At 62.6% G+C, this 57671-nt stretch carries 44 protein-coding genes and 1 tRNA gene (2 of these 45 cut by a window edge); 21 read left to right on the top strand and 24 right to left on the bottom strand.

The features are described 5' to 3' along the window. The 5 genes from QMO82_RS19775 to QMO82_RS19755 form a co-directional block, all read left to right on the top strand. Window positions 1-63, top strand: the 3' end of a protein-coding gene (locus QMO82_RS19775; RefSeq protein ID WP_183609485.1) for a sarcosine oxidase subunit beta family protein. The gene continues 1191 nt to the left of window position 1, outside the view; the window shows 63 of its 1254 coding nt (coding positions 1192-1254); its start codon lies beyond the left edge, outside the window; its stop codon occupies window positions 61-63. Between the two features lie 79 nt (window positions 64-142). Then, window positions 143-484 (top strand): sarcosine oxidase subunit delta, encoded by a 342-nt coding sequence (locus tag QMO82_RS19770; RefSeq protein WP_183609486.1) that lies wholly within the window; start codon window positions 143-145, stop codon window positions 482-484. After that, window positions 481-3474 (top strand): sarcosine oxidase subunit alpha, encoded by a 2994-nt coding sequence (locus QMO82_RS19765; protein WP_183609487.1) that lies wholly within the window; start codon window positions 481-483, stop codon window positions 3472-3474. The genes QMO82_RS19770 and QMO82_RS19765 overlap by 4 nt, the downstream gene beginning before the upstream one ends. After that, complete coding sequence (locus tag QMO82_RS19760; RefSeq protein WP_183609488.1) at window positions 3467-4015, top strand: sarcosine oxidase subunit gamma; 549 nt, start codon at window positions 3467-3469, stop codon at window positions 4013-4015. The genes QMO82_RS19765 and QMO82_RS19760 overlap by 8 nt, the downstream gene beginning before the upstream one ends. A gap of 45 nt (window positions 4016-4060) precedes the next feature. Further along, entirely contained in the window at window positions 4061-4462 is a 402-nt protein-coding gene (locus tag QMO82_RS19755; protein ID WP_183609489.1) for a VOC family protein, read from the top strand. Between the two features lie 14 nt (window positions 4463-4476). On the opposite strand, the gene QMO82_RS19750 is transcribed toward QMO82_RS19755, so the two are convergent. From QMO82_RS19750 to QMO82_RS19685, 14 genes are all read right to left on the bottom strand, one after another. Next, window positions 4477-4965 (bottom strand): MaoC family dehydratase, encoded by a 489-nt coding sequence (locus QMO82_RS19750; protein WP_183609490.1) that lies wholly within the window; start codon window positions 4963-4965, stop codon window positions 4477-4479. Between the two features lie 90 nt (window positions 4966-5055). Then, window positions 5056-7035, bottom strand: a complete 1980-nt coding sequence (gene glgX / locus QMO82_RS19745; RefSeq protein WP_183609491.1) for a glycogen debranching protein GlgX — start codon at window positions 7033-7035, stop codon at window positions 5056-5058. A gap of 12 nt (window positions 7036-7047) precedes the next feature. Continuing rightward, window positions 7048-8679: an alpha-D-glucose phosphate-specific phosphoglucomutase gene (locus QMO82_RS19740; protein ID WP_183609492.1), complete on the bottom strand. Its 1632-nt coding sequence runs from the start codon at window positions 8677-8679 to the stop codon at window positions 7048-7050. A 6-nt stretch (window positions 8680-8685) separates the two neighbouring features. Then, the gene (gene glgA / locus QMO82_RS19735) at window positions 8686-10128 is read right to left on the bottom strand and encodes a glycogen synthase GlgA (RefSeq protein WP_183609493.1); all 1443 of its coding nucleotides are present in this window, start codon (window positions 10126-10128) and stop codon (window positions 8686-8688) included. A gap of 3 nt (window positions 10129-10131) precedes the next feature. Continuing rightward, window positions 10132-11394 (bottom strand): glucose-1-phosphate adenylyltransferase, encoded by a 1263-nt coding sequence (gene glgC / locus QMO82_RS19730; RefSeq protein WP_183609494.1) that lies wholly within the window; start codon window positions 11392-11394, stop codon window positions 10132-10134. Window positions 11395-11413: 19 nt separating this feature from the next. Then, on the bottom strand, window positions 11414-13621 hold the full coding sequence (gene glgB, locus QMO82_RS19725) for a 1,4-alpha-glucan branching protein GlgB (RefSeq protein ID WP_183609495.1): 2208 nt from the start codon (window positions 13619-13621) through the stop codon (window positions 11414-11416). Next, entirely contained in the window at window positions 13618-16080 is a 2463-nt protein-coding gene (locus QMO82_RS19720; protein ID WP_183609496.1) for a glycogen/starch/alpha-glucan phosphorylase, read from the bottom strand. Before QMO82_RS19720 ends, glgB begins: the two co-directional genes overlap by 4 nt. 276 nt (window positions 16081-16356) lie before the next feature. Continuing rightward, window positions 16357-17580, bottom strand: a complete 1224-nt coding sequence (locus QMO82_RS19715) for a TadE/TadG family type IV pilus assembly protein (protein ID WP_183609497.1) — start codon at window positions 17578-17580, stop codon at window positions 16357-16359. 114 nt (window positions 17581-17694) lie between these two features. Next, window positions 17695-18573: a transglutaminase family protein gene (locus QMO82_RS19710; RefSeq protein WP_183609498.1), complete on the bottom strand. Its 879-nt coding sequence runs from the start codon at window positions 18571-18573 to the stop codon at window positions 17695-17697. Between the two features lie 5 nt (window positions 18574-18578). Beyond that, on the bottom strand, window positions 18579-20996 hold the full coding sequence (locus tag QMO82_RS19705) for a circularly permuted type 2 ATP-grasp protein (RefSeq protein WP_183609499.1): 2418 nt from the start codon (window positions 20994-20996) through the stop codon (window positions 18579-18581). A gap of 51 nt (window positions 20997-21047) precedes the next feature. Beyond that, window positions 21048-24374 (bottom strand): DUF2126 domain-containing protein, encoded by a 3327-nt coding sequence (locus tag QMO82_RS19700; protein ID WP_183609500.1) that lies wholly within the window; start codon window positions 24372-24374, stop codon window positions 21048-21050. Window positions 24375-24471: 97 nt separating this feature from the next. Then, window positions 24472-25854 carry a sensor histidine kinase gene (locus QMO82_RS19695; RefSeq protein ID WP_183609501.1) on the bottom strand — a complete coding sequence of 461 codons (1383 nt, stop codon included), beginning with the start codon at window positions 25852-25854 and terminating at the stop codon, window positions 24472-24474. Next, window positions 25851-26528, bottom strand: coding sequence for a response regulator transcription factor (locus QMO82_RS19690; protein ID WP_003542898.1), 678 nt, complete (start codon window positions 26526-26528; stop codon window positions 25851-25853). The genes QMO82_RS19695 and QMO82_RS19690 overlap by 4 nt, the downstream gene beginning before the upstream one ends. Window positions 26529-26624: 96 nt before the next feature. Beyond that, complete coding sequence (locus tag QMO82_RS19685; protein WP_183609502.1) at window positions 26625-28493, bottom strand: adenylate/guanylate cyclase domain-containing protein; 1869 nt, start codon at window positions 28491-28493, stop codon at window positions 26625-26627. A gap of 416 nt (window positions 28494-28909) precedes the next feature. Here QMO82_RS19685 and QMO82_RS19680 point away from each other — a divergent pair, with 416 nt between their 5' ends. The 6 genes from QMO82_RS19680 (at window position 28910) to QMO82_RS19655 (ending at window position 34799) form a co-directional block, all read left to right on the top strand. Next, on the top strand, window positions 28910-29779 hold the full coding sequence (locus tag QMO82_RS19680) for an ornithine carbamoyltransferase (RefSeq protein ID WP_183609503.1): 870 nt from the start codon (window positions 28910-28912) through the stop codon (window positions 29777-29779). A gap of 330 nt (window positions 29780-30109) precedes the next feature. Beyond that, window positions 30110-31156 carry an ABC transporter substrate-binding protein gene (locus QMO82_RS19675; protein WP_183609504.1) on the top strand — a complete coding sequence of 349 codons (1047 nt, stop codon included), beginning with the start codon at window positions 30110-30112 and terminating at the stop codon, window positions 31154-31156. Between the two features lie 282 nt (window positions 31157-31438). Beyond that, entirely contained in the window at window positions 31439-32383 is a 945-nt protein-coding gene (locus QMO82_RS19670; RefSeq protein ID WP_183609505.1) for a tripartite tricarboxylate transporter substrate binding protein, read from the top strand. Further along, window positions 32380-32871, top strand: coding sequence for a tripartite tricarboxylate transporter TctB family protein (locus tag QMO82_RS19665; RefSeq protein WP_183609506.1), 492 nt, complete (start codon window positions 32380-32382; stop codon window positions 32869-32871). Before QMO82_RS19670 ends, QMO82_RS19665 begins: the two co-directional genes overlap by 4 nt. 88 nt (window positions 32872-32959) lie before the next feature. Then, on the top strand, window positions 32960-34477 hold the full coding sequence (locus tag QMO82_RS19660) for a tripartite tricarboxylate transporter permease (protein ID WP_183609507.1): 1518 nt from the start codon (window positions 32960-32962) through the stop codon (window positions 34475-34477). A gap of 151 nt (window positions 34478-34628) precedes the next feature. Further along, window positions 34629-34799, top strand: coding sequence for a hypothetical protein (locus QMO82_RS19655; RefSeq protein WP_183609508.1), 171 nt, complete (start codon window positions 34629-34631; stop codon window positions 34797-34799). 101 nt (window positions 34800-34900) lie between these two features. On the opposite strand, the gene QMO82_RS19650 is transcribed toward QMO82_RS19655, so the two are convergent. Then, window positions 34901-35989 carry a DUF475 domain-containing protein gene (locus QMO82_RS19650; protein WP_183609509.1) on the bottom strand — a complete coding sequence of 363 codons (1089 nt, stop codon included), beginning with the start codon at window positions 35987-35989 and terminating at the stop codon, window positions 34901-34903. Between the two features lie 354 nt (window positions 35990-36343). On the opposite strand from QMO82_RS19650, the gene QMO82_RS19645 reads away from it, so the two are divergent. Together QMO82_RS19645 and QMO82_RS19640 are read left to right on the top strand one after the other, a co-directional pair. Further along, on the top strand, window positions 36344-36574 hold the full coding sequence (locus QMO82_RS19645) for a hypothetical protein (RefSeq protein ID WP_097618241.1): 231 nt from the start codon (window positions 36344-36346) through the stop codon (window positions 36572-36574). 58 nt (window positions 36575-36632) lie between these two features. Beyond that, window positions 36633-36812, top strand: a complete 180-nt coding sequence (locus QMO82_RS19640; protein WP_183609510.1) for a hypothetical protein — start codon at window positions 36633-36635, stop codon at window positions 36810-36812. A 52-nt stretch (window positions 36813-36864) separates the two neighbouring features. Here QMO82_RS19640 and QMO82_RS19635 read toward each other — a convergent pair whose 3' ends face one another. Then, window positions 36865-37377 (bottom strand): MgtC/SapB family protein, encoded by a 513-nt coding sequence (locus tag QMO82_RS19635; RefSeq protein WP_183609511.1) that lies wholly within the window; start codon window positions 37375-37377, stop codon window positions 36865-36867. A 244-nt stretch (window positions 37378-37621) separates the two neighbouring features. Between QMO82_RS19635 and QMO82_RS19630 the strand changes: the two genes are divergently transcribed. Beyond that, window positions 37622-38344, top strand: coding sequence for a hypothetical protein (locus QMO82_RS19630; RefSeq protein WP_183609512.1), 723 nt, complete (start codon window positions 37622-37624; stop codon window positions 38342-38344). A gap of 10 nt (window positions 38345-38354) precedes the next feature. On the opposite strand, the gene QMO82_RS19625 is transcribed toward QMO82_RS19630, so the two are convergent. From QMO82_RS19625 to cpdR1, 4 genes are all read right to left on the bottom strand, one after another. Continuing rightward, window positions 38355-38849 (bottom strand): hypothetical protein, encoded by a 495-nt coding sequence (locus tag QMO82_RS19625; RefSeq protein WP_246718383.1) that lies wholly within the window; start codon window positions 38847-38849, stop codon window positions 38355-38357. 475 nt (window positions 38850-39324) lie between these two features. Beyond that, window positions 39325-40368, bottom strand: a complete 1044-nt coding sequence (locus QMO82_RS19620; protein ID WP_183609514.1) for a porin — start codon at window positions 40366-40368, stop codon at window positions 39325-39327. Window positions 40369-40966: 598 nt separating this feature from the next. Further along, a tRNA-Val gene (locus QMO82_RS19615) sits at window positions 40967-41041 on the bottom strand. Between the two features lie 84 nt (window positions 41042-41125). Continuing rightward, the gene (cpdR1, locus tag QMO82_RS19610) at window positions 41126-41488 is read right to left on the bottom strand and encodes a response regulator CpdR1 (RefSeq protein ID WP_003542883.1); all 363 of its coding nucleotides are present in this window, start codon (window positions 41486-41488) and stop codon (window positions 41126-41128) included. A 188-nt stretch (window positions 41489-41676) separates the two neighbouring features. On the opposite strand from cpdR1, the gene QMO82_RS19605 reads away from it, so the two are divergent. Continuing rightward, entirely contained in the window at window positions 41677-42558 is an 882-nt protein-coding gene (locus QMO82_RS19605) for an N-formylglutamate amidohydrolase (protein WP_183609515.1), read from the top strand. Between the two features lie 275 nt (window positions 42559-42833). After that, window positions 42834-43607, top strand: coding sequence for a histidinol-phosphatase (hisN, locus tag QMO82_RS19600; RefSeq protein WP_183609516.1), 774 nt, complete (start codon window positions 42834-42836; stop codon window positions 43605-43607). Between the two features lie 45 nt (window positions 43608-43652). Here the strand turns inward: hisN and QMO82_RS19595 are convergent, their stop codons facing one another. After that, window positions 43653-44627: an alpha/beta fold hydrolase gene (locus tag QMO82_RS19595; protein WP_183609517.1), complete on the bottom strand. Its 975-nt coding sequence runs from the start codon at window positions 44625-44627 to the stop codon at window positions 43653-43655. Between the two features lie 404 nt (window positions 44628-45031). Here QMO82_RS19595 and QMO82_RS19590 point away from each other — a divergent pair, with 404 nt between their 5' ends. Further along, the gene (locus QMO82_RS19590) at window positions 45032-45502 is read left to right on the top strand and encodes an Hsp20 family protein (protein ID WP_183609518.1); all 471 of its coding nucleotides are present in this window, start codon (window positions 45032-45034) and stop codon (window positions 45500-45502) included. Window positions 45503-45559: 57 nt separating this feature from the next. Here the strand turns inward: QMO82_RS19590 and QMO82_RS19585 are convergent, their stop codons facing one another. Further along, entirely contained in the window at window positions 45560-46609 is a 1050-nt protein-coding gene (locus QMO82_RS19585) for a bile acid:sodium symporter family protein (RefSeq protein WP_183609519.1), read from the bottom strand. A 48-nt stretch (window positions 46610-46657) separates the two neighbouring features. Between QMO82_RS19585 and QMO82_RS19580 the strand changes: the two genes are divergently transcribed. After that, window positions 46658-47512: a LysR family transcriptional regulator gene (locus QMO82_RS19580; protein WP_183609520.1), complete on the top strand. Its 855-nt coding sequence runs from the start codon at window positions 46658-46660 to the stop codon at window positions 47510-47512. A 47-nt stretch (window positions 47513-47559) separates the two neighbouring features. On the opposite strand, the gene QMO82_RS19575 is transcribed toward QMO82_RS19580, so the two are convergent. Continuing rightward, window positions 47560-48612 carry a low specificity L-threonine aldolase gene (locus tag QMO82_RS19575; protein WP_183609521.1) on the bottom strand — a complete coding sequence of 351 codons (1053 nt, stop codon included), beginning with the start codon at window positions 48610-48612 and terminating at the stop codon, window positions 47560-47562. 538 nt (window positions 48613-49150) lie between these two features. On the opposite strand from QMO82_RS19575, the gene gltB reads away from it, so the two are divergent. The 3 genes from gltB (at window position 49151) to QMO82_RS19560 (ending at window position 56455) form a co-directional block, all read left to right on the top strand. Continuing rightward, window positions 49151-53875 (top strand): glutamate synthase large subunit, encoded by a 4725-nt coding sequence (gltB, locus tag QMO82_RS19570; protein ID WP_183609522.1) that lies wholly within the window; start codon window positions 49151-49153, stop codon window positions 53873-53875. 227 nt (window positions 53876-54102) lie between these two features. Beyond that, window positions 54103-55557, top strand: a complete 1455-nt coding sequence (locus QMO82_RS19565) for a glutamate synthase subunit beta (protein ID WP_183609659.1) — start codon at window positions 54103-54105, stop codon at window positions 55555-55557. Window positions 55558-55822: 265 nt separating this feature from the next. Continuing rightward, window positions 55823-56455, top strand: coding sequence for a hypothetical protein (locus QMO82_RS19560; protein ID WP_183609523.1), 633 nt, complete (start codon window positions 55823-55825; stop codon window positions 56453-56455). Window positions 56456-56474: 19 nt separating this feature from the next. On the opposite strand, the gene QMO82_RS19555 is transcribed toward QMO82_RS19560, so the two are convergent. Further along, on the bottom strand, window positions 56475-57671 hold the 3' portion of the coding sequence (locus QMO82_RS19555; RefSeq protein ID WP_183609524.1) for an SGNH family hydrolase. Its footprint extends 39 nt past the window's final position; 1197 of the gene's 1236 nt are visible here — the last part of the coding sequence; its start codon lies beyond the right edge, outside the window; the stop codon is at window positions 56475-56477.

Raw genomic sequence — 57671 nt, 5'->3', positions numbered from 1 at the left:
CTGGAGCGTTTCCGCACCGGCCGGCTGATCGACGAAGCGGCGGCGGCGGCGGTGGCGCACTGATGACGTTCATTATGGCCGAGATTTTGTGGGGGAGCGTTACGTTCCCCGTTGCACCGACCCTATGCGCCGGGAGACTTACATGCTGCTGATCCATTGCCCATACTGTCAGGAAGAGCGCTCCGAGCTCGAATTCCGTGGCGCGGGTGACGCGCATATCGCGCGGCCCACCGATATCGCCTCGATCTCGGACGAGGAATTCGAAGCCTATTTCTTTTTGCGCGACAATCCGAAGGGGCTGATCTTCGAACGGTGGCGTCATATTCACGGCTGCGGACGCTTCTTCAATGCGGCGCGCGATACCGTGACCGACAAGTTCATCATGACCTACAAGGCGGGTGAGCCGAAGCCGGAGATCGGGGCTGCAGCCCAGCAGCATGGGCCTGTCGAGACATATGAAGCCGTGGAAGGAGAGGCGCAATGAGCGGCGCAAATCGTATCGTCGGCAAGGGGCGCCTGACCCCGGCCAGGACCGCGCGCTTCAGCTTCGACGGCCAGACCTATACGGCGCTCGAAGGCGACACCGTCGCTTCGGCGCTGATCGCCAATGGCGTGCACCTTGTGGGGCGTTCGTTCAAATATCACCGGGCCCGCGGCATCCTGTCGGCGGGGGCCGAGGAGCCGAACGCGCTGATCGACGTCGCCCGCGATACGGCGCGCAAGCAGCCGAACGTGCGCGCCACGGTGCAGGAAGTCTTCGACGGCATGATCGTCAGCTCGCAGAATCGCTGGCCGTCGCTGGCCTTCGATATCGGCGCGGTCAACAATCTGATGTCGCCGTTCTTCGCCGCCGGCTTCTATTACAAGACCTTCATGTGGCCGCGTGCCGCCTGGAAACACGTCTACGAACCGATCATCCGTCGCGCCGCCGGCCTCGGCGTTGCGCCGACGGAGGAGGATCCCGACCATTATGCCAGCCGCTACGCCCATTGCGACGTGCTGGTGGTCGGCGCCGGTATTGCCGGGCTTTCGGCAGCGCTGGCCGCGGCCGGGACCGGCGCCAAGGTGATCCTCTGCGACGAGCAGGCGGAAGCGGGCGGCGCATTGCGCTACGATGCCGGCGTGACGATCGACGGACAGGACGGCTATACCTGGGCACAGAAGGCCGTGGCGCAGTTGAAGGCGATGGACAATGTCGACGTGCTCACCCGCACGACCGCCTTCGGCTACTACAACCACAATTTCGTCGGTCTTGCCGAGCGCGTCACCGATCATATCGCCAAGCCTTCCCACGATCTGCCGCGCGAGCGCTTGTGGCAGGTCCGGGCCAAGCGGGTGATCCTCGCCACCGGCGCGATCGAGCGGCACATGGTATTTCCGAACAACGACCGGCCCGGCATCATGCTCGCCTCGGCAGGACGGATGTACCTCAATCATTACGGCGTCGCGGTCGGGACCAAGGTCGGCATCTACACGGCGCATGACTCGGCCTATGAAGCGGCTTTCGATCTGAAACGAGCCGGTGTTTCGATCGCCGCCATCGTCGATAGCCGGCAGGCGCCGGGAGCGGCGGTGCTGGAAGAGGCGCGTGCGCTTGGCATTGATGTTCTCACAGGCCAGTCGGTCGTCAACACGGCGGGGCGGCTGCGCATCTCATCGATGACGGTGGCGCGCAACGGCGGCGGCTCGCCGCGCAAGATTGCGGTCGATGCGCTGCTGGTTTCGGCCGGCTGGACGCCGTCCGTGCATCTGTTCTCGCAGTCGCGCGGCAAAGTGGCCTTCGATGCCGAAAGCCAGCGCTTCCTGCCCGGCTCCTATGCGCAGGACTGCCTCTCGGTCGGCGCCTGCAACGGCACCGACGACCTCCAGCGGACGATCGAGGAATCGCTTGCTGCCGGCGAGCTGATGGCGCAGGCCACCGGCAAAAGCGGCGGCGAGAAGATCGCAATTTCGGCCGAGCAAGCCTATGACTGGACGGGCGGCATGATCGGTGCCGCCGAGGGCGCCGGCCCGAAGACCAACGCCAAGGCCTTCATCGATTTCCAGCACGACGTCTGTGCCAAGGATATCCGCCTTGCCGTGCGCGAGGGCATGCATTCGATCGAGCATATCAAGCGCTTCACGACCAACGGCATGGCCTCGGACCAGGGCAAGCTGTCCAATATGCACGGCCTGGCGATTGCCGCCGAGATGCTCGGCAAGGAAATCCCGCAGGTCGGGCTCACCACTTTCCGTGCGCCCTATACGCCGGTCACCTACGGCACGCTGATCGGCCACTCGCGCGGAGAGCTGTTCGATCCGACACGCAAGACGCCGCTGCATGATTGGGAAGAAGCCCATGGCGCTGTTTTCGAGGATGTCGGCAACTGGAAGCGCGCCTGGTTCTATCCGCGGGCCGGCGAGACCATGCATCAGGCGGTTGCCCGCGAATGCCGGACGGCACGCGAGTCGGCCGGCATCTTCGACGCCTCGACGCTCGGCAAGATCGAGGTGGTGGGTCCGGATGCGGCGAAGTTCCTCAACCTCATCTACACCAATGCCTGGGACACGTTGAAGCCCGGCAAGGCCCGCTACGGCATCATGACCCGCGAGGACGGCTTCGTTTATGACGACGGCGTCGTCGGACGCCTGGCGGACGACCGTTTCCATGTGACGACGACGACCGGCGGCGCGCCGCGCGTTCTGCATCACATGGAAGATTACCTGCAGACGGAATTCCCGGATCTGAAGGTCTGGCTGACCTCGGTGACCGAACAATGGGCCGTCATCGCCGTGCAGGGACCGAAGGCGCGCGAGATCGTTGCGCCGCTTGTCGAAGGGCTCGATCTTTCGAACGAGGCCTTCCCGCATATGAGCGTTGCCGAGTGCACGGTCTGTGGCGTGCCGGCGCGGCTCTTCCGCGTCTCCTTCACCGGCGAAACCGGCTTCGAAATCAACGTGCCGGCCGATTACGGTCCGTCGGTGCTCGAAGCGGTCTGGGCCAATGCCGAACCGCTCGGCGCCTGCGTCTACGGTACGGAGACGATGCACGTGCTTCGCGCCGAGAAGGGTTACATCATCGTCGGGCAGGATACCGATGGAACCGTAACCCCCGATGACGCCGGACTTTCCTGGGCGGTTTCGAAGAAAAAGACCGATTTCGTCGGCATTCGCGGGCTGAAGCGGCCGGATCTCGTCAAGGACGGGCGCAAGCAGCTGGTCGGCCTCGTCACCAAGGATCCAAAGCTGGTGCTCGAAGAAGGCGCGCAGATTGTCGCGAACCCGAACGAGCCGAAGCCGATGACCATGCTCGGCCACGTCACGTCAGCCTATTGGTCGGACAATTGCGACAGGTCGATCGCCTTTGCGCTGGTCGCCGGCGGCCGGGCGCGGATGGGCGAGACGCTGTATGTACCGATGCCGGATCGGACGATCGCCGTCGAAGTGACGGATCTGGTATTCTTTGACAAGGAAGGGGGCCGCATCCATGGCTGATGTCGCAATTCGCAAACCGGCGCTTGCCGGCCGTCTCGGCGGCTCCGCAACGGTGCGGCTGACGACCGCACCCGCTGCCAGCCGGGTGGCGCTGCGCGCGCCGGCGGAATCGCTTGCAGCACTTTCCTCCGCTCTCGGCTTGTCCGTGCCGACCGCCCCGAAGACATCGGGCCGGGCCGGTGCCCGATCGGCGCTCTGGATCGGGCCGGATGAGTGGCTGGTGATCGATGAGGCCGGCGCCGACCTGATGGCAGTATTTGCCGGCGCCGGAGCGCTGCATTCGGCGACCGACGTTTCCCACCGCAATGTCGCGATCATCGTCTCGGGACCGGGCGCCGAAACCACACTTGCGGCCGGCTGCCCGCAGGATCTGTCGCTTTCTTCCTTTCCGGTCGGCGCCGCGTCGCGCACCATTCTCGGCAAGGCGGAGATCGTCCTTCTCCGCACGGAGGAGGATACGTTCCGGGTGGAATGCTGGCGGTCGTTTTCCGACTATGTCTTCGGGCTGCTGGCCGAAGCGGCCGGTGATGCGGGACATTGAGGCCGGGGCAATTCCTGCATAGTCGTCTGTTCAAGGGATAAGTGGATGCTGCATCATGCTTCCCTCGGCGTTTCCGATATCGAGCGATCGGCGGCATTTTACGATGCTGCCTTCGCCGCGCTCGGTTATGTCAGGGTCTGGGACGATATCCGGCCGGGGCAAACAGGGCAGGCGGTCGGCTACGGGCCTCCCGGCGGCGGAGACAAGCTGGCGATCAAGCATCGGCCGGAGGGCCAATGTCCGCCCGGTCCGGGCTTTCATCTGGCCATTGCCGCGCCAAGCCGAGCGGCGGTCGATCGATTTCATGCGGCGGCCATCGCGCATGGCGGCCGTGACAACGGCGGTCCCGGTCTGCGGCCCCATTACGGCGAGCATTATTATGCCGCCTTCGTCATCGATCCGGACGGACACGCTCTTGAAGCGGTCTTCAATTCGCCGGAGCAATAAGAGCAGCGTTGTGCTTACACGTCCTCCGGGCGGTCCTTCGGGTCGAATTGGATGATGGTGATCCATTTTGCCGTCAGCGCCGGCTTCTTCTCGTTTTCGATTTCGATGGTCACGTCATAGGTGGTCATCAACATGCCGGCGCCGCGGAATCGGGCGTCGGAGAGCAGGAAGCGGCCGCGGACGCGGGCGCCGCTTTTCACCGGCGTCATGAAGCGGACTCGGTCGAAACCGTAGTTGATGCCCATGGTCTGCTCGCGCACTTTCGGCAGGCAGTTGTAGTTCATCGTCGACAGCAGAGACAATGTCAGGAAGCCGTGGGCGATGGTGCCGCCGAACGGACTCTCGGCCGCCGCGCGTGCGGGATCAACGTGAATGAATTGATGGTCGTCGGTCGCCGCCGCGAAGGCGTCGATCATTGTCTGGTCGACGGTGACCCAATCCGAAAGGCCCGTTTCCATGCCGATCAATCCCCGCACGTCGGAGAGTGAAATTTCCGTGCCCATGCATTCCTCGTGAAACAAGCCGCCGCGGCCAAGCCTTATCGTGCATTTGTGACGATTGCGACAAGGATTTGCGCCAGCGAGGGGAGGCAGTCAATTTTCTACAAAAAATGCGACGGAACGTGGCTCGACGGTCGCGCGGTCGCCGATTTCCTTCGCTCCATCCGGTGTCAGCTGGCGCCAGCCGGTCTCAGCCCCGGATGGGAGGGTGAAAAATTGGCGGTCGCCCGAACGGTTGACGAGCACGCCGAGCCGGGTCTGCCTGCCACGCGAGGCACGGTCGCCGGTCGACAGCAGCATGCCGAGGGTGGAAAGCGACGGCGTCTCCCATTCGGCAACGGTCATCGGCTCGCCGGAGAGCGAAATCCATTCGACATCGCCATTTCCTGACAGGAAGCCCGTTTCGGAGAAGACCGTGAAGCGGCGGCGCAGTCCTGCGACGAAGGCGGTATGGGCAACGAGATCCTCGTCCAATGCCTTCCACTCCAGCCAGGTGATCTCGTTGTCCTGGCAATAAGCATTGTTGTTGCCGTGCTGGCTGCGGCCGCCCTCGTCGCCCGCCGTCAGCATGATGCTGCCGCGGGTGGCAAAGAGCGTCGATATCAGCGCCATCACGTCGTCTTTGCGACGCTTGCGGATCGAGGGATAGACGGTTTCCCCTTCGACACCGTTGTTCCAGGAATGGTTCTCGTTGTGGCCGTCACGATTGTACTCCCCATTGGCGTCATTGTGCTTTCCGGCGTAGGAGACGAGATCGGTCAGCGTGAAGCCGTCATGGGCGGCGAGGAAATTGACGCTGCGCGTCTCTCGGCCGTCGTTGCGGGAGAAGATGTCGGAGGAGCCGGCAAGGGCGGTGGCCAGCGCGCCGGTCTTCCAGTCGTCGCCGCGCCAGTAGCAGCGCAGATCGTCGCGAACCCGGTCGTTCCATTCGAGGAAGGCACTGGGGAAATTGCCGAGCTGGTAGCCGCCCGGGCCGATATCCCAGGGCTCGGCGATCATGATCCGGTCGGCAAGCACGTCGTCGGCCAGGATCGCGGCAAGCGTTCCGCCGTCGCGTTCGAAGCCAGTCGCGGTGCGGCCGAGCACCGGGGCGAGATCGAAGCGAAAGCCGTCGACGCCGGCGTTCAGCACGAAATGGCGCAGGCTGTCGATGATCAGACGTCGGACCTGAGGATGATCGCAGGCGAGCGTGTTGCCGGTGCCGGTGTCGTTGACGAGTTCACCCGGCCCATTCTGGGCGTGGCGGTAATAATGCAGGTTGTCGAGACCGCGCAGCGACAGCGTCGTTCCGTAACGGTCGCTCTCGCCGGTATGGTTGAAGACGAGATCGAGGATGACGGCGATGCCTTCGGCGTGGAGAGCGGCGACCGTTTTTCGCAGTTCCTCCATGCCGCCCGGCGCCAGCCGCGGATCGAGCGCCATGAAGGCGACCGGATTGTAGCCCCAGCCGTTGGTGAGGCCGAGCGGCGGCAAGTGGCGCTCGTCGATCCAGGCGGTGATCGGCATCAGTTCGACGGCGTCGACACCGATCCGCTTCAGGTGAGCGACGACGGAGGGATGGGCAAGGGCTGCGACCGTGCCGCGCTCTGCCTCCGGCACATCGGAATGGAGAATGGTGAAGGGCCGTACCGCCACCTCATAAATAAAGCCGCCCGGTTTGAAGAGCGGCTTGCCGATTGCGGCTGGGGTATCGGTGGTGACGATCGCCTTCGGCATCAGATCCTTGCTGTCCTCGCCATAGATGCCGAGACGGGGATCGTAGCGGAACGGCCGGTCGATCTCTTTGGCGTAGGGGTCGATCAGCAGTTTGGAGGGGTCAAACCAGAGGCCGTTGTCCGGCGCGTAGATACCGTCGGCGCGATAGCCGTAGCGCGCGCCCTGCTTCAGCCCGTCGACGAAGAGACGATGGGTGTGGTTGCTGTCGCGCGCCATCGGCAGGCGCGCGAATTCCCTGTTGCCGTCATCGTCGAAGAGGCAGAGTTCGATCTGTGCGGCATCATGCGACCACACGGCAAATTCGACGCCGGTCTCGAAGACGATCGCGCCGCTTTGCGCCGAACTGGACCCCCGCATGTTCCCCCCGGATCAGGTGATCACGGTTGGCGCGTTGCGTCCCGTGCGTTCCCGAATGCTGGCAATGCTTTCGGCGGCCGCGATCAGATCGGCGAGCGCTTCCTGCGTTTCGATGTTGTGGCGAGTCGAATCCGGCTCGTAACGCTCGATATAGACGCGCAAGGTTGCGCCAGACGTGCCGGTGCCGGACAGGCGGAAGACAACGCGGGAACCGCCTTCGAACAGGATGCGGATGCCTTGATGCTCGCTCACCGATTTGTCGATCGGATCGTGATAGGCGAAGTCGTCGGCCTTCTCGACCTTCAGGCTGCCGAAGCTCTTGCCGGGCAGGGTGGAAAGCTGGCTGCGGAGATTGTCCACAAGACCGTTCGCCGCATCGGTGTCGAGGCCTTCGTAATCGTGGCGCGAATAATAGTTGCGGCCATAGGTCTGCCAGTGCTGGGTGACGATATCGACGACGCTCTCGCCGCGCACGGCAAGAATGTTCAGCCACAGCAGCACCGCCCAGAGGCCGTCCTTTTCGCGGACGTGACTGGAGCCGGTGCCGGAGCTTTCTTCGCCGCAGATCGTCGCCATGCCGGCGTCGAGCAGATTGCCGAAGAACTTCCAGCCGGTCGGCGTCTCGTACATGCCGATGCCGCGTTTTTCGGCGACGCGGTCGGCCGCACCCGATGTCGGCATCGAACGGGCTATGCCGGCGAGACCGCCGGAATAGCCGGGGGCGAGATTGGCGTTGGCGGCAAGAATCGCCAGGCTGTCGGAGGGGGTGACGAAGATGTCGCGGCCGATAATCAGGTTGCGGTCGCCGTCGCCGTCGGACGCGGCGCCGAAATCGGGCGCGTCATCGCCCATCATCTCATCGAAGAGTTCCTTGCAGTGAACCGGGTTCGGGTCGGGATGATGACCGCCGAAATCCGGCAGCGGCATGAAGTTGCGCACCGAGCCCAAGGGAGCGCCGAGACGATTTTCGAAGATTTCCTTGGCATAGGGACCGGTGACGGCGCTCATTCCATCGAAGGCAATGCGGAAGCCGAGGCTGATCAGATTGCGGATGGCGCCGAAATCGAACAGTTCCTCCATCAGTGCGGCATAGTCCTCGACCGGGTCGATGACCGAGAGGATCATGCCGCCGGGAAGTTCGTCCTTGCCGATGCGATCGAGGTTGACGTCGGCGAAATCGGCGATCTTGTAGCTGTCGATCGTCTTGGAACGCGCATACATCGCGTCGGTGATCTTTTCCGGCGCCGGGCCGCCATTGTTGATGTTGTATTTGATGCCGAAATCTTCGGTCGGGCCGCCGGGATTGTGGCTTGCGGAGAGGATGATGCCGCCGAAAGCCTTGTATTTGCGGATGATGTGGGAGGCGGCCGGCGTCGACAGAATGCCGCCCTTGCCGACCATGACCTTGCCGAAGCCGTTGGCGGCGGCCATCTTGATCGCCTTCTGGATGACTTCGCGATTGTAGTAACGTCCGTCGCCGCCGATGACGAGGCACTTGCCCTGATAACCTTCCAGCGAATCGAAGATCGACTGGATGAAGTTCTCCGCATAGTTCGGCTGCTGAAAGACCGGAACCTTCTTGCGCAGTCCCGACGTGCCGGGTTTCTGGTCCAGATAGGGCGTGGTGGGTACGGACTTGATCATTTTAGGTCACATGCCTTTCGAGACGAGGCTTGAATAGAGGGCAGCGTAGCGTTCGGCGCTCTTCTCCCAGGAGACATCCGATTTCATGCCTTGCTTTTGCAATTGGGTCCAGAGTTTTCGGTCCGCGTAAAAATGCATCGCACGGCGGATTGCCTGTAGCATGCCCGTTTCCGTCACGGGTGAGAATTGTATGCCGGTTGCCACTTTCGCCGCAAGTGCGGCGTGATTGGCGTCGATCACCGTGTCGTTCAGCCCGCCGGTGCGGGCGACGATCGGCACGCAGCCGTAACGCAGGCCGTAGAGCTGGGTCAGGCCGCAGGGTTCGAAGCGCGATGGGATGATGATCGCGTCGCAGCCGGCCTGCATCAGATGCGACATCGGCTCGTTATAGCCGATCGAGACGCCGATGCGGCCGGGATGGCGGCTGGCGGAGGCAAGCAGCGCGCCTTCAAGCGCCGCTTCGCCGGAGCCGAGCACGACGAGCTTGCCGCCCATGGCGACGATTTCGTCGGCGACGTTGGCGACGATATCCATGCCCTTCTGCCAGGTGAGACGGCTGATGACGCAGAAGATCGGGGCGTCGTCATTGTCGAGATGGAAGAATTCGGCGATCGAGCGTCGGTTCTCCTCACGGCTCTTCAGCGTGGTCGCACCATAATGGGTGTGGACCACAGGATCGGTCGCCGGGTTCCAGATATCGGTGTCGATGCCGTTGACGATGCCGTGCAGATCGTCGATGCGGCTGGCGATGACGCCCTCGAGCCCCATGCCGAATTCCGGCGTCAGGATCTCGTCGGCATAGGTCGGACTGACCGTGGTGATCGCATGGGCGGTCTTCAGGCCGCCCTTGAGGAAGCCGACAGTGCCGTAATATTCGATGCTTTCGGTGGAAAAGGCGTGGGCGGGTAGCCGCAGTCCGGGAAAGATCTCGGAACCGAACTGGCCCTGGAAGGCGATGTTGTGGATGGTCAGCACGCTCGGCAGTTCCGGCGTCGGATAATAGCGCATATAGACCGAGGTCAGCGCCGCCTGCCAGTCGTGGGTGTGGACGAGATCCGGCCGCCAGCCGGGCAGCAGACCGGCAGCGATCTCGGAGGCGGCGAGCGACAGCGCGGCGAAACGCCGCCAGTTGTCGGGATAGTCCTTGCCGAGCGGATCGAGATAGGGACCGCCTGGCCTGTCATAATAGGCCGGCGCATCGAGGATGAGCAGATCGAGGCCCTCGTGCTCAACTTCCAGCACGGTCGCCCGCTCACCGAGCAGGTCGGGGAATTCGAGCCTGACGACGGGGTCGCGAATGACCTTCATGACGCCGGGATAGCCGGGCAGAAGGGTCTTGGTCTCGACCCCGAAGGCTTTCAGGGTAATCGGCAGGGCGCCTGAGACATCGGCCAGGCCCCCTGTCTTGATCAGAGGGAAGACTTCGGACGAAACCGAAAGAACTTTCATAAGTCAGATATCCAGCTTGTCGATCATCGGTTGGGTGATCAGGCAGATGCCGCTCTCCGTCCGCCGGAAGCGCTTGGCGTCGAGCTCGGCATCTTCGCCGACAACAAGGCCTTCCGGAATGACGACGCCATGGTCGATCACGACATTCTTGAGCTGCGCGCGCCGCCCGATCTTCACGTTCGGCAGGATGACCGCTCCTTCCAATTTGGAGAAGGAGTTGGCCCTGACACCGGTAAAGAGCAGGCTGTTGTTGAGGCTGGCGCCCGAGATGATGCAGTCGCCCGACACGACGGAGGAGGTGGCCGAGCCGCGGCGATCCTCGTCGTCATGGACGAATTTCGCCGGCGGGGTGATCTCGGCATAGGTCCAGATCGGCCAGGACTTGTCGTAGATGTCGAGCTCCGGAACGATCGCCGTCAGGTCGATATTGGCCTGCCAATAGGCGTCGATCGTGCCGACGTCGCGCCAGTAGGGCTCGTGCTCGAAATCGGAACGGACGCAGGACTTGGCGAAGCGGTGGGCGACCGCCTTACCGTGTTCGACGATATAGGGGATGATGTCCTTGCCGAAATCGCGGCTCGATGTCGGGTCGGCGGCGTCGCGGCGCAGCGCATCGAGCAGGAACTTGGTGTGGAAGACGTAGATGCCCATCGAGGCGAGGGCGAAATCCGGCTTGTCGGGAATGGGCGGCGGATCGGCCGGCTTCTCGACGAAGGCGATGATCTCGTCCTTGTCGTTGACATGCATGACGCCGAATCCGGTCGCTTCCATGCGCGGCACTTCCAGGCAGCCGATGGTGACGTCGGCGCCGGAATCGACGTGCTGCTGCAGCATCCATTCATAGTCCATCTTGTAGACGTGGTCGCCGGCGAGAATGACCATGTATTCGACACCGTAATCCTCGATGATGTCGATGTTCTGATAGACGGCGTCGGCGGTGCCTTCATACCATTGCGTCTCGGAGACGCGCTGGCTGGCGGGCAGGATGTCGAAGCTCTCGTTGCGCTCGGGGCGGAAGAAGTTCCAGCCGCGCTGCATGTGGCGGATCAGCGAATGCGCCTTGTATTGCGTGGCGACGCCGATGCGGCGGATGCCGGAATTCAGGGCGTTCGATAGGGCGAAATCGATGATGCGGGCCTTGCCGCCGAAATAGACGGCGGGCTTGGCACGCCGGTCGGTGAGTTCCTTGAGACGGCTTCCCCTGCCGCCCGCCAGAACATAAGCCATTGCATCGCGGGCAAGTGGCTGAACGCGTTTTTCTACCATTTTCTCCTCCCACCAGTCACTAATTTTCAGGTTCAAGCATGATTGTCGCCAAGGGCGGCAAGGTGATCGAGCAGGTGATGTTGCCGCCGGCATCGACGGCCTGCACGCGCCCGCCATTGCCCTTGCCGCTGCCGCCATAGATGTCGGCATCGGTGTTCAGGATTTCCCGCCAGCGGCCTGCGGACGGCAGGCGGATCGAGTAGTTCTCGCGGTAGACAGGGGTGAAATTGGTGATGACGGCGACCGGCTTCTGGCCCGGCGCCTTGCGCAGCCAGGCAAAGACGGAATTCTGGTGGTCGTCGGCGACCAGCCATTCGAAGCCTTCGCCCTCGCAGTCACGTTCATGCAGCGCCGGCTTGCTGCGATAGGTGAAATTGAGGTCGCGGACCAGGCGCCGCATGCCCTCGTGCATGCGATACTGAAGCAGGTTCCAGTCGAGCGCCTTCTCCTCGCTCCACTCGCTCCACTGGGCGAATTCCTGGCCCATGAACAAGAGCTTCTTGCCGGGATAGCCCCACATATAGGCGTAATAGGCGCGCAGATTGGCGAATTTCTGCCAGTCGTCGCCCGGCATCTTGGCAATCAGCGAGCCTTTTCCGTGGACGACCTCGTCATGCGAGAGCGGCAGCACGAAATTTTCCGAATAGGCGTAGAGCAGGCCGAAGGTGAGCTCGTTGTGATGGTGTCCGCGGTATATGGGATCGCGCTTCATATAGCTCAGCGTGTCATGCATGAACCCCATGTTCCACTTGAAGCCGAAGCCGAGGCCGCCTTCATGCACGGGCTGCGAGACCTTCGGCCAGGAGGTCGATTCCTCGGCGATGGTCATGACGTTGGAATGATTGCCGTAGATGCGGATATTGAGATCCTGGAGAAAGCGGACCGCCTCGAGGTTCTCGTTGCCGCCATATTCGTTCGGGATCCATTCGCCGTGCTTGCGGGAATAGTCGAGATAGAGCATCGAGGCGACGGCATCGACGCGCAGACCGTCGAGATGGAATTTCTCGGCCCAGTAGAGCGCGTTGTTGACGAGATAGGAAACGACCTCGGTACGGCCGAAATTGTAGATCGCCGTGCTCCAGTCGGGGTGGAATCCCTTGCGCGGGTCTTCGTGCTCGTAGAGCGCCGTGCCGTCGAACCAGCCGAGGCCGTGCTCGTCGGTCGGGAAATGCGCCGGCACCCAGTCGAGGATGACGCCGATGCCGACCTTGTGGCAGCCGTTGACGAAACGGGCAAAGCCTTCCGGCTCGCCGAAACGAGCGGTCGGTGCGTAAAGGCCTGTCGTCTGGTAACCCCAGGAGGGGTCATAGGGATGCTCGGTGATCGGCAGGAATTCGATATGGGTGAAGCCCATGTCGGCGCAATAGGGGATGAGGCTGGAGGCAAGCTCGTCCCAGGAAAGCATCGTGCCGTCCTGCCGGCGCTGCCATGAGGCGGCATGCACCTCGTAGATCGAGATAGGCTGGCGGCGCTTATCGGTCTCGCGCCAGTGCTTCAGATGGGCTTCGTCCTCCCAGTCCTGTATCAGATCGGCAGCGGTGATGGAGGCCGTCTTCGGCCGCAGCTCGCTGCGGCGGGCGAATGGATCGGCCTTCAGCGGCAGCAATACGCCATCCTTGCCGCGGATCTCGAACTTGTAGGCGACGCCGACCGGCACATCAGGGGCAAAGATTTCCCAGATGCCGCTGTCGGCGCGGAAGCGCATGACGTGGCGGCGGCCGTCCCAATTGTTGAAATCACCGACGACGGAGACGCGCTGCGCATTCGGGGCCCAGACGGCGAAATGGATGCCCTGGGCGCCGTCATGCTTGATGAGGTGGGCGCCCATCTTGTCGAACAGGCGCAGGTCCGAGCCCTCACGGGCAAAATAATCGTCCATCGGCCCGAGTACCGGACCGAAGCTGTAGGGGTCGGTAACAGCCCATTCGGCATCGCCACGCCGGGCGCGGTAACGCACCGGCTGGAGCTTTACGAGGGAAACCGGGCCGGCGAAGACGCCGTCGGCATGGAGCTGTTTCAGCTCACCGATGACGCCGCCGTCGAGCGTCATGGCGGTCACTTCCTCTGCGCCCGGAATGAAACAGCGGGCGACGAAGGCGTCGCCGGCCTGGTGCACACCGAGGACGGCAAAGGGATTGGAATGCGAGCCGGCAAGGATCGCCGCGATTTCATCTGCCGAAATTTCCCAGGAAAGCTTTACTTCAGGGACGGTTTTCGGCGTTTTCATCCGGCTCTCCAGATTTCGTCTGCATATTGCCTGATCGTACGGTCGGAAGAGAACCAGCCCATCCGCGCCGTATTGTTGATCGTCTTGGTGTACCAGGCGGACTGGTTGGTCCAGATCTGGTCGACTTCGCGCTGAGCCTGGGCGTAGGCGTCGAAATCGGCGGCGACCATGAACCAGTCATGCGAATAGATGCCGTCGATCAGCGCCGTGTAGCGATTGCGGTCATCGGGCGAGAAGACGCCGGAGCCGATGGCGGCGAGCGCCTGCGCGAGTTCGCGCGACCCCTCGATGATGGCGCGGGGGTTGTGGCCGTCGCTGCGGACCTTCGACACCTCGTCGGCCTTGAGGCCGAAGATGACGATGTTGTCCTCGCCGACATTGTCGCGCATCTCGACATTGGCGCCGTCGAGCGTGCCGATCGTCAGCGCGCCGTTGAGGCCGAACTTCATGTTGCCGGTGCCGGATGCTTCCATGCCGGCGGTCGAGATCTGCTCGGAGAGGTCGGCGGCCGGAACCATAACTTCGGCGAGCGAGACGTTATAGTTCGGCACGAAGACGACCTTCAGCAGGCCGCGGACCGACGGGTCGTTGTTGATCGTGCGGGCGACGTCGTTGATCAGCTTGATGATCAGCTTGGCATTGTAATAACTCGGCGCCGCTTTGCCGGCGAAGAGCTTGACGCGCGGCACCCAGTCGAGCTCGGGATGCGAGCGGATTTGGTCATAGAGCGCGACGGCCTCGATAATGTTCAGCAACTGGCGCTTGTATTCGTGGATGCGCTTGATCTGGATGTCGAACATCGCCGAGGGATCAAGCTTGACGCCCATGCGGCTGGCGACGAGATTGGAGAGCGCCACCTTGTTGGCGCGCTTCACCGCAGCGAATTTCTGCTGGAAGGTCGGGTCGGAGGCGAACTTGTCGAGCGGCGTCAGCTTCTCGGCATCGTCAAGGAATTCGTCGCCGATCGCCTCGCGGATCAGGCCGGTGAGACCGGGATTGCATTGCTGCAGCCAGCGGCGTGGCGTGATGCCGTTGGTCTTGTTGTTGATGCGATCGGGATAGAGCTTGTGCAGGTCGGCAAAAACCGTGACCTTCATCAGGTCGGTGTGCAGCGCCGAGACGCCGTTGATCGAGTGCGAGCCGACGAAGGCGAGGTTGCCCATGCGCACGCGGCGATCGCCGCTTTCGTCGATCAGCGAGATCGAGCGGATTTCCCCATCGGAGAAATTCTTGCCCTTGCGGGCATCGATCAGGATCTTGGCGTTGATCGCGTAGACGATCTGCATGTGGCGCGGCAGCAGGCGCTCGAACAACGGCACCGGCCAGCTTTCCAGCGCTTCGGGCAGAAGCGTGTGGTTGGTGTAGGAGAAGGTGCGGCGGGTGATGTCCCAGGCCTGGTCGAAATCCATGCCGTGTACGTCACAGAGCAGGCGCACGAGTTCGGCGACCGCGACCGCGGGATGGGTGTCGTTCAGCTGGATCGCCACCTTATCAGGCAACGAGGTGAAATCGTCATATTGCTGCAGATGGCGGCGAAGGATATCCTGCAGCGAGGCCGACGAGAAGAAGAACTCCTGGCGTAGACGCAACTCCTGGCCCGCAGGCGTGGCGTCGGCGGGGTAGAGAACCCGGGTCAGGCTTTCGGCCTTGTTGCTTTCGCGCAGCGCGCCGATGTGGTCGCCGGCGTTGAAGGCATCGAGCAGGATCGGATCGATCGGCTGCGCCGACCAGAGGCGTAGCGTGTTGACGCGCTTGCCGCGCCAGCCGACGGCCGGTGTGTCGAAGGCGGCGGCAATGACGCGCTCGGCCGGCTTCCAAACGTAGCGCGGCTGATCGTCATGGGTGGTGACGAATTCGACGGCGCCACCGAAGCCGATTTCATAGGAACTCTCGCGGCGCTCGAACTCCCAGGGATTGCCGTGGGCCAGCCAGTTCTCCGGCAGCTCCACCTGCCAGCCGTCGGCCATCTGCTGGCGGAACAGGCCGTGGACATAGCGGATGCCGTAGCCATAGGCCGGAACGTCGACGGTTGCCATGCTTTCCATGAAACAGGCGGCCAGGCGGCCGAGGCCGCCATTGCCGAGCGCGGCATCCGGCTCAAGACCGGCGATCACATTGACGTCGACGCCGAGCGAGGCAAGCGCATCGCGTACCTCTTCCATCAGGCCGAGGTTCGAGACGGCGTCGCGCATCAGGCGGCCGATCAGGAATTCGAGGGAAAGATAATAGACGCGCTTGGCGCCGGTTGCATAAACCTCGCGGGTGGAGGCCATCCACCGATCGATGATGCGGTCGCGGACCACCAGGATCGTCGCCGTCAGCCAGTCATGCGGCTTTGCCACCTTGGCGTCCTTGCCGATGCGGTAGGTCAGGCGTTCGATGATTTCTTCGGCGAGAATTTCCGGCCTTGAACTGCGGGGAGCGGGAGAGGGGATAACCGGCTTGGAAACGGTATTCATGGTCTGATCTCGCCAATTTTAATTTGGTTTCAGGATGTTATGCCTGATTTAATCGATTTGTCGCGTGTGTCAGCGACAGTTTATGCATCGTTAGTAAGCACTTGCAACAAGGGATTTGGACAAACGAATAATTTGCGAAACCTTCATAATCAGCGGGTTCGAGGAGATTGATTACAATCACTTTTCCCGATCTGATGCGTGGGACAGCGATAACGAAAAGCCGCGCCGGTTTGTTCCGGCGCGGCTTTTCCTTTGCCCTTTTTCGCAGCGGTATGCTCAGTTCGTCAGACGTGTCAGCTGAGCGGAGGCTTTCGCACCGATCGCCTGAAAGGCCGCAAGGAGGTCTTCCATTTTTTCAGCCTGGAAATAATGGGAGTCGTCTGAGGCGCAATAATGCAACAGCGCCTGTCCGCCTGCGGGTGCCATAAAGGCAATCGTATAGATTTCAATGCCTTTAGATTTCGCGTCGTCGCATGTCTTCTTCGTCGCGGTGTCGTAGGAACGGCCGCCGCTGCTATCATTGTTATTGTCGCCGTCCGTCATAAACACGATGTACTTCTTGGGCACTTGCCCGGTCTTCTGCAGGTGGGCGGCGTCTTCGGCGTCATTGCCCGCGGCGTTCTTGGCGGTGAGAGACGTGTAAGCCGTGTTCACTGCGCCGCTTGAATTCGTGCCACCTCCCGACTGAAGCGCGTTGACATAGCTCGTGACAGCGGTGGTTCCCCAAGCGAGCTTACTCGGCGTGTACTCAACGAGATCGTAGGATACCGCGCCTGTGCGCACATATTCGGCATTGGGATCCGCGCTATTGAGCTGATCAAAAAGATTGCCGGCAGCGAGCTTCAGTGCTTCTATTTTTGTATAATAACGCGTACGCGTGCCGGTGCAGGTGTCGTAGATTGTCGTCTTACCGTTTTGGTTGAGGTGAGGGTTGCATTTATAGGTGTATGATTCCGTCGTGACGGTGGCGGTAGGCTCTCCCATCGACCCCGATTTATCGAGTGCGAGGAACATAGAGATCGAGCCTTGGGTCTGTGAGTGACCACCGACCGTCGTGCCAGAGGTCGAGAGATGCTGTGTCTTGAAGCCAACCGCCTGCATCAGCGGATTGACCGTGAGGTCGTAACTCGGCGAAACCGTTACCTGGTAGGATGTCGATTTGCCCGATGTCGTTGTTTGGACATTCACACCCGTCGAGCTCTTGATATCGGTGCCGCTCTGCAGATAGTTCGCCATCTGCCCCGCGACGAAATTCCGTGCAAACGTTTCGGCCTCAGCGGTTGAGATCGTGCCGTTCGCCAGCGCGGTGGCGGTGGCGAGCGCCGCCGAATCAGCGGCTTCCTGCAACTGCTGTTTCGACAGCAGCATATCGCCGACCTGGATCGCCATGCCGGCTGCACCGAAAAGAACGGGCAGCAGGATAGCCGTCATCATGCCGAAATTGCCGCCACGGTCGCGCAACATGCGACGCAGGCAGGGATGCAAAGAGGAGGTGCTCATCATGTTCACCCGAAATGGACCCTGTGGGTTACATTAGGCATCGCTACTTCTTTACGCCGTCCTTACGGCGTCCATTCAATTCTAACGAATCGGCGGATTTTTCCAGTTTTGGGATTATTTCAGCGGGATCACGTCGACCGCCTGGACGGCGCGCTGGCCGCCATAGCTTTTCAATACGCCTATCACGGGAACGACGTCGGAATAGTCCCGGCCATAGGCGACGACGATGTGGTCGGTGCCGGCGGGGATGTCGTTGGTCGGGTCCAGCTCGATCCAGCCGATCGTTTCGCCGCACCAAATCCTGACCCAGGCATGCATGGCATCAGCCCCTTCCAGCCGTTCCTTGCCCGGTGGCGGGATGGTGCGCAGGAAACCGGAGACATAGCCGGCCGGAATGCCGAGGCTTCGGAGCGCCAGGATCATGATGTGAGTGAAATCCTGGCAGACGCCGCGTTTCAGCCTGAACGCTTCGAGCGGCGTCGTGTCCACCGTCGTCGCCTCGGGGTCGTAGGTGAAGTCCTTGTTGATGCGGGCGCAGAGCGCATGGGCGATCTGCATCGCCGTCAGACCGGGCACGGCGCAGCTTCGGGCATAGTCGCTGATCTCGCGCGCTTGAACCAGGCGCGGGCTGTCGCCGAGGAAGTGATGCGGCGAATCCGGCGCCAGCGACCAGATGCCGGATATCTCCTCCGGCAGATCGGCAAGCAGCGGCGAGAAATCGGCGGCGATCGGCTGGCTTTCCACCTGCACGCGGGCCTGCATGCGAATGTCGAGCGTCTCGTGCGGCGCGCGCAGCATGAACGAGGTGGCGGGATGATCGAAGAAATCGACGAAATGCGACTGCTCGTCCGGCGTCGGGGAAATGGTGATCGAGCCGGCCACCAGGCGTTGTCGGTTGGTCAGCGACAGCGGCATCAAGCGCATGATGTGGCGGGCGCCGGAGGCCGGCACATCGTAGCTGTAACCCATGCGGAGAGTGAGATCGTAGAGCATTGATGTCACCCGAGATAGGTCTGGGCGAGCAGATCGGAAAGCTGTTCCAATTCCCGTTCGAGCCGTTGATAGACCTCGACCCCCATGCCCTCCGGCGTCATCACCGCCAGACCGGAATGGAGCCGCATCGCCTCGCGATAAAAGGGCGACATCTGGCCATTGATCAGGGCATTCGGCAGCTGTTCGACCTCGTGATGGATCTCGTTCACCTGGAAGAGCACGGAGCGGGGGTTGAGGGGATCGAGCGCCAGCAAGTCGGTGACGGTCAGCCGGGCCGTGTTGACGTTGTAGCGGCGGCGGTGGGTCATGACGCTGTCGCCGATCTCGAGCAGCATGTCGAGCGCGCCGTCGGGCGCTTCCGGGCCGGACATGTGGCCGAGCAGCCGGGTCATATGCAGGCCGCGCTCGATGTAGCGGCCGAGCGAGAGGAAGCGCCAGCCCATGAAACGGTACATGTTTTCGTGCACGAGGCCGGCGAAACCCGCGAGCTTGCGCAGAAGGATCGTCATTGCGTGGCTGGCGTCGTCGCCGGCAGAGACGCTGACGTGGAAGCGGCGGGCGGTCTTGGCGAGATCGTTGAGCGCCAGCCAGCCGTCCGGCGAGAAACGGTCGCGAATATTGCTCGCCGAATAAACGGCGCTGTCGATGTTGCGCAGGAGCCTTTCCGGCACGGGTTCGGCGGTATCGATATCGACGGCCGCGAGATATTCGGAGACGTCGGCGAGCAGCGGCTGGCTCGGATCGGCGGCTTCGGCGAAACGTGCATGCCAGGCGCGCAGGATGCGCAGGGCCCCCTCGGCGCGCTCGATATAGCGGCCGAGCCAGAACAGGTTGTCGGCCGCCCGGCTCGGCAGGCTGCCCGGCATGTTGCGGGTGAAGCTGCCCTCAGCCGGCAGCAGCGTGTGGCGCTCGACCGGCTTGTCGCTGACGATCCAGACGTCGGCGGCGGCTCCGCCCGACTGCATGGCGATCGCCGCGACATCGGCGCCCGAGCCGATGCGGGCAAAACCGCCGGGCATGATCTGCCAGCCGTTTGCCGTGCGGGCGGCGAAGACGCGCAGCGACATCGGCCGCGGCACGAGCTTGCCGTCCACCCAGGCCGGCGTCGTCGAGAGCGTCACGACCTCCTGTCCCACAAGTTTCGGGCCGTCCGAACGCAGCCAATCGGTAATGGAATCCTTGGCGGTCGCGCGCAGCGACGCGCCGAGCACGGATTCGCCGTTGTCGTCGAAGAAGGGGGCTCGGGAATAGGCCGGGCCGATCACCATCTTCTCGATATTCTTTGCGACGTGCTCGCGCTCTTCCTTCTGGCCGCACCACCAGGTGGCGATCGAAGGCAGTTGCAGATCCTGCCCCAACAAACGGCGACAGATGGTCGGCATGAAGGCCAGAAGCGCCCGGGTCTCGAGAACCCCGGTACCGAGCGCATTGACGATGGTGACGCTTTCGGCGCGCAACGCTTCGACGAGGCCGGGCGTGCCGATATGCGAATTCTGGTTCAGTTCCAGCGGGTCGGCAAAGGCCGAATCGAGGCGGCGCCAGAGCACGCCGATCGGCTTCAGGCCGGCGACGGTGCGCACCATGACGCGGCCCTTGACGACGGTGAGGTCCTCGCCCTCGAGCAGCATGAAGCCGAGATAACGGGCGATGTAGGCGTGCTCGTAATAGGTCTCGTTGGCCGGCCCCGGCGTCAGCACGGCGATGCGGTCGTCGCCCGAATGTTTCATGCCCTGCAGCGCGTCGCGGAAGGCGCCGAAGAAGGAGGCGAGGCGATGGACGGGGGTTTCGGCGTAGATATCCGAGAAGGCGCGGGTCGTGGCGACGCGGTTTTCCAGTGCGAAACCGGCGCCTGACGGCGCCTGCGTCCGGTCGGCCAGCACCCACCAATTGCCATCGGGCCCGCGGCCGATCTCGAAGGCGCAGAAATGCAGATAGTGGCCGGAGGCCGGCCGGATGCCGGTGAGCGGGCGCTGGAATTCGGGATTGGCGGCAATCAGCGCCGGCGGCAGCACCCCTTCTTCCACCAGCCGGTTGGCGCCGTAGATATCGGCGACGATCGCCTCCAGCAGGTCGGCGCGCTGGACGAGGCCCGCCGAAAGCGTCTGCCATTCACGCTCGTCGATCAGCACCGGGATATGCGAGATCGGCCAGGCGCGTTCACCGGTGCCCTTGCTGCCGTAGGCGCGGTAGAAGACGCCGGCATCGCGCAGGTAGCGGTCGGCGCGGGCGAAACGTTCGGCGAGATCCTTTTCCGGCATTACGCCGAGATGCGAGAGGAAACGCTGCCAGACCGGGCGGACGACGCCTTTATTGTCGACCATCTCGTCGGCGATGCCAGGAATCGGCGCATAGTCGAAGGCCGCATCCTTGCCGATGCGGTCCTCTGCCTCTCCCCTGCGCTCAACTGCCGGCCTCTTACCCATCAAAACCCAAGCCTTAAACCCCCGGCCTTAACCTCAGCCTCACCCGAGGCCTTAAATTCCGGCGGGCCGCCGCAGATCCAGCGTCAGCGGGAATTCAAGCGAACCCGTTTCGGCGCGCGGGATATACCCGCCTGCCGTATGTCCCCACGGCTCGAAGCGGGCGAGCCGCCTTGCTTCCGCCTCGTTGCCGTTGACCGGGAAGGTGTCATAGGTCCGGCCGCCCGGATGGGCAACATGATAGATGCAGCCGCCGATCGAACGCTTCGACCATGTATCATAAATGTCAAAAGTCAAAGGTGTGTTGATCGGCAGGACGGGATGCAGGCCGGAGGCCGGCTGCCATGCCTTGTAACGGACGCCGGCGACCGACACACCCGACGTGCCGGTCGGCGTCAGCGGCAGCATGCGGCCATTGCAGGTGACGGTGTAGCGCGCCGTATTGCTGGTTTCGAGCCGGACCTGAAGGCGCTCGACGGAGCTGTCGACGTAGCGCACCGTGCCGCCCGGCGCGCCTTCCTCGCCCATGACATGCCAAGGCTCCAGCGCCTGGCGCAATTCGAGCTTCGAGCCCTCGTATTCGACCTCGCCGCAGAAGGGGAAGCGGAATTCGAGCTGGGCCTTGAACCATTCCGGGCTGAGATCGAAGCCGCTTTCGCGGAGGTCGGCAAGCACGTCGAGGAAATCGGCCCAGACGAAATGCGGCAGCATGAAACGGTCGTGCAGGGTCGTGCCCCAGCGGACGAATTTGCCGTCGACCGGGTTGATCCAGAAGCGGGCAATCAGCGCACGCACCAGCAATTGCTGGGCAAGCGACATCCGCGCGTTCGGCGGCATTTCGAAGCCGCGAAACTCGATCAGACCGAGCCGTCCGGTCGGGCCGTCGGGCGAGAACAGCTTGTCGATGCAGATCTCGGCGCGGTGGGTATTGCCGGTGACATCGGTCAACAGATTGCGGAACAGGCGGTCGACGAGCCAGGGCAGCGGTTGCTGGCCGCGGCCGGGGGCAGCGATCTGCGCCATGGCGATCTCCAGCTCGTACAAGCTGTCGTGACGAGCCTCGTCGATGCGCGGCGCCTGGCTGGTCGGGCCGATGAACATGCCGGAGAAGAGGTAGGAGAGCGAGGGGTGGCGCTGCCAGTGGAGGACGGTGCTCTTCAGGAGATCGGGACGGCGCAGGAAGGGGCTGTTGTTCGGATTGGCGCTGCCGACGACGACATGGTTGCCGCCGCCGGTGCCGGTGTGGCGGCCGTCGATCATGAATTTGTCGGCCCCGAGCCGGGTGGCGCGCGCCTCCTCGTAGATCGCCGTGGTGATGTCGACGCATTCCTTCCAGTTCGAGGCCGGATGGATGTTGACCTCGATGACGCCGGGATCCGGGGCGACGCGGATGACGTTGATGCGTTCGTCCTGCGGCGGCGGGTAACCTTCGATGTGGACGGCAAGCTTGAGCTCGGCGGCGGCGTTTTCGGCGGCGGCGATCAGCTCGAGATAATCCTCGATGCGCTCGACCGGCGGCATGAAGACGCAGAGCCTGCCGTCGCGCGGCTCGACCGACATGGCGGTGCGCACGGCGCCGCCGATGTCGCCGAGCGTCTGTTCGATTCGGCCGCGATGGTTCTCGTCGGCGTGGAAGGAGGCTTCCGGCATGGCGCGGCCGGCCGGTACGAAGACATCGGGCAGCGGTTGACGCGGGATGGTCGGATCGGCGGGGTGGATATAGGGGTAACGTGCCGGGGGGACATAGGGCAGCGTGCCGAGCGGCAGGCGGTAACCGATCGGGCTGTCACCCGGAACGAGGAAGATCTTGCCGCGGCGGGTGCGCCATTTCTCGCTGACCCAGACCCGGGCTTCAGCCGCCTTGGCGTTCCATGCCTGGACCGGAAGGATGTAACCCGTGGGGACGGTGAGACCGCGATCGAAAACGCGGGCGATGCGGTTGCGTTCCTCGGGATCCTTCAGTTTCGAATTCGACGGATCGACGTTTTCGGGAAGATTGCCCTCTTTGATGATCCAGTCGGCAGTATCCTCATAGGCCGGCTGCACCATCTCAGGCTTGATTGCCAGCTCTTTTGCGATCGCCGTCAGGAGCTTCTCGGCATCCTCGGCCGCAACGCCGGTATCCTTGCCTTCGGCGGCCACCAGATCAAGGTTCTGCCAGATGGGTTTGCCGTCGCGGCGCCAGTAGAGCGAGAAGGTCCAGCGCGGCAGGCTTTCACCCGGATACCATTTGCCCTGGCCGTAATGCAGGAAGCCGCCGGGGGCGAAGCGTTCCTGCAGCCGGCGGATCAGGCTGTCTGCCTTTTCGCGCTTGGTCGGGCCGACGGCGGCGGTGTTCCATTCCTCGGACTGGAAATCGTCGATCGAAACGAAGGTCGGCTCGCCGCCCATCGTCAGATGCACGTCCTCGGCTTCGAGGACGCGATCGACCTTCTCGCCGAGTTCGTTGAGTTCGTCCCAACTTTCATCGGAGAAGGGCTTGGTGATGCGCGGATGTTCGGCGACGCGCGAGACCTTCATGTCGAAGGCGAATTCGGTTTCGGCCTCGCCGAAATAGCCGCCGGAGATCGGCGCGGCGTTGCGGTAATGCGGCGTGGCGGCCAGCGGGATATGGCTTTCGCCGGTCAAGAGGCCCGAGGTCGGATCGAGGCCGACCCAGCCGGCGCCGGGCAGATAGACCTCCGCCCAGGCATGCAGGTCGGTGAAATCGACTTCGGTGCCGGAGGGGCCGTCGAGCGCCTTCAGATCAGGCGTCAGCTGGATGAGATAGCCGGAGACGAAGCGGGCGGCCAGGCCGAGATGACGAAGGATCTGGACGAGCAGCCAGCTGGTGTCGCGGCAGGAGCCCTTGGCGCTTTCCAGGGTTTCCTCCGGTGTCTGCACGCCGGTTTCCAGGCGGATGACGTAGCCGATCTGCCGCTGCAGGCGGGCATTGAGGCCGACGACCATATCGACCGTCGGCTGGCCGGGCGACCAGTCGAGCGTCGGAAGCAGCGCCTTCAAGCGCGGACCGGCCGGCTCCGGCGTCATGTAGATCGACAGATCCTCCTGGATCGTTTCAGGGTATCCGAACGGCCACTTGGTCGCCTCTTCCTCGACGAAGAAGTCGAAGGGATTATAGACCGTCATGTCGGCGACGAGATCGACTTCGATCTTGAACTCCGTCACCGGATCCGGAAAGACGTAGCGGGCGAGGTAATTGCCGTAAGGGTCTTGCTGCAGGTTGACGAAATGGTTGGAGGGCGTGACCTTCAGCGAGTGGCTGAGCACCCGTGTCTTCGAATGCGAGGCCGGTTTCAGCCGGATGATCTGGGGACCGAGGCGGACCGGCTTGTCATAAGTGTAGTGGGTCAGATGATAGATGCTGGCTTTGATCGACATATTTCTCTTTTTATCCGGCGCGCATCGTCGTGCGGCTTGCTGTTCCCAAAATCAGTGTGTGCAATGCAGCGAGAGAAAGCAAGGAGGGTTGAAGCTTTTACGCCGACTTGGCGAAAGTGACGGCCGCCTTCAGGCCCTTGCCGTTCGGCCCCGGCTCCAGCGTCAGGTCGGCATTGAACAGATTGGCGATTTCTTCGACGATCGGCAGGCCGAGGCCGGCGCCGGGCGCACCTGTTTCGTTGCCGCGCGAAAAACGCCCCCGCACCGCCTCCAGCTTGTTGCGTGGTATGCCGGGGCCGTTGTCCTCGACTTCGAGGCGGATCGTCTCTGATGCTGCGATGATGCGGACGGTGACCTCGGCCCCCTCGCCGGCATAGGCGATGGCATTTCCGGCAAGGTTGCGCAGCATTTCGCCGATCAGCAGCGGCTCGGCGCGGATCATCGCCGGGCTCTCGCCCTCGAAGCCGAGATCAATGCCGGCGACGGCAGCCGTCGGGATCTGCTCACCGGTGATTTCCTGGGCGATGGCGGTGAGATCGATGGCAGACGCGGTCAGCGCTTCCTTGGCGGTGGCAGCGTCGATCTTTGCCATCAGCAGCAGCTGGGCGAGGATGCGCTCGGCATGCGCCACGGCCTGGTCGCCCTTCAGCGCTGCCGCCTGCGCCTCGTCAAGCGAGCCGGCGCGGGCGGAGAGGGCAAGCTGGGTGCGGATGATCGCCAGCGGCGTGCGCAGCTGATGGCTGGCATTGCCGGTGAAATGGCGCAGCGCATCGAGCGCCGATTGCAGGCGGACCATGAAGGAATTCACTGTATCCACAAGCGGCTCGACCTCGCTCGGCACGATCTCTTCGATCGGATGCAGGTCATCGGGGCTGCGTTCGCCGATGGCGTCGCCGAGCTTATAGAGCGGGCGCAGAGCGACCGTGACCGAGATCCAGACGATGACGGCCGCACCCGCGATCATGAAGGCGAGACGCAGCGCCGAGCGAATGAGGATCGCCCGCGCCAGCTGGCGGCGGGCGATGGTGGTTTCGGCGACTGTCACCACGAAGGGCACGGAGCGGATGCCTGTCGAGGCGGAGCGTTCGAGGGTGGCGACGCGGATCGGCTCGCCGCGGAAGGTGTCGTCGGCGAAGGCGGCGGCATTGGGGGGCGTCTTTTTCAGGACCGGCAGCGACTGGTAGCCGGTGATGAATTGGCCCGGCGGCCCGTCGACGCGGTAGAAGACGCGGTCCTGGGCGGCCGAGGTCAGCATTTCAAGCGCGACATAGGGAATGTCGACCTGCAAAGTGCCGTCCTCGGCGACGACGACGCGTTCGGCGATCGCCAGCGCGGAGCCGGCAAGCACGCGGTCGGAGACGATGTTCGAGGTCTGGACGGCCTCGCGATAGGTGTCTGCGAGCGCCAGCGTGCCGATCACGGCGGTGGAGACGAGCAGCCAGAAGAGCAGCCGGCGCCTGAGGGAATAGGCGGCTTTCATGAGGCCTCGGGCAGCTTGTCGAGATAATAGCCGATGCCGCGGGCGGTCTTGACCGTCAGGCCGTGCGGCGAGAGGCGTTTCCTCAGGCGGCTGACATATTGCTCGATGGCATTGGCTGAAATGTCGTCGTCGAAGGCCGTCAGCGACTGGATGATCGCTTCCTTGGCGACGACCTTGCCGGCCCGCATGAACAGGATTTCGAGCAACCCAAGCTCGCGGGCGGGAATATCGAGGGGTGTCGCGCCTGATGAAAAGGTGCGGGAGTTGAGGTCGAAGGAGATGCCGCCGAAGCCGACGGTCGCCGAACGCAGCCCGGCCTGGCGGCGCAGAAGCACGCGCACGCGGGCCTCGAATTCGGCGATGTCGAAGGGTTTGATCAGATAATCGTCGGCGCCGAGATCGAGACCTTTCACCCGTTCTTCCGGCGTGCCGCGTGCCGTCAGGATGAGGACGGCTGCCTGGTTCTGCCGGGCGCGCATGGCGCGCAGTACGTCGAGCCCGTCCATCTCGGGCAGGTTGAGGTCGAGAATGACAAGATCGAAATTTTCCGCGGCGATGACCGCATTGGCGGATGCGCCGTCATGGACGACATCGACGGCATGGCCCGTACCGCGCAAGATCGCCGACAGGCCGTCGGCCAGCGCGATATTGTCTTCGGTGAGCAGAATACGCACGGATGGTTCCCCTGTTTTTCAGCGAGCTTACAGAGGTGCCGATCTGATGTCACAGCGATTTTCCGGAATGGGTGAACGGCGCCGTGAAAAGGCGCTTTAGCTGCCGGTCCTTTCGACCCGTTCACGCTGCGTCATTGCGGCGGTGAGGAGTTGCTGGAAGCGGGGATCGTCGCGGATATTGTCGAGATCGGAATCGTTATTGAACCATTTGATATGGTAGACGGAGCTGTTCGGCAGCAGCTTCTGCAAGAGATCGATCGCCTCATCGACATCGCCGAGGACGGAATAGACACAGGCGAGATTATACTGCGCGACGATGTCGTCGGGATCGATGGCGATCGCACGGGCGGCCCAATGGCGTGCTCTCGTCACATCGCCCATATGGGCAAGCGCCAGCGCGCCGCGATGGGCGGGGCCGGAATTTTCCGGATTGAGGTTCAGCGCGCGTTCGGCGCGCAGCAGGCCGAGGCGCGCCCAGTTTTCCGTATCCAGCAGACGGCCGAGCGAGCGATAGGCAGACATCAGATGGATCGGCGAGACGTAATCGTCGGGGCGGATCTCGGCGGCGCGGGTGAAATATTGAACCGATTCGGCAAAGTTGCCGTGCATGAAGAAGAACCGGGCATAATGGAAATTCGCCTCGAAGAGGTTCGGGTCGAGCGCCAAGGCACGTTCGAAGGCCGCCGCCGCCCTGTCGTCAAAGCCGCTCTGATGCAGGGCGAGACCATGAGAGGCGTGGGCCTCGGGAAGGTCGGGATCAAGCGCGAGCGCGCGGGCGCTCATGTCGAGGATGCGCCGCAGCGGCACGTCGTCAGGGGCCCAATCGCGGATCGCCGCGTCGCAATCTGCAATACCGGCATAGGCGCGGGCATAATCCGGATCGAGCTCCACCGCCTTGCAGAACATGCGCCTGGCGAGCTGCAGATAGGATTTTGTCCAGGTGTGGGAGAGCTGGCGGCCCCGGAGATAATAGGTATAGGCCTCGACATTGGCGGTCGGCTCAGTGGCGATCGCCTTCTTTTCTTCCGGCAGCAGACGCACCTTCAACTGGCCGACGATCGCATGGGTGATCTCGTCCTGGATGGCGAAGATGTCCGTGAGGTCGCGGTCGTAGCGCTCGGCCCAGAGATGGTCGCCGTTGGCGGTGTCGATCAGCTGGCCGGAAATGCGCACGCGATTGCCGAAGATGCGCACACTTCCCTCGAGCACGTAGCGCACACCAAGTTCCTGGGCGAGCCGTTTCACCTTCACCGATATGCCCTTATAGGTGAAGATGGTGTTGCGCGGCACAACGTGCAGGCTGGAGATCTTGGAGAGATCGGTGATGATGTCTTCGGTAATGCCGTCGGAGAAATAATCCTGGTCGGCATCGCCGCTCATATTGGTGAAGGGCAGCACCGCGATGAAGCAGGTATTGCGGTTCTGTGCGACCAACCTGGCTGAGGAGGGCGGCGCCAGGGTGACGGTATAGACCTGTACCGGCTGCCGGATGTTCTTCAACGTATGTTCGCCGATGAATTCGAAGCCGAGATTGAGGCGCGAGCCGACCTGATCGCGCACCGAGGCGGACACGGCGATGCCGCCGGGCGCTGCGATACGCTCGAGTCTGGCGGCGAGATTGACACCATCGCCGAATATGTCGCCATTCTCGACCACGACGTCGCCGAGATTGATGCCGATGCGGAATTCGACGCGCTCGTCCTTGGGCACGCTCTCGTTGCGGGCCGCCATGCTGCGCTGGATTTCGGCGGCGCAGGCGACCGCGTTCACCACACTCTGGAATTCGGCAAGTATGCCGTCGCCGGTGAGTTTGACGATCCGGCCCTTGTAATCCGAGATACGAATGTCGACCAGCTCGCAGCGATGGCGGTTCAGAGCCTGCAGCGTGCCTGACTCATCGATGCCCATCAGTCGGCTGTAGCCGACGACATCCGCAGCAAGAATAGCGCTCAGTCGTCGTTCCATGACCCCTCCCAGGATCTTCCCAGTTTAGTCCAGCTTTTTATAGAGTTTTTGTCGCGTAGAGTCGCCCCCTGAATAGAAATTCTGGAGGATTCGACGTTTTGACACGGCAGCGCGACCATATATCGTCGCCGATCTTCATCAATACTCTGAATGGGTGAAGGATGGCCTTCAGCGCTAATCCTTTGTGATGAAAGGACGATTCTAATCGGAGAAAGAGAAGGGATATTTCTTCGGGAGATGCTTCAAGATCGGCATTAGAGAAGTAGCTGTCGATCGGTTGGGGCGTGAACCGGACCCAATGCATCGCTTGGAAGACGATCGTGAGGGATATGCAGCACCGTATGGAGGTGATTCGCGGTTGCTGTCAGGCCGGCGCCGGTTATTGTGGCGACGTTCATGCGCCATGGAGATTTTGGATGACCGGTTCGGCCCGCAATTTTCTGGAGTTTCACGATATTTCGGAGGCCGGGCTTCGATCGATTGTCGCGCGTGCCGGCGAGCTTGCCAAAGCCTGGGCTGAGCGCGCCATGCCGCAGAGCCTTGCGGGCAAACGCGTCGCGCTGATTGCCGACGATGGTGGCTGGCGCAATACGAGCGCCTTCGATCTCGGCATCCAGGCGATGGGCGGTATCTGCGCGCATGTGCCGATCGGCTTCAATGTCAGGGAGGAGACCGGTGATCTTGCGGGTTATCTCGGCAACTGGTTCGACATGCTGGTGATCCGCACGAAAGAGCTTGCGACATTGAAGGCAGTGGCGGCAGCCTCGCCGGTGCCTGTCATCAATGCGCGCACACGCTCCAACCACCCTTGCGAGACGCTCGGCGACCTTGCCTATATCAACAGCCGGCGGGGCTCGATCGACAGGTTGAAGGTCGTTGGCGTGGCGGCGGACGCAAATATCCTGCGCTCCTGGGTCGAAGCGTCGATCGCATTGCCGATCGAGGTGGTGCAAGTCTTTCCCGAACGCTGGCATATCAGTGATGCCGCGCTGCGCAACAGGCGTTTTCGCGTGAGCACCGATATGGGCGAGTTACTGGATGCCGACATCGTCATCACCGATTCATGGCCGGGCGATGCCGCCTCGGAGGCGCTTGCCAGCTACCGGATCGGCGCCGATGTGCTCGATCGTTTGTCGGAGGATGCGATCTTCCTGCCATGCCCGCCGGTCAGGCGCGGCGAGGAGGTGACGGCCGAAGCGATGGAGCATCCGTGCTGCCAAAGCCGCGCCGCCAAGGCCTTTCTGCTCCATGCGCAAAATGCGCTGATGGAGTGGGTCATTGCCTAGAGCCTTTCCGGGTTAGATTGCAGCATTCTGTTGGCTCAAACGGAGTCGGATGGTCGACCGGCCGGCGCGTGTCGTAGCCCAGCTCTACGGCCAAGCCGGCCGGTCGAGCAGGCGGCCCGTTTCAGCCAACCCGAAGGGCCGGGCATCTTTCCGCCAGGATCAAAGGCGATCGGCTCGGACGTACCTGGGGGTATGCCCTTCGCCAATCGCCTCTGCCCTGACGAAAACCTGCTCCGGCAGAATGCCGCAATCTAACCCGGAAAGGCTCTAGATCCGGTTGCTCCTCCCGGCATGCTCAGGCATTGTTGCGACATGAGGAGAGTTTTCATCTTGCTGCTGGCGTTCTGGCCGGGCTTTGCGCTCGCCGATCAGACCTTTTATCCGGCAAAGTCGGGCAATGCCGATGCGGCGGTGCTGACGGTTTATTCCTCGCTTGACGAACCGTTGGCGCAGCCGATGATCCGGGGTTTCCAGGAGGCCAATCCCGACGTTGCGGTCAAATACGAAGACATGCTGACTGGCGATATCTACGACCGGATCGTCAAGGAGACGGATGCCGGCAACAAGACGGCGGATTTCGCCTTTTCCTCGGCGATGGATCTGCAGGTGAAGCTGTCCAACGATGGGTATGCGCAGGTCAGCAATCTGCCGATGAGTGCGGCATGGCCGAAATGGGCGAACTGGCGCAACACCGCCTATGCGCTGACCTTCGAGCCGGCGGTGTTCGTCTATCACAAGCCGAGCTTTGCGCATGAGCCGGTGCCGCGTTCGCGGGCGGAATTCGTCGACTATCTGAAACGCAAGGGCAATGCGGTTTATGGCCGGATCAGCACCTACGATATCGAGCGCTCCGGGGTCGGCTTTCTGTTCATGGCGCGTGACCAGGAGCAATTCGGCGACATCTGGTCGGTGATCGGGGCGATGGGGGCTGCCGGCGTCAAGCTCTATTCGACGAGTTCGGCGATCCTCGAGCGTGTTGCCGACGGGCGCTTCGTGCTCGGCTACAATATTCTCGGCTCCTATGCGGCCGACTGGGCCTCACGCTATCCGGATGTCGGCATCGTGCTGCCGAAGGATTATACGGTGGTGATGTCGCGGATCGGCCTGGTGCCGCAGGCGGCCGCCGAGCCGGAACTCGGGCGGCGTTATCTCGCCTTCTTCATGTCGAGGGAAGGGCAGACGATCATGGCGCGCGAGCTGCAGATCCCGGCCGTCAGTCCCGAGGTGGCGGGGGAAAATACCGCCAATACGCTGCAGGAACTGCTCGGCGCCCAACTTCGGCCGGTGCCGGTCAGCCCCGGGCTGATGGTCTATCTCGACCAGGTTAAACGGGCACGGCTGATTGCGCACTGGAACGAGGTCCTGCGGGCGCAGTGAAGATGTCAGCTTGCAACCGTTTACTTTAAACCGGAAATTGGACCGCCACCCGCCAATTACGGCAAAAAAGTGTCCTGTGCTTCTGGATATCTCGCCGATGTCAGCTAAATGACAGCTTGTTGTGGTCGCTTTGGCTACTTCTTCTCCGTGGAGGCGGAGAGCTGAAGCTTTGGGAGGTATTCCGCTCGTCATTCAGGACATTTGTGTCCGCTGATCAGCCATTCCTCCCGATTCCCTGGAGAATAACAGGCGGTTTGCTCAGCCGCCCACGGAGGACACATCGTGAAGCATACATTCATCGCAACCCTTCTTGCCGCGACCATCGCGCTGCCGGCCTATGCGGCCGACTACACCATCATCGCGCCTGCCGCTCCGGGCGGCGGCTGGGACCAGACGGCCCGTTCGCTGCAGACCGCATTGCAGCAGGAGAAAATCTCCGGCAACGTGCAGGTCCAGAACGTTCCGGGCGCCGGCGGCACCATCGGCCTTGCACAGTTCAGCAGCCAGGCTGCCGGCAATCCGAACTCGCTGATCGTCGGCGGCTATGTCATGGTCGGCGCAATTCTCACCAACAAATCGCCGGTGACGCTCAAGGACGTTACGCCGATCGCCCGCCTGACCGGCGAATATGAAGCCGTCGTCGTTCCCGCTTCTTCCGAGATCAAGACCATGGCCGATCTGGTCGCGGCGCTGAAGAAGGATCCGGGTTCGGTTTCCTGGGGCGGCGGTTCGGCCGGCGGTACCGACCACATCACGGTCGGCCTGATCGCCAAGGCCTCCGGCGTCGATCCGACGAAGATCAACTATGTCGCCTTCTCCGGCGGCGGTGAGGCGCTCGCCGCCATTCTCGGCGGCCAGGTCACAGCAGGCGTCTCGAGCTACAGCGAGTTCGAATCGCAGGTGAAATCCGGCACGCTCCGTCTTCTCGCCGTATCGAGCGACAAGCGTATCGACGGCGTCGATGCCCCGACGCTGAAGGAAGCCGGCACCGACGTCACCATCCAGAACTGGCGCATGGTTGCCGCTGCGCCCGGCCTGTCGGCCGAGCAGGTGGCAAGCGTCACCGCCGATTTCGAGAAGCTGCATAGCTCCGCCACCTGGCAGGAAACCTTGAAGACCAAGGGCTGGGCCGACACCTATCTGTCCGGCGACGCCTTCAAGGCGCAGCTCGAGAAGGATGTCTCCGCCACTGAAGGCATTCTCAAAGATATCGGACTTGTTCAATGAGCGAGGATAACACCTCCTCGGCAACCGAGCGCCGCCCTGATTGGGCGGCGTTCATCATTGCCGTTTTCCTCTTCGTCGTCGCCGGCGTGATGGCCTGGGATGCCCTGCATCTGAAAACCATTGCGCAGTACGACCGCATCGGTCCGGCGACCGTGCCGCAAGTGGTGGCGTTCGGCCTCTTCTGTCTCGGGATCTGGACCGCCTTCGAAGCCTGGCGCGGCGATTTTCCGGAACGTGACCGCCAGGAAGTCGCACCCGTCATCTGGATCGTCGCCGGTCTTGCCGGCCAGATGCTGCTTTTGCGCGTCGCCGGCTTCTCGATCGCGACCGGCATCCTCTTCGCGCTGACGGCACGCGGCTTCGGCAAACGCAAGCTCTGGATCTCGCTGCCGCTTGGCATCGTCTTCAGCTTCGCCGTCTGGGCAATCTTCTCGCAGCTGCTGCAACTGACGCTGCCCGCCGGCCCGCTCGAACATCTGTTCTTCTGACCGCGCGGACGCGCTGTCAGCTCTTTTGATTTTGCGCGGCGCCTGACCCCGAAATCGGATGGTCGGGAACGCCGCTTGGGACACCAAGATGAGCACATTCGAATTCCTATGGCAGGGTATCCTGGTTGCGATGCAGCCGATGAACCTGGTTTATGCGCTGGTCGGCGTGACGCTCGGCACCGCCGTCGGCGTGCTTCCCGGCATCGGCCCGGCACTCACCGTGGCGCTGCTGTTGCCGGTCACCTACAAGCTCGATCCCGGCGGTTCGCTGATCATGTTCGCCGGCATCTATTACGGCGGCATGTATGGCGGTTCGACGACCTCGATCCTGCTCAACACGCCGGGTGAAAGCGCCTCGATCGTCACCGCGCTCGAGGGCAACAAGATGGCGCGCGCCGGGCGTGGCGGACCGGCGCTGGCGACAGCGGCGATCGGCTCCTTCGTCGCCGGCTTGATCGCCACGCTCGGGCTTGCCTTCATCGCGCCCTATATCGTCAAGCTGGCGCTGGTCTTCGGGCCGCGCGAATATTTCGCGCTGATGGTGCTTGCCTTCGTCACCGTCTCCTCGGCCTTCGGCGATTCGGCATTGAGAGGGCTGACCTCGCTGTTTATCGGTTTTGCGCTCGCCATGGTCGGCATCGACCAGCAGACCGGGCAGGCGCGGCTGTCCTTCGGCATTCCCGACCTGCTCGACGGTGTCGAGGTGACGACGCTTGCCGTGGCGATGTTTGCGATCGGCGAGACGCTTTATATCGCCGCGCAGGGCAACCGGATCGCCGAGAAGGTCGAGGCGGTCAAGGGTTCGCTCTGGATGACCGCTGAGGACTGGGCGCGCTCGTGGAAGCCCTGGCTGCGCGGCACGCTGATCGGTTTCCCGATCGGCGCGATGCCGGCGGGCGGCGCCGAAATCGGCACCTTCCTCTCCTATGCGACCGAAAAGCGGCTGGCGAAGAATCCGGAGGAATTCGGCCATGGCGCGATCGAAGGCGTGGCCGGTCCCGAGGCAGCGAACAACGCGTCGGCCGCCGGCACGCTGGTGCCGCTTCTGACACTTGGCCTGCCGACGACGGCGACGGCGGCGATCATGCTGGCCGGCTTCCAGCAATACGGCTTGCAGCCGGGGCCGCTGCTGTTTGCCACCAATCCGCAGCTCGTCTGGGGACTGATCGCCAGCCTGCTCATCGCCAATGCGATGCTGTTGGTGCTGAACCTGCCGATGATCGGGCTCTGGGTGCGGTTGCTGACCATTCCCAAGCCATGGCTCTATGCGGGCATCCTGCTGTTTGCGACGCTTGGAACGATCGGTGCCAATCCATCGGTGTTCGAGCTCGGCATGTTGCTCACCTTTGGCTTGCTCGGCTATGTGATGCGGCTCTTCGGCTATCCGATCGCTCCCACCGTCGTCGGCCTGATCCTCGGGCCGCTTGCCGAGCAGCAGCTGCGCCGGGCGCTGGCGATCAGCCAGGGCGATGTGACGATGCTTGTCATGTCGCCGATCGCGGCGGGTCTGCTCATCGTTGCGGCGGCGGCCTTCCTCATCCCGCTGATCCTGCGGCTGCGCGGCCGCGGCCAGGTGCTGTCGCAGCTGGCGGCAAACGAAGACTAAAAAGACGACCTTACCCCTGCCTCGCGGCCGGCCATGGAGACATGCGCCGGCCTCTTCTTTTTGCATGGCTGCGGTGATTTTACGTGCATTGTTGCGGCGCGCTCGGGTGCCCACCTATGAATGGTCAATCATAGAGTGAGAGAAGAAGACAATGTCCGCTACCCGCAGTTCAATCCATACCGGTTTCCTTGGCCGCGCATTTGCTGCGCTCGGCGCCGCAAATGCCGTCAGCGCCGCCGTCGAAGCCGGCCGCCGTCCGCGTGCCCGCGACCTTAAGGAACTCGGCATCGATCCGGTCTCCTTCGGTCAGGTCATCCGCTAGACCTTCCAGCCATGCATGAATGAATTAGCCCGCAACCGGATGGTCGCGGGCTTTATTTTTCTGAAAGGGTGCCGTAGTGCCGAGCACCGCGGCCCGTAAAATCAGGCGTGAAGCTCTTCCTGTCCGGCGGCTTGATCTTCCACCCGCTCACGCTTGTTGTGGCGGATGGACGACCAGAGCGACAAGCCGATCAGCGCCGCCCCGCCGAGGCCGGTGATCACCTCGGGGATGTGCACCAGGGTCTGCGCATACATGATCACCGAGAGGATCAGGATGGCGTAGAAGGCGCCATGCTCGAGATAGCGGTATTCGGCAAGCGTTCCCTTTTCCACCAGCATGATCGTCATCGAGCGCACATACATGGCGCCGATGCCGAGGCCGATGGCGATGACGAAGAGGTTCTGTGTCAGCGCAAAGGCGCCGATGACGCCGTCGAAGGAGAAGCTGGCATCCAGCACCTCGAGATAGATGAAGGCGCCGAGACCGCCCTTGGCGGCAGCGCTCATCGTCTTTTGCGAGGCATCGAGCAGTCCGCCGACCACTTCGACCGCGAGGAAGGTGAGCAGGCCGTAGATGGCGCAATGGACGAAGACGGTGGCTTCCTCACCGCCGATCAGCCAGGAGAAAACCAGCATCAGCGCCAGCACGAAGGCGATCTCGATGCCCTTGATGGTGGCCGAACGCGCCATCACCCTTTCCAGGCCCGGAAGCCAGTGGATTTCCTTCTTGTGGTCGAAGAAGTAGTTGAGGCCGACCATCATCAGGAAGGTGCCGCCGAAGGCTGCGATCGGCAGATGCGCATCGTTCATGATGCGGGCATATTCGGCCGGCTCGCGGGCGGCAAGCACCAGAGCATCCCAGGGGCCGATCTGTGCCGCGATGGCGACGATCGCCAGCGGGAAGACGATGCGCATGCCGAAGACGGCGATGATGATGCCCCAGGTGAGGAAGCGCTTCTGCCAGACCGGCGTCATCTCCTTCAGCTTGTTGGCATTGACGATGGCATTGTCGAAGGACAGCGAAATCTCCAGCACCGCAAGCACGGTGCAGATGAAGAAGACGGTCGCCATGCCGCCGATCGTGCCTGTGGTCTGCCAACCGAGCACGGCGCCAACAACGAGGCCGAGGGCAGTGACGATGAAGGCCCAGCGGAAATAGCTGAGCGAGGATGGGGTCGCGGGCTGGTTCATGGCCGCACCTCGCGGCCGCAAATCGTGTTGACGAGGGTGGTTATATCGGAAAGACGCGGCACGCCACCACGGGCATGCGGGTCAGGCATGGTGAGCTTGTTCATCGATGAAAAATCCGCCGGCTAAGCTGCAGGCGGTACCGACATCACGAGAGCGCCGTTAAAAACTCTCGCCAGAGGGGCCCGGCACCAAAGTTCCCCGTCAGCCGATGTCTGGAAGGCTGCGGGATAGGCCCTAGGTAATGAACTTCCCCAGCCAGTCAAGGCCGGCCGCCCTTCGAGATCAGGTGATTTTTTTGGGAACCATCCCGGTGCCTGCCCGTTAGGCTCTGGTTGAGCTTAAAAAAGGAGGCCGATGATGCACACTTCGACCCATATTCCCGACAAACGCACGGAGGCGTCCGACCGCATGAAGCGGGCAAAGCCGAACCGCATGCAGAAGGCGCAGGTGCTGCCGCCGCATCATGTCGACCTGACGCTGACGCCCGGCGTCTATCACGACATTCACGTGCCGGCCCACGTTAGCGGTGCAGATCTTTCCAAGGGTGGTCCCGACATCAAAGGCAATACAGAGACCAAGAAATGACCAGCATTCGGGAAGCCTCTTTGACGCGCCGACGCTAAATTTGAAGGGTGAGAAACATATGACGATCAACTTTGTGCCCCGCGAGATTTTCATCCGGCACGAAAATGAATGGCAGGCGGTCCGCGAGGCGGCGGACGAGCGCATCAATATCGGCAAACGCCAGAAACCGCTTGCCGCGTCCATGGACGGCACGGCAGCGGCTGGAAGAAACGATCCTTCGGTCGCACGCTCCGAGTGAGCAACAGAGATTAACGCCGATAGGGGCGCCCGGCACGATGCCGGGCGCCGTTTTATTGGCCTTTGTCCCGATCGACACGCTGTCCGGAATTGTAGCCGAACCGTTGTTCGAGCTTACCGAAGGCGAAGAGCACGCAGATGGCCGCCAGCGTCGTGAAGAAGGCGATCGGCCAATAACCGAAGCCCATGGCGAGGCCGATCGCGCCGGAAAGCCACATGCCGGCCCCCGTCGTCAGCCCGTGCACCCGGCCTCTTGCAAAGACGATCATGCCGGCAGCAAGGAAGGCGACGCCGGCGGTTACGGCTTCGATGACGCGCAGGGGATCGATGCGCACCTGCTCGTCATCGGAAAAACCCGGCATGTGCACGGCCTCGATCGAAATGATGGCGAAGAGGGCCGCGGCAAGACTGATCAGGATATGGGTCCGGAAGCCTGCCGGGCGGTCGCGGGCCTCACGCTCGAAGCCGATCAGCCCGCCGAAGACGATAGCGCCGAGCAGGCGGGCGAAGATGACCGGATAGTGGATACGCGACGCCGGTACCAGGTCGGTGATGATCAGATCCATGGATTTTCCCCCTGGAACATACGGAATTTTTCGCTGGCTAACGTATGGGCGCGGAATTTGTTCAGCTTTTTTCACTCAAGCGGGTCGGTCGTTGCGCTCCAGCGTTGCGCGACTTTTTCGACGCAGCCCCGGCGATTGCATGTCATCGAACCAAAGATCGGCGATCAAGCATCATCCTGCTGCGGCGCCAACCTTTCAGAAAGGATTGGGCGGCGATAATTGCGGCCTCACGGGAATCGGACAGATGGCCAAGACAGCGACACGCGGCCGCCGCAAGGCGCCGGCGAGAGGAAAGAGCAAAGCCCGCAGCAGCGGTGGTGGATTATTGCCCTGGGCGGTGATCGGCATTGCCGCAATCGGCGGCATCGTTGCCCACGACAACTGGAAGAAGATCCAGCCGATGCTTGCAAGGCAATCGGTGCCGGTCATGGAGGAAACGGCGGAGCCGAAACCTCCGGTCAGGAAGGATGTGCCGCCGAAGCAGGTGGCGCTGGCCACACCCACGCCGAAAGCCGCGCCGCCGGTGCCACAGTCGCAGATATTGCCACCGGCGACGATCCCGACACCGGCCATCCAGCCGGTCAAGGCGGTCGTTCCGGCCTCTTCAGGCGTTGCGGAAACGGGGACGGCGGCCTTCGGCTATTGCGGACAGGGTGCGCATATCAATTGCGTCGGCGACGGCGGCGTCTTCTGGTACAAAGGCGAGAAGATCGTCATCGCCGATATGGCAAGCCCTGTCGTCGACCAGGCGCGCTGTGACGGCGAGCGCCGGGTCGCCTTTGCCGCCAAGTCGCGTCTGCTCGGGCTTCTGAACGCCGGCCCCTTCACCATGAATGCGGCGGGTAAGACCGATCCCTCGGGCGCACCGCGCGTCGTCTCGCGTGACGGGCGCTCTTTCGGCGCGCAGCTGATCAATGAGGGGCTGGCACGCAAACCGGGGGCTGCCGGCGGCGCCTGGTGCGCCTGAGGGACGGTGGCTATTTGCCCTTTTTCACCAGCTTGCCGCCGGTGCGGAAGCTGCCGGTAAAGGAGGAATCCTTGCTTTCGGCCGTGCATTCGATCGCGATCGGCTTGCCGGAATAGGGATTGCCGAAGGTGCAGAAGCCGGCGACCTTGACCTCCCCGGTCATCTTGTTGCCGACACCCGTGGTGACGAGGCTGAGCGGCAGGCGGGCATTGCCGTTGGAAGCGGGCTTGATGCCGCTGCCATCGCCCTGGAAGCCGAGCGCCTTGCCATCCGAGGTGAAGATGAAGGTGACCAGGCCGTTGGCCAGCGTGACGCTGGCAAGCTCGTTCTTGCAGCCCTTGGTGGCGTCGAACTTGGCGACAACAAGCTTGGCGCATTTGCCGGAAAGCGTAATGACGCCCGGCGCGCCGGGGAATGTCTCGGCAGGAGCAGCCGGCGCTGCCGAGGCCGGCAAGGCGAGGGCGGTGGAAAAAATTGCGGCGGCAACAAGCGCGGATAATTTCATTTCGATCTCAAACCCCATGTCGTGACGCCACGTCCTGGCGCCATATTCTGGCGAAGCGAATCAGTGCCTCAGCCTCGGTTCGCCATGGCATGGTTCTGTGTCCGAATTTGGCTCTGTTATCGACGGCATCACGATTTCGTCGACGGCCGGATCGGCGATCGGTGGCGAATGAGCGGAAGGTTTTTTGAACTGACTGGATACAAGGCCCGGATGGCTTGGGATGCCGACATCGACAACGAACCGATGTGACATGACGGCGGCAGGCGCTCATCGAGCGCCTGCCGTCTTGAACGTAGTTCCGGGTTCGACGCACTTCTGGTCAAGGGGAATGGGCCCAGGCAGGGAAGTCCAGGCCCATTCTTTCCCGATCGGAGGTCAAGTCAGATCAGGAGTTTGTGGCCGCCGGCCCACGGCGCCGCGCGTCTTTTCAGATGCGCAAAGGGCGCTGTGGTATTTGATTGCCGGCAGCCTCTTATTAGAACGAGCGCTGCAGGCGGAAGTAGCCCGAGGTTACGTCTGTCGCATTGTCCGGATCGAGGTACTGAACCGAAACCTTTGCGGAGAAGTTGTCAACGATCTGGTAGTCGATCGTCACGCCGGCCTTCCAGGCGTTGACGTCATCGTTGAACTCGCCGGCAGTGATGCCGAAGTTGTCGTAGTACTGAACAGCCGGGGTGATCTTCAGCTTGTCGGTCGCCTTGATGGCGTATTCAGCAGCAATCGCCCATTCAGCCTTGTTGTAGTAGGCGTTCGGGTTGCTGGCGTAGACAACTGCGAGGCCGAGCGTGCCCGGACCAACAGCAACCGTACCCATAGCACGGACGGCGCCTTCTTCGTTGTCGGTGTCGTAACCGGCAGTGATCTGGTAGCTGAATGCACCAGCCTTGCCGCCGAGGCCGACGGCAACGCCGACGTTGTTGGCGGTTTCGCCATTGAAGAACGGGCTGTCTTCCAGCTCGTCAACGCTGATGCCGGCGTAGAAGGCGTCGGTTTCGTACTGATAACGCAGCGAGTTATGCAGCGTGACCGGAGAACCGATATCGTCGGTTTCGCCGGAGAGGCCGTCGTCCCACCAGCTGTAGAACAGACCAGCGCGGAAGCCGGCGATGTCGATGTAAGCCGAGTCGAGCTGGGCCTTTTGAGCCGTAGCGTTGTCAGCATTGAACTGCATGACGATGACGCCGGTCAGCGGACCGTACTCGGTGTCGCTCTTGGCGGTGAACTGAACCTGGCCGCGCGTACGTGCGTCCCAATCCGAGTCGTTGGCGACAGAACCGCCGCCGGCAGCGCCGATCGAGCTGGCGTTCGGAGCAACGTCAACCTGGAAACGGATGTAACCGTTGATCTTGAGGCAGGTTTCGGTGCCCGGGATGTAGAAGTAGCCGGTGCCGTAGGCGTCGCAGACGCGGACGTATTCAACCGGTTCCGGCTCGGCAGCAACGATAGCGTCAGCAGCCTGGGCGCCGGATACTGCTGCGAGAGCAGCAGCGGAGCCGAGAAGAAGGCTCTTGATGTTCATGGAATAACCTCCAGTTCAGATGCAAGAGGATGAAGACCGTTGCCATCGGCAGTCCCTACGATCTTCAACCCGTGTGACCGAAGCGGCACCTTTTTGGCTCGGTGCCTGCCTCGCCGCGGAACTTACACAGGGGATGTTGCGCCGCAATAATGATCTCGACCATGACAGCAGGCTGGCGCAGCTATGTTGCTGAAATAACACGCGTTTTGTCATAAACCCGTCATCTGTTCGTCACAAAACCGCGCTTCCGAATGGGTGTGCAACGAGGGGCTGAGCGCTTAGCAGGAGGGATGCAATTGACGCTCGAATGAGTGCGTCCTCATATGCAAACACGCCGTAGCTGCCATCTGCACGAGTCGGAGAGGGCGAGGCAACCAGGTTGCCCGGACATGCTGACCGATCGGAGCAACGCAACGGATCTGACCGATGGCGACACGCTCAAACGGGAACAGCAATCGCCTCGCTAGGTGTTTGATCCCGGATTTTTGAAATCGTCCCAGAGGATCGCTACGCCAACCGCGAATATCGCGGCGCGTGCCCATCTCGGCAAACGAAAACCCCAAGTCGGGGATTTATCAACGATGCCAGGGGGATCGGATGGTGGGCGTGACAGGGATTGAACCTGTGACCCCTACGATGTCAACGTAGTGCTCTCCCGCTGAGCTACACGCCCATCCGATGGCGGCGCATAGATCACAAAACCTTTGGAGCCGTCAATAGGCTTTTTTCAGTTTTGTGACATGCCGCCCGGCAAGCCTTACGCGGCAAGCATTTTGTTGACCTCGTCGACGAGATCACGCAGGTGGAAAGGCTTGGAAAGGACCTTGGCATCCTTTGGCGCCTTCGAATCAGGGTTCAGCGCCACGGCGGCGAAACCGGTGATGAACATCACCTTCAGGTCGGGGTCGAGCTCGGTGGCGCGGCGCGCCAGCTCGATGCCGTCCATCTCGGGCATGACGATATCGGTCAGCAGCAGGGAAAACGGTTCCTCGCGCAGCCGGTCATAGGCGCTGGCGCCATTGTCATAGGAAAGGACCTTGTAACCGGCCTTTTCGAGCGCTTTCACCAGGAAGCGGCGCATGTCGTTGTCGTCTTCGGCGAGAAGTATCTTCTGAGTCATCAATCCAGACCGCTGATCAATAAGTTTTTGGTGGGCTGCCCGCCGTTTACACTAGTCTTTACCCGGTAAACAACCGGTGAATTGCCTGTACGCGACCGCCATCCCTTCCACATAGTATGGACTTGAGGCCGGGCAACTGGCAACATGTGCAAAGCAGCCAGTTCATGACATGGTAAAGAGGGCCGAAAGTGCCGGAAATACGCGAATACGAGCTTTTTGAGGTTCATGAGCCCGTGTCGCAGACCATTCCCTTCGTCTACAACTCCCCTCATAGCGGCCGCATTTATCCACCGGAATTTATCGCCCAGTCCAGGCTCGAGGGCATCGCCATCCGCCGTTCGGAGGATCATTACGTCGACGAGCTCTTCGGTTCGGCGGTCGCACTCGGCGCACCGCTCTTGGCGGCCAACTTTCCGCGCGCCTATCTCGACGTCAATCGCGAGCCCTACGAGCTCGATCCGCGCATGTTCGACGGGTTGTTGCCGCCCTATGCCAATGTCAATTCGCTGAGGGTGGCAGGCGGGCTCGGCACCATTCCGCGCATCGTTGCCGAGAACATGGAGATCTATGCGCGGCGCCTGCCGGTGCAGGAGGGACTCGATCGGGTCGAAGCGGTCTACAAGCCCTATCATGCGACGCTGCGCCGGCTGATCGCGCGAACGCATGTGCAGTTCGGCTTCGGCGTGCTGATCGACTGCCATTCGATGCCCGGCAATGTGCGCGTCGCCGGCAGCACCGCGCGGCCCGATTTCATCATCGGCGATCGCTACGGCACCAGCGCGTCGGCCGAACTGTCTCGGGCGGCCATCGCCATCCTCGAGGAAATGGGCTTCGCGGCGATCCGCAACAAGCCCTATGCCGGCGGCTTCATCACCGAACATTACGGTCGGCCTTCGCGCGGCCTGCATGCGCTGCAGATCGAGGTGAACCGGGCGATCTATGTCGACGAAGTGACGCTGGACAAACGCGCGGATTTTGCCGCGGTGGCCGATGCCGTCACCGCCTTCATGCAGCAGATGGCGGATTACGTCGAGAAATTCTCCGGCGATCGAGCGCTGGCAGCCGAATAAATCTCTTTTTCGATTTCGCTGACGCCTGGCCGTCGTCTTCCCGGCCAAAAAAAGACCGCCGTGAGGCGGCCTAAGTCTAGGGAGGAAACACCCAAGGAGGGTATTTACAGTCAGAAGACTGTAAGAAGGACGCTACTATTGCATTGCACAAATGTCAAGCAATATATTGCGCTGCGACATCTTTGGGCAGCGTCGCTGGAATTGCCTGCTGCGTTTGCATTCCCGCTGCTTTTCGCTATGAAAAGCACCATTCCCGCCAGCTAAACGGATTGATCATGCTTCCTGACCGCTCGTTCTTCAATCGTCTGGCGGAGGCCGCCAGGGCCGAGACGCTGCCGCGCTTCCGCTCCGGCCTCGATGTCACCAACAAGCTTTCCTCCGGTTTCGACCCGGTGACGGAGGGTGACCGGGCCGCCGAACTCGCCATCCGGGCGCTGATCGAGGAGAGTTTCCCCGGCCATGGCATTCTCGGCGAGGAACACGGCAATGTCGGGCTCGACCGCGACTATGTCTGGGTGATCGATCCGATCGACGGTACGCGCGCCTTCATCTCCGGCGTGCCGGTGTGGGGAACGTTGATCGGCCTGCAGAAAGAGGGCAGGGCGATCATGGGCATGATCGAGCAGCCCTTTACCGGCGAGCGCTATTTCGCCGACCAGAACGGCTCGATCTATACCGGGCCGGAGGGGGAACGGCGGCTTAAGACACGGCAATGCGACGCGCTTTCGAACGCCATCCTGTTCACCACTTCACCACATCTCTTCGTCGGCGAGGAGATGGAGAAATACCGTGAGATCGAGAGCCAAGTGCGGCTCTTCCGCTACGGCTGCGACTGCTACGCCTATGCGCTGCTTGCCGCCGGCCATATCGATCTCGTCATCGAAAACAGCTTGAAGCCCTATGATGTCGGCGGGATCATTCCCGTCATCGAGGGGGCGGGTGGCATCATCACCACCTGGGACGGAGGGCGGCCGGAAAACGGCGGCTCGATTATCGCCGCCGGCAGCCGGGCGGTCTACGAGCAGGCGATCGCCGTCCTGCAACGCTAATCCCTCGGCCACCAGCGATCCCTCGGTCAGCAATCTGCTCCGATATCACGTGCCGAGGGCGGCGACGTCCTGGTTCTCCTCGGCATCGCTGCCGGGAATGAAGGCGTGGAAGGCGGCAAGGGCGGCGGCGCGGTAGGTATCCCGTTCCTGGAAGATCTCATGGCGGGCGCCGTTGATCGGCACCAGCTGGCCTGCGCGGAAATAACGCGAGAGCCGTTCCTGCGCCGTGTAGGGCACGACACCGTCTCGCGTCGGGGCGATGACGATGGTCGGGATGGTGATCGAGAAGAGATGGTAGGGCGAGGTGACCCGGTCCATCGTCCGAAAAGCCTCGATCAGCCAGCGGGCTGTCGGCGGCCCAAGCGTCAGTTCCGGATGGGCCTTCATCATCGCGACATTGCGCTCGAAGCGGTGTTCGTCCGAGGTCAGCGGGTTGTCGAGGAAATCCGGCTCCTTCAGTTTCGACGTCAGCGGCAGGAAGCCGAGGCCGAGGGCCGTCAGCGTGCCTGCCAGAGCGCGGATGACGCGGGGCGAAGCCGCCTGGCCGGTCAGGCCGATGAAGGGCGCCGACAGCACCATGCGATCAATACGGGTGGTGAGATAGGGAGCGGCGGACAACGCGATCAGCCCGCCTGTGGAATGGGCGAGCAGGTAGAATGGCAGGCGGGTATCCGGCAGCACCACCTTTTCGAGGAAGGTGTCGAGGTCGCGTTCGTAATCGGCAAAGCGGCGGATGTGGCCGTGGTTGCGGCGCTTCAGGAGCCGCGGCGAACCGCCCTGGCCGCGCATGTCGAAGGTGGCGACCCAGAGGCCTCTGGCCGTCAGGTCGCGGATCGTTTCGAAGTATTTCTCGATATATTCGTTGCGGCCATGCAGGATGACGACCGTGCCTCTGGCAACCTGAGCACTCGAGCGGAAGACGGCGTAACGCAACTGGTGGCCGTCATGGGTTTCAAAGAACCCCGCCGAGCGGTTTTCCGGGGCGGGATTGTCGGGCGTCGAATAGAGAACCTGATCCATGACTTTGCCAATGCGCCGCTGTTGACTGCTTCGCCTTCAGGGATAGCGCACGGCATCCGGATTGGAAAGCGGTGGGGAAAAGGGCCGGCAGGAGCATGAGGGTGCTCGCGGCCGGCCGAAGTTGAGACTGAAGAAGAAGGGACGATGCACTTCAGCCATCGGGACCAGATTCACCCGACGCTGCAATCTCTAGCGGATGCGCCTGAACGCGCTCCGAACCGGTCGTTCATGCGGGGTTCACGGGCCGATCAAGGCGATTCCGGAAAGGTCTTGAACTCGTCAAATCCCATCACCATCTCCTTTTTGCGGGCGCCGAAAAGGGCCCGCGCAACCGTCCCGAGGCCGCCAAAAATGGGGTTTCAGGGGCATTCCATCGCAACACGTCGCTTCCACAGGAGGACATCATGCGTCACGTAGACTTCTCTCCCCTTTATCGTTCCACCGTCGGTTTCGACCGGCTCTTCACCATGCTCGACAGCCTTGCCCAGCCGGAGCAGGCGCCGACCTATCCGCCCTATAATATCGAGCGCACGGGTGAAAACACCTATCGCATCACCATGGCGGTTGCCGGTTTCGACGAGACCGAACTTTCGATCGAAGCCCATGCCCATGTGCTGTCCGTGAAGGGTGAAAAGAACGAAGAGCCTGCCGAAGGCGGCGAATTCCTCTACCGCGGCATTGCCAAGCGTGCCTTCGAGCGCCGCTTCCAGCTTGCCGACCATGTCGAGGTAACTGCCGCTTCGCTGAAGAACGGCCTGCTGCATATCGACCTTCTGCGCAATATTCCCGAGGCCATGAAGCCCCGCAAGATCGCGATTGCGGCAGAACCGGTCGAGGCTCCGAAGGCCATCGAGGCGCAGATCATCAACGGCTGATTGATCCCTTATGGGTAAATGGACGGCGCTCCGATCGGGGCGCCGTTTTTTTGCGGCTCAGGCCGGGCTGGCGGCTTCCTCTATCTCTTTTTCTGTTGCGCGGCGGGCCGCGGCGGCGGCGTATTTCTGGGCGATGACGGCGCAAACCATCAGCTGGATCTGGTGGAAGAGCATCAGCGGCAGAACGATCGCACCGATCGACTGGCCGGCGAAGATGACGTTTGCCATCGGCACGCCGCTTGCCAGGCTCTTCTTCGAGCCGCAGAAGGTGATGGTGATCTCATCGGCCTTGTCGAAGCCCAGCCAGCGGCTGCCGAACATCGTCGAAACAAGCACGATGCCCAGAAGGACCATATCGGCGACGATGACGACGGCGATATCGGCGATCGAGAAGGTATGCCACAGGCCCTCGACCACAGCCGTCGAAAAGGCCAGATAGACGACCATCAGGATCGAGCCGCGGTCGACCGGCATCAGGATCTTCTTCTTGGCGCGGATCCAGTCGCCGATCCAGGGCTGCAGGATCTGGCCGATGATGAAGGGGGCCAGCAGCTGCAGCAGGATTTGCTCCAGCGCGTCGAAGGAGAAGCCGCCATGGCCGCCGACGGAAAACAGCAGGCCGACGAGCAGCGGCGTCAGGAACATGCCGAAGATGTTGGACGCCGAGGCCGAGCAGATGGCGGCAGGCACGTTGCCGCCCGCCATCGAGGTGAAGGCGATCGACGACTGCACCGTCGACGGCAGCACGCAGAGGAAGAGGATGCCGAGATAAAGCGGCTGCGGCAGGATCGTGTCGGGGATCATTCCGAGCCCCAGGCCAAGCAAGGGGAAGATGCCGAAGGTCGTCAGCAGGATGGCGAGATGCAGGCGCCAGTGCAACAGGCCGGCGACGACGACGTCGCGCGAGAGCCGGGCGCCATGCAGAAAGAACAACAGCGCGATGGCAAGATCGGTGGCGATGCCGAAATACCCCGCGAAGGTGCCGCGCGCCGGCAGCAGCGAGGCGAGAATGACGGTGCAGACGAGCAGGATCGTGAAGGTGTCAGGCAGAAATTTACGCATGGCAGTCTCGCGGCGTGATAAAACAGTCGTTGTTTTGTCGTGCATTATGATCCAGGATGCAAGGAATAACAGTTATTAAGAAACTGGATCTTCATGCTGGACCTCTCGCAATTGCGTAGCTTCGTTGCCGTCGAGCAGATGGGCAGTTTCACGCTCGCCGCGGAAAGACTCGGCCTCGGCCAGTCGACGGTCAGCCAGCACATCCAGCGGCTGGAGGCGGCCCTCGGGCGCAAGCTGCTGGCGCGTGATACGCATAAGGTCATACTGACCGGCGATGGCGAGGCGTTGCTGTCGCATGCGCGCAGCATGCTGTCGATCGAGGGGCAGGTACAGTCACTGTTTCGGAGCAACAGCCTGCGCGGCAGCCTCCGGCTTGGGGTGTCGGAGGATTTCGTCACCAGCCAGTTACCGGCGGTGCTGGAGGATTTCGTTCGGTCACATCCCTCCGTCGACTTGGAGCTGACGGTGGCATTATCGGGCGTTCTCTACGAGATGCAGGACAATGGCGAAGTCGATCTGGTGCTCGCCAAGCGGCGGCTCGGCGATGCACGCGGAAAACTCGTCTATCGCGAACCGCTCGTCTGGCTGGCGCGCGATCCGGAGCATGTGCTCGCCTCCGGCCTCTTGCCGCTGATCGCCTTTCCGCCGCCGAGCGTCACGCGGGCGATCGCGCTCGAGGCGCTGGCACGGAACGGCGTGGCGTGGCGGATCGTCTGCACCTGCGGGAGCCTCAGCGGATTGACGGCGGCGGCGCGGGCCGGGATGGGCGTGCTGGTGCAGCCGCGCAGCATGGCGCCCTCGGGGCTGAAAGAGATCGCCGTGGCAAAACTTCCGGTGCTGGAAGATGTGGAATTCGTGCTGGTGCCGCGCAAGGGCGCGGATCAGGCGCTGGTCGCCGCCCTTTCGGACGATATTCTGCAAAAGGTGAGGAGGCTGAGGTCGGCGTAAGCCACGGCCGTCACCAAAAGGCCCGCCGGAGGCCGGCCTTCCCGCGCTCAGGCGGCCAGGCACTTCAGGAAACCATCCACCTCCGCTTCCGTCGTCGCAAAGCTGGTGACGAGGCGGATCAGGATCTCGTTTTCGGAAACGAGCTCGGGCGTTGCCGCCGGCACCGGCCATTCGTAGAATTTTGCGCCCCTTTCCTCCGCGGCCTTTGCTGCATTCTTGCCGACGACGGCGAAGACTTCGTTGGAGGCGGTCGGCCAGGCGAGGCGGGCGGCGGCATTGTCTCTGATCCCGGCGCGCAGGCGGTCGGCCATGCCGTTCGAATGGCGGGCGAGATCGAGCCAGAGGCCGTTTTCGAAATAGGCATCGAACTGGGCGGCGATGAAACGCGACTTGGAGAAGAGCTGGGCGGCGCGCTTGCGGATGAAGGGCATTTCCCGAGCCTGATCAGGATTGAAGAAGACGATCGCCTCCGCACACCAGCAGCCGTTCTTGGTGCCGCCGAAGGAGAGCATGTCGACGCCGCGCTTCCAGGTCATTTCGGCCGGAGTGGCGTCGAGCGCGATCAGCGCATTGGCGAAGCGGGCGCCATCCATATGGAGCGGCAGATTGCGTTTTCTTGATATGGCGGCGATCTCGCCGATCTCCGGCAGCGAATAGACGGTGCCGATCTCGGTTGCCTGGGTGATCGTCACCGCGCTGGCGCGGCCATGACGGAGGGCGTCTTCGGGATAATGCGCGATCTTTGCCGAGAGTCCGGCGGGATCGATCTTGCCGGCTTCGCCGTCGACGGCAACGAGGCGGGCGGAGCCGGAGAAGAATTCCGGCGCGCCGCATTCATCCTCGATTACATGGGCTTCCGAATGGCAGAAGGTAATGCCGCCGGGGCGCTGGACGCTCGCCAGCGCCAGGGAGTTGGCGGCGGTGCCGGTGGCGACGAAGAAAACCGAAACCTCACGCTCGAAGATCTCGGAGAAGCGGGCCTCGACCTTCTTGTCGAGATCGCCGGCGCCATAGGCTGGAGCAAAACCGGCCGATTCCGCCAGCAGACGTTCGGCAATGGATCTATGGGCGCCGGCCCAGTTATCGGAAGCAAAGAACATGAGGGAACCTGGGAAGGAAGGGTTTGGCAGGGCCGAGGGGGGAGATTACGCCAAAGCTTCACAGGATCAAGGCTGCTGCCCCTGACGCATCACAAAAATTGAACTACGCAATCAATAAACAAAATAATGCCTTGGTGCGTAATTTTATTTCGCTGCGGCGACCGATCCCGTAATCTTCCGTCGCAAATTGTCGTTTTTTGAAGGCGTGCTCTTGCGGAGCCGAATGCTTTCTGGCATAGAACAGATGAATTAGGACAGCGTTGCTGTCCTATTTTGGCCCTTGCGGCCGAAGAGGTGCCGAAAACCCTGGAACAGACGGGCTTTCACGCTATAGTTCTTGCGAGCGTCGAACCCCGTGGACGGGCGGCGTGCGGGGGCAAATGGCAGGCGCGGAACGCGACGGTTTGCTTTCCCGAAGAAGCAGATGTCTGCGGCCGATCTTCACAATGCAACAGCGCTGTCATGCGCCGAACCTATTCTGGTTGCGGCGCGAGACGAAAAGCCGCCCGCGGCCCCGCGGGCTTCGACAGGAGGAAAGATGATGACGAAGACGCCATCCATGGAATTTGACCGGTTTGCTGCTGCTAAGGTGCGCGCCACGGCCAATACGTCCAAATCCGCCTCCGGCCTGCCGAAAAAACAGGGCCTCTACGATCCTCGCAACGAGCATGATGCCTGCGGCGTCGGCTTCGTCGCGCATATGAAGGGCCAAAAGTCGCACCAGATCGTCAAGGACGGCCTCTTCATACTCGAGAACCTGACGCATCGCGGCGCCGTCGGCGCCGATCCGCTGATGGGTGACGGCGCCGGCATCCTGGTGCAGATCCCCGACCGCTTCTTCCGCGAGGAAATGGCCAAGCAGGGCATTACCCTGCCGCCGGCCGGCGAATATGGCGTCGGCCATATCTTCATGCCGCGCGATGAAAAGCAGATCGAGCATTTCAAGAAGGTGATCAGCGACGTCATCACCGAAGAGGGCCAGGTCTTCATCGGCTTCCGCGACGTGCCGGTCGATAATTCGTCGCTCTCCAAAGCGCCCGACATCGCTGCCACCGAGCCGCATCACGTGCAGGTCTTTATCGGCGCCGGCGAGGATGCCGAAAACAACGACGAGTTCGAGCGCCGGCTGTTCACGCTGCGCAAGGTGATCTCCAACCGCATCTATGACGAGTTCGACGGCGAGGAGAGCAATTTCTATCCGGTGTCGCTGTCGTCGGCGACGGTCGTCTACAAGGGCATGTTCCTGGCCTATCAGGTCGGCGTCTATTACAAGGACCTGTCGGATCCGCGTTTCGAAAGCGCGGTCGCCCTGGTGCACCAGCGCTTCTCGACCAACACCTTCCCGTCATGGAAGCTCGCGCATCCCTACCGCATGGTCGCCCATAACGGCGAGATCAACACGCTGCGAGGCAACGTCAACTGGATGGCGGCGCGTCAGGCGTCGGTCTCCTCGCCGCTGTTCGGCGAGGACATCTCCAAGCTCTGGCCGATTTCCTATGAGGGCCAGTCGGATACGGCCTGCTTCGACAACGCACTCGAATTCCTGGTGCGCGGCGGTTATTCGATGGCGCATGCGGTGATGATGCTGATCCCGGAAGCCTGGGCCGGCAACCAGTCGATGGCGGCCGAACGCAAGGCCTTCTACGAATATCATGCGGCGCTGATGGAGCCGTGGGACGGGCCGGCTGCCGTCGCCTTCACCGACGGCAAGCAGATCGGCGCGACGCTCGACCGCAACGGCCTGCGGCCGGCGCGCTACCTCGTCACCGATGACGACCGCGTTATCATGGCCTCCGAAGCCGGCGTGCTGCCGGTGCCCGAGGAGAAGATCATCCAGAAGTGGCGCCTGCAGCCGGGCAAGATGCTGCTGATCGACATGGAAGAAGGCCGCATCATCTCCGACGACGAGGTGAAGTCGCAGCTTGCGACGGCGCATCCCTATCGCAGCTGGCTCGATCGCACCCAGCTTATCCTCGAAGAACTGAAGCCGGTGGAGCCGCGGGCGCTGCGCCGCGACGTGTCGCTGCTCGACCGCCAGCAGGCCTTCGGCTACACGCTCGAGGATACGCGTATCCTGATGTCGCCGATGGCGACGACCGGCCAGGAAGCGATCGGCTCGATGGGCACGGATACGCCGATCTCGGCCATGTCGGAAAAGCCGAAGCTGCTCTATACCTATTTCAAGCAGAACTTCGCGCAGGTGACGAACCCGCCGATCGACCCGATCCGCGAGGAACTGGTCATGAGCCTCGTTTCCTTCATCGGGCCGCGGCCGAACATTCTCGATCATGAGGGCGCGGCAAACGCCAAGCGGCTCGAGGTCCGCCAGCCGATCCTGACCAACGGCGATCTCGAAAAGATCCGTTCGATTGGCCATACGGAGGACCGTTTCGACACCAAGACGCTCGATTTCACCTATGATATCGAGCGCGGCGCCGAAGGCATGCCCGAAATGCTCGACCGGCTCTGCGACCGTGCGGAAGCGGCCGTCAAGGGCGGCTACAACATCATCGTGCTCTCCGACCGCCAGATCGGGCCGGATAGAATCGCGATTCCCGCGTTGCTGGCGACAGCCGCCGTCCACCATCACCTGATCCGCAAGGGGCTTCGCACCTCGGTCGGTCTCGTCGTCGAGACCGGCGAACCGCGCGAAGTGCACCATTTCTGCCTGCTCGCCGGCTATGGCGCCGAGGCGATCAACCCCTATCTCGCCTTCGATACGCTGCTCGACATGCATGCCAAGGGCGAATTTCCCAAGGAAGTGGATGCTTCCGAGGTCGTCTACCGCTACATCAAGGCGGTCGGCAAAGGCATCCTCAAGGTCATGTCGAAGATGGGCATCTCGACCTACCAGTCCTATTGCGGGGCACAGATTTTCGATGCGATCGGCCTGTCGTCCGAACTCATCGACAAGTATTTCTTCGGGACCGCGACGATGATCGAAGGCATCGGCCTCGAAGCAATCGCCGAAGAGACCGTTGCCCGCCATAATGCGGCCTTCGGCACGGATCCGCTGCTGGCGACGACGCTGGATATCGGCGGCGAATATGCCTACCGCATGCGCGGCGAAAGCCATGCCTGGACGCCGGATGCGGTTGCGGCGCTTCAGCACGCCGTGCGCGGCAATGCCGAGGATCGCTACCGCGAATTCGCCGAGATGGTGAACAATTCGGCGCTGCGCATGAACACGATCCGCGGGCTGTTCAACGTCAAGAGCGCCGAGGCGCTCGGCCGCAAGCGGGTATCGATCGACGAGGTCGAGCCGGCGGCAGATATCGTCAGGCGTTTCTCGACGGGGGCAATGTCCTTCGGCTCGATCTCCCGCGAGGCGCATACGACGCTGGCGATCGCCATGAACCGGATCGGCGGCAAGTCGAACACCGGCGAGGGCGGCGAGGAATCCGACCGCTACATGCCGCTCGCCGATGGTTCGATGAACCCGGAACGTTCGGCGATCAAGCAGATCGCGTCGGGCCGTTTCGGCGTGACCACTGAATATCTCGTCAATGCCGACGTGCTGCAGATCAAGGTGGCGCAGGGCGCAAAGCCCGGCGAAGGCGGCCAGCTGCCCGGACACAAGGTCGACGCGACGGTCGCCAAGACCCGTCACTCGACGCCGGGCGTCGGCCTGATTTCGCCGCCGCCGCACCACGACATCTATTCGATCGAAGATCTGGCGCAGCTGATCTACGATCTGAAGAACGTCAACCCGACCTCGGATGTGTCGGTCAAGCTGGTCTCCGAAGTCGGCGTCGGCACGGTTGCCGCCGGTGTCGCCAAGGCGCGCGCCGACCACATCACGGTTGCCGGCTTCGACGGCGGCACGGGCGCGTCGCCGCTGACCTCGCTCAAGCATGCCGGCAGCCCCTGGGAGATCGGCCTTGCCGAAACCCAGCAGACGCTGGTGCTGAACGGCTTGCGTTCGCGCGTCGCGCTGCAGGTGGATGGTGGTCTGAAGACCGGCCGTGACGTCATCATCGGGGCGCTGCTCGGCGCCGACGAGTTCGGTTTCGCTACCGCACCGCTGATCGCGGCCGGCTGCATCATGATGCGCAAGTGCCATCTCAACACCTGTCCGGTCGGCGTGGCGACGCAGGATCCGGTGCTGCGCAAGCGCTTCAAGGGCACACCGGAGCACGTCATCAACTACTTCTTCTTCGTGGCCAACGAAGTGCGCGAAATCCTCGCCTCGCTCGGATTCACCCGGCTCGACGAGATCATCGGCGCTTCCGAGCTGCTGGAGAAGGATGAAATGCTGGCGCATTGGAAGGCCAAGGGCCTCGACTTCAGCCGCATCTTCCACAAGGTCGACGCTCCCAAGGAGGAGACCTTCTGGACGAGCCGGCAGCAGCACCCGATCGACGATATTCTCGACCGCGTGCTGATCGAGCAGGCACAGCCGGCGCTGACCGCCAAGACGCCCGTCGCCTTCGAGGTCGACATCAAGAACGTCGACCGTTCGGCGGGCGCGATGCTGTCCGGCGAGGTCGCCAAGCGTTACCGTCATCGCGGGCTGAAGGAAGACACAATCAATGTGACGCTTCGCGGCACGGCAGGTCAGAGCTTCGGCGCCTTCCTGGCGCGCGGCGTCACCTTCAACCTGATCGGCGATGGTAACGACTATGTCGGCAAGGGGCTTTCGGGCGGCAAGATCATCATCCGGCCGCCGGAGAATTCGCGGATCGTCGCCGAAAACTCGATCATCGTCGGCAACACCGTGCTTTACGGTGCGACCGAGGGCGAATGCTATTTCCGCGGCGTGGCGGGCGAACGGTTCGCCGTGCGCAATTCCGGTGCGATCGCCATCGTCGAAGGTGTCGGCGACCATGGCTGCGAATATATGACCGGCGGTGTTGTCGTCGTGCTTGGCGCCACGGGCCGTAACTTCGCGGCCGGCATGTCCGGCGGCGTCGCCTACGTGCTCGACGAAACCGGCGATTTCGCCAGCCGCTGCAACATGGCGATGGTCGAGCTCGAGCCGGTGCCGGAAGAGGACGACATGCTGGAGAAGCTGCATCATCACGGCGGCGATCTCATGCACAAGGGACGCGTCGACGTCTCGGGTGACATGACGCGTCATGACGAGGAGCGTCTCTACCAGCTGATTTCCAACCATCTGCACTATACGGGTTCGGCCCGTGCCAAGCAGATATTGGACAACTGGGCCGATTATCGTCCGAAGTTCCGCAAGGTCATGCCGGTGGAATACCGGCGTGCGCTTGAGGAAATGGAGCGCAGCCGGATGGGCATCGCCGCGGAATGATTTGAACCGGAGCATTCGCCATCTGCCGACCGCAGATGGCGGATGACGGAAACATCTCGATGACTCGTGACGAACATGACGACGGCGATGGACCGTCCGGATCGCGCGGTGTCCTTCAGGAGATCTGTTCCAATGACGGTCAAGACAAGCAACCCGCCCGGAACACCGGGGACTGACGACAGACAACTGGCCGCGGTGAGGCGGTCATGAGGGTAAGGGACGAAGAGATGGGCAAGGTAACAGGGTTTCTGGAAATCGACCGACAGGTGGCGAAGTACCAGCCGGCGTCGGATCGCATCCGGCATTTCCGCGAGTTCACGATCCCGATGTCGGACCCGGAAGTGCAGAAACAGGCCGCACGCTGCATGGACTGTGGCATTCCCTATTGCCACGGCCCGACCGGCTGCCCGGTTCACAACCAGATTCCCGACTGGAATGACCTCGTCTACAACAACAATTGGGAAGCGGCGATCCAGAACCTGCATTCGACCAACAACTTCCCCGAGTTCACCGGCCGCGTCTGCCCGGCTCCTTGCGAGGAAGCCTGCACTTTGAATCTCGAGGACGCGCCGGTCGCCATCAAGACGGTCGAACAGGCGATCGCCGACAAGGCCTATGAGCTCGGCTTCATCCGGCCGCAGCCGGCCACGGTCCATACCGGCAAGAAGGTTGCCGTCATCGGCTCCGGCCCTGCCGGCATGGCGGCTGCCCAGCAGCTCGGCCGCGCCGGCCACGACGTTCATCTCTACGAGCGCGAGACCAAGCCCGGCGGCCTGCTCCGCTACGGCATTCCCGATTTCAAGATGGAGAAGAACTTCATCGACCGTCGTGTCGAGCAGATGAAGGGCGAGGGTGTCACCTTCCATTGCGGCGTCAATGTCGGCGTCGACGTCAAGGTCGAGCAACTGCTCGCCGATCACGACGCCGTCCTCTATTGCGGCGGCTCCGAGACGCCGCGCGAAGCGGGAATTCCGGGCACGGATCTTGCCGGCGTGCATGATGCGATGCCCTACCTCGTGCAGCAGAACCGCCGCGTCGGGCGCGAGAACATCGACAGCGTCGGCTGGCCGTCGGACCCGATCCTGGCCGGCGCCAAACATATCGTCGTCGTCGGCGGCGGCGATACGGCTTCGGACTGTGTCGGCACGGCGTTCCGGCAGGGCGCCGTCAAGGTCACCCAGCTCGACATCCGGCCGCAGCCGCCGGAGAAGGAAGACAAGCTTGCCGTCTGGCCCTTCTGGGCGACGAAGATGCGCACCTCCTCCTCGCAGGCCGAGGGTGCGGTGCGCGAATTCCAGGTGGCCACACTCGAATTCGTCGGCGAAGACGGGGTGCTGACCGGCGTCAAGTGCTGCGAGGTCGACGAGCGCCGCCGGCCGGTTCCGGGCACGGAATTCGTCATCCGCGCCGATCTTGCCTTCATCGCCATCGGTTTCCGCGGGCCTTTCACATCAAGCGTGTTGAAGGAACTCGACGGCAAGCTGGTGCTCAACACGGACAAGCGCGGCTCGACCAACGTCGTCGCCAACGACCGTGACTACAAGACCTCGATCGACAAGTTCTGGACGGCGGGCGACGTGCGCCGCGGCCAGTCGCTGGTGGTCTGGGCGATCCGCGAAGGCCGCCAGGCGGCGCGCGCGATCGACGAGGCGTTGATGGGCTCAACCGTTCTGCCGAACTGATCAGCGGGCAGCACACGTTCTGCAAGAAACGAACTCCGCCCTTCCGGCGGAGTTTTTTCATGGTGCGACCGCTTGACGCGCCTGCCTGCGCCGCAAGCCTCAAGCAATGCCGGGAAGCCAGATTTTCCGCCGGACGCGGGCTCAGGAGGAGCCGGCGGCGACCGCAACGGACGTGCCCCCGCCGTTTCGGCCGCAAGGCATTTCACCATCGGCCGCGGCGCAAGGGGATATTGACCGTCGCGGATGATCGACAAGGATTATCCAAATGGTTTCCGCACTTGACAGCACCCGGCTGGTTTCGGCCCAATATGCCCTGAAAAACCTTCGGACCTCCGACGACAGTTCGCAGGATGCGCAGAGTTCGTCGGCGGCCAGTATCCTCAGCAGCTACGGGCTCGATTCGAGCTCCGCCTCGCTGCTTTCCAACAACGCCCTGTCAGGACTGCTCGACACACTTTCATCCCAGGGTGATGCGTCTGATGAGACCGAAGCGACCGGGGACGGCGCCGACGTCACCAGCGCCTCCTTCATGGCGAAGCTGAAGCGGCAGCTGCAGGATGCGGCTGCGGCCGAAGGCAAGAGCGGCAAGGCCCACGACATGCTGGCCGCCCTCGAAGCTGGAACGCTCACCATCTCCGATCCGACGCAGGGCGTGTCGATTGCCGGCTGGGACGTCGACGATCCCGATGAGGCGGACACCGAGAGCAAGGCAGGCAAGGCAATCGACGTCAGCGGCTGGAGCGATTTTCTCGACACGCATCTCGCGCGCGGCGCCGACGGCGCCTTTGTCAAGGAGAACGGCAGCTATGTCGACCAGACGAACGACAGCAGCGCCTACTTCGGCCTGATCGGCTCGGACTATTATTATCTGAGCTGGCCGCAGGCGGCGGCGAAGTAAACGGAACGAAGAGGCCCTTTCATTTCACCGAGACTTCGGCCGGTGTCTTTGCCGCAGGCAGGCGGTAATCATCGACGCGGCCGGGAGGTGCTGCCGTCATTTCGCCCTGCTCGACCAACAGGTCGCGCGGCGATCGCGTCAAAGTGATGGGCGGCGGCCTGGCGCCGAGAAGCTCGGCGCCGCCATCGAGATTGGGATCGGAGAGGCTGATCGGCACGGTATGTTCGACCGGATTGGCGGGAAGGCCGAGACCGGGCAGGTTGCTTTCGTCCAGGCGCACCAGATCCGGGCTTGCCTGCGTGCCGAGAAGACGTCGCGCCGGTTTTTCCACATAGAAGGCGAGCTTGCGCCGGCCGGCCTGGGTCAGGTTGATGCCGTCGGAGGTGCGCAGACGCACCTGCTGGCCGTTCACATCCGAACCGGTGACAATGAAATTGCTGTTTTCATCGACGAAACCATCCCAGATGTCGACGAATTCGCCGCCGATGCTTTCCACCTGGTTGCGGTAGAGCTGGTTCATCTGGACGGCGTCGGCCGTCATCTGATCGGATTCAAAGGCGGGAAGGCCGACCCAGAGCAGCGGGATCTTGCGGTCGGTGACTTCCTTGCCGAAGGAGAGGACACGGCGGCGGTATTCGCTGAACCAGCCGTCGGTGCGGAATTTCTCCTTGGCGGTATCGGTCACCATTTGCTGGCGGTCGTTGGCGCCGATCATGACGACAACCATGGCCGGCTTCAGCTCGTCGATCATCTTCGGGAGCTGTTCCGGCCAATCGTAATAATCGTCGCGGACGAGGCCCGATGAGACATTGCCGCGGGCTTCGACGACGACACCCGGCGAGGTCTCGAAGGCGGCGGTGAGGCCGTCGCCGAGGCCGCTGGCCAGGAAATCGCCGACGATCAGGATTTTGCGGGCGTCGCCGAGCTTCTGGACGGTCGGCTCTTCCTGTACGGGAGCGCGGACCGGCGGCGCGGTGCGGGTATTGACGATGGCTTTCTGCGCCGGCGGGCGCTTGCGCTGCTGGCGCCTCGGCTGTTGGACGTCCGGGGTCTGCGGCCCGTCCTCGAGATAGCGCCGGCCGAGGAAAAAATCGAGGATCGAACGGCGCTGGTAACGCTGTTCCTGGGCTTCGGCGACATGCACCGGCGCAGACACGCCAAGGCATAGCAAGGCCGCCGCCAGGGCGAGCGCAAGCCAACGGATTGGGGTCCGATC

It is taken from the genome of Rhizobium sp. BT04 (genome assembly GCF_030053135.1).
Taxonomy (GTDB): Bacteria; Pseudomonadota; Alphaproteobacteria; order Rhizobiales; family Rhizobiaceae; genus Rhizobium; species Rhizobium binxianense.
Note: the sequence above shows the minus strand (reverse complement) of the source record. Positions and strands in the feature narration are given on the sequence as shown.

Coding starts and splice junctions, on each gene's coding strand:
- QMO82_RS19770 (WP_183609486.1), top strand. CDS start 143: ATGCTGCTGATCCATTGCCCATACTGTCAGGAAGAGCGCTCCGAGCTC.
- QMO82_RS19765 (WP_183609487.1), top strand. CDS start 481: ATGAGCGGCGCAAATCGTATCGTCGGCAAGGGGCGCCTGACCCCGGCC.
- QMO82_RS19760 (WP_183609488.1), top strand. CDS start 3,467: ATGGCTGATGTCGCAATTCGCAAACCGGCGCTTGCCGGCCGTCTCGGC.
- QMO82_RS19755 (WP_183609489.1), top strand. CDS start 4,061: ATGCTGCATCATGCTTCCCTCGGCGTTTCCGATATCGAGCGATCGGCG.
- QMO82_RS19750 (WP_183609490.1), bottom strand. CDS start 4,965: ATGGGCACGGAAATTTCACTCTCCGACGTGCGGGGATTGATCGGCATG.
- glgX (WP_183609491.1), bottom strand. CDS start 7,035: ATGCGGGGGTCCAGTTCGGCGCAAAGCGGCGCGATCGTCTTCGAGACC.
- QMO82_RS19740 (WP_183609492.1), bottom strand. CDS start 8,679: ATGATCAAGTCCGTACCCACCACGCCCTATCTGGACCAGAAACCCGGC.
- glgA (WP_183609493.1), bottom strand. CDS start 10,128: ATGAAAGTTCTTTCGGTTTCGTCCGAAGTCTTCCCTCTGATCAAGACA.
- glgC (WP_183609494.1), bottom strand. CDS start 11,394: ATGGTAGAAAAACGCGTTCAGCCACTTGCCCGCGATGCAATGGCTTAT.
- glgB (WP_183609495.1), bottom strand. CDS start 13,621: ATGAAAACGCCGAAAACCGTCCCTGAAGTAAAGCTTTCCTGGGAAATT.
- QMO82_RS19720 (WP_183609496.1), bottom strand. CDS start 16,080: ATGAATACCGTTTCCAAGCCGGTTATCCCCTCTCCCGCTCCCCGCAGT.
- QMO82_RS19715 (WP_183609497.1), bottom strand. CDS start 17,580: ATGAGCACCTCCTCTTTGCATCCCTGCCTGCGTCGCATGTTGCGCGAC.
- QMO82_RS19710 (WP_183609498.1), bottom strand. CDS start 18,573: ATGCTCTACGATCTCACTCTCCGCATGGGTTACAGCTACGATGTGCCG.
- QMO82_RS19705 (WP_183609499.1), bottom strand. CDS start 20,996: ATGGGTAAGAGGCCGGCAGTTGAGCGCAGGGGAGAGGCAGAGGACCGC.
- QMO82_RS19700 (WP_183609500.1), bottom strand. CDS start 24,374: ATGTCGATCAAAGCCAGCATCTATCATCTGACCCACTACACTTATGAC.
- QMO82_RS19695 (WP_183609501.1), bottom strand. CDS start 25,854: ATGAAAGCCGCCTATTCCCTCAGGCGCCGGCTGCTCTTCTGGCTGCTC.
- QMO82_RS19685 (WP_183609502.1), bottom strand. CDS start 28,493: ATGGAACGACGACTGAGCGCTATTCTTGCTGCGGATGTCGTCGGCTAC.
- QMO82_RS19680 (WP_183609503.1), top strand. CDS start 28,910: ATGACCGGTTCGGCCCGCAATTTTCTGGAGTTTCACGATATTTCGGAG.
- QMO82_RS19665 (WP_183609506.1), top strand. CDS start 32,380: ATGAGCGAGGATAACACCTCCTCGGCAACCGAGCGCCGCCCTGATTGG.
- QMO82_RS19660 (WP_183609507.1), top strand. CDS start 32,960: ATGAGCACATTCGAATTCCTATGGCAGGGTATCCTGGTTGCGATGCAG.
- QMO82_RS19655 (WP_183609508.1), top strand. CDS start 34,629: ATGTCCGCTACCCGCAGTTCAATCCATACCGGTTTCCTTGGCCGCGCA.
- QMO82_RS19650 (WP_183609509.1), bottom strand. CDS start 35,989: ATGAACCAGCCCGCGACCCCATCCTCGCTCAGCTATTTCCGCTGGGCC.
- QMO82_RS19645 (WP_097618241.1), top strand. CDS start 36,344: ATGATGCACACTTCGACCCATATTCCCGACAAACGCACGGAGGCGTCC.
- QMO82_RS19640 (WP_183609510.1), top strand. CDS start 36,633: ATGACGATCAACTTTGTGCCCCGCGAGATTTTCATCCGGCACGAAAAT.
- QMO82_RS19635 (WP_183609511.1), bottom strand. CDS start 37,377: ATGGATCTGATCATCACCGACCTGGTACCGGCGTCGCGTATCCACTAT.
- QMO82_RS19630 (WP_183609512.1), top strand. CDS start 37,622: ATGGCCAAGACAGCGACACGCGGCCGCCGCAAGGCGCCGGCGAGAGGA.
- QMO82_RS19625 (WP_246718383.1), bottom strand. CDS start 38,849: ATGAAATTATCCGCGCTTGTTGCCGCCGCAATTTTTTCCACCGCCCTC.
- QMO82_RS19620 (WP_183609514.1), bottom strand. CDS start 40,368: ATGAACATCAAGAGCCTTCTTCTCGGCTCCGCTGCTGCTCTCGCAGCA.
- cpdR1 (WP_003542883.1), bottom strand. CDS start 41,488: ATGACTCAGAAGATACTTCTCGCCGAAGACGACAACGACATGCGCCGC.
- hisN (WP_183609516.1), top strand. CDS start 42,834: ATGCTTCCTGACCGCTCGTTCTTCAATCGTCTGGCGGAGGCCGCCAGG.
- QMO82_RS19595 (WP_183609517.1), bottom strand. CDS start 44,627: ATGGATCAGGTTCTCTATTCGACGCCCGACAATCCCGCCCCGGAAAAC.
- QMO82_RS19590 (WP_183609518.1), top strand. CDS start 45,032: ATGCGTCACGTAGACTTCTCTCCCCTTTATCGTTCCACCGTCGGTTTC.
- QMO82_RS19585 (WP_183609519.1), bottom strand. CDS start 46,609: ATGCACGACAAAACAACGACTGTTTTATCACGCCGCGAGACTGCCATG.
- QMO82_RS19580 (WP_183609520.1), top strand. CDS start 46,658: ATGCTGGACCTCTCGCAATTGCGTAGCTTCGTTGCCGTCGAGCAGATG.
- QMO82_RS19575 (WP_183609521.1), bottom strand. CDS start 48,612: ATGTTCTTTGCTTCCGATAACTGGGCCGGCGCCCATAGATCCATTGCC.
- gltB (WP_183609522.1), top strand. CDS start 49,151: ATGATGACGAAGACGCCATCCATGGAATTTGACCGGTTTGCTGCTGCT.
- QMO82_RS19565 (WP_183609659.1), top strand. CDS start 54,103: ATGGGCAAGGTAACAGGGTTTCTGGAAATCGACCGACAGGTGGCGAAG.
- QMO82_RS19560 (WP_183609523.1), top strand. CDS start 55,823: ATGGTTTCCGCACTTGACAGCACCCGGCTGGTTTCGGCCCAATATGCC.